Origin of the sequence: Nonomuraea sp. NPDC049695 (assembly GCF_040674955.1) — a bacterium.
Lineage (GTDB): Bacteria > Actinomycetota > Actinomycetes > Streptosporangiales > Streptosporangiaceae > Nonomuraea > Nonomuraea helvata.
Genome location: NZ_JBFANV010000059.1, coordinates 1 through 54,487, shown reverse-complemented (window position 1 = coordinate 54,487; position 54,487 = coordinate 1). Strand labels below are relative to the sequence as shown.

Genomic DNA, 54,487 nt, shown 5'->3' with positions numbered 1-54,487 from the left:
CATGTTCATCGCGATGACGTGCATCTTGAAGGGCAGGCCGAAGCTGGCGCGGCAGATGTCGTGCGCCGTCACCTGCAGGAGCTTTTCCCGCGCGCTGGTGCCCCGCAGGCCGAACGTGAGCCCGCCCGTCTCCAGCGCCATCTTCTCGAACTCGGCGTCTACGGCGGCGAGCGGGCCGCTGGGGAGATCGACCATGGGGCCGGCCTTTCTCTTGCTCGGATATGGGGTGGTGAGGCGAGAGTCTCGCCGGCTCACGGTATATCCGCATCCGAGGACTTTCAAGTCCCCGTGTGAGGATATAGTCCCGGAAAGCTCATCTCCGAGGAGGCGAAGTGACGATGAGGTTCGGGGTCGCCCTGCACCTGCCCGCCACTCGTCGCGCATGGGTGGACAAGTGCAGGAAGGCCGAGGCGCTCGGCTTCGACACGATCTCCGTGGCCGACCACCTGGGGATGCCCGCGCCCTTCCCCGCCCTCGTCCTGGCCGCCGAGGCGACCGAGCGCGTGTGGGTCGGCACGTACATGCTGAACGCCGGCTTCTACCGGCCCGCCCTGGCCGCGCGGGACATCGCCACCACCGACCTGTTCACCGGCGGGCGGCTGGAGGTGGGGCTGGGCGCCGGGCACGCCCGGCAGGAGTCCGAGGCGGCCGGCGTGCTTCGCCGGGTTGAAGGCGCTGACCGAGCGGGTCGAGTTCGTCAGGGCTGCGCTGGGCGGGCGGGAGGTGGAGTTCAACAGCACCGTCCCGGTCGTCGTCATCACGAACGAGCGCAGGGCGGCGCTGGAGAAGCTGGCCCGCTTCGCGCCCGGCCTGAGCGGGGAGGAGCGGGCGGAGATGCCGAGCCTGATGGCCGGCACCGCCCGGCAGATCGCCGACCAGATCCTGCTCAACCGCGAACGGCTCGGCTTCGGCTACGTCACCGTCCACGAGGGCGGGCTGGAGGCGATGGGCGAGGTCATCGCGCTGCTGCGCTGAACCTTTTCGCCTGGGAATCCGGGCACATGACGGATTCGTAGCCGCTCGCCCGGCCTCTAGCTTGGCGTGCATGTCACCACTGCTCACGGCTCCGACGGCATGACGAGGACGAGGGTGCGTCACGTACCGGATCGCGACCGTAAGGACTCCTCCGGCGAGGAGAAGGAGCCCAGGTGGCGCGTCGTGCTCCTCGCCATCCTGTCCATCCTGCTGGTCCTCCAGCTGCTGTGGATCGCGGGCATGATGTTCCTGCTGTACTTCGACGGCCCGCGATGACGCAGGGCCGGGGCTTCCCTCCCTTTCCGATCGTCATCGCCGTCGTCCTGCCCATCGCCGTCTACCTCGCGATCCGCGGCACCGGGTTCGATCCGGCGTGATGGACACCGACCCCGTTCAGCGAGTGTTCCGGGCGTCGAAGCGGGGGAAGAACGCCTCCTTGGCGCCGACCTTGACCAGGGTCTCCACGACCTTCCCCTTGAGGTCGGTCACGCCGTAGCCGTCGCGGACGGGCACCAGCAGGTGCTCCTCGTCGTACCAGCCGAAGACGGGGAAACGGAAGGCGACCTTGATCCGGGTGACGGCCTTGCCGGTGGCGGTGTCCCAGACGCAGGCCGACGACTCCAGGGCCTGGCACGCGGTGAGGAAACGCCGGCCGGAGGGGGAGAAGGTCCCCAGGCCGTGACCGGCGGGCCGGCCGCGTACCTTCCAGGTGCGCTGTACGACGCCGTTGAGGTCGTACTGCCGGATGGAGGACCTGCCGTTCTTGCCCCAGCGCACCACGACGCCCTTGCCGTCGCGGGTCCACTGGAACCCGCCGACGGTGATCAGCGCCTTCTCGATGCGGACGAAGCGGGCCTTGAGCGAGGGCACGTCGATCAGCACGATGCCCTCCGACCGGGGTTCCGAGCCGGGCGCGAAGACGTTGACCAGGAGGGTACGGCCGTCCGGCGACCAGGTGGGCCACTGCGTGTTCAGGTACTGGCCCTGCCGGGCGGGGTCGGTCCCGACCGGCAGTTCGACCTCGATCGTCCTGCCGGTCTCGCGGTCGGCCATGCGGACCGCGGGCGGGCGCCGGGGGCGGTACTGGAGGTGGATGGCCTGCCAGCGTTCGTCGGGTGAGACGGTGACGTCGGCGATGTGCCCGCCGTCGCCGACTGAGACGCTGGTCAGGCCGTTGATCGTGACGAACGCCCGCTTGTCGGGGTCCCAGGCTCGCTGTCCCGGGCGGGAGTCCCGTTTGGCGAGGTACCTGTAGTAGCTGAGCTGGACGGGACGGCCGCTCATGTCGGCCATAATCTTGGACGTCGTGCCGGGCAGGTCACCTGGTGCTGGTTGCGCGGGCGGCGCGGCGAGCACGGCCGCCAAGGCCAGTGCCGCTCCCGCGTGCGGGATCACGATCCGTCCGCGTTCACGGGCAGGTGGGTGCCCAGGAAGCCGGCCGCCCGGCTCCAGACGGCGGCGGCCGCCTCGGGGTGGTGGAACATCGGCGCCTCGTGGTTGTGGAAGGCGTGCCCCGCCTCCTCGGCGACGTACACCTCCACGTTCGCCAGGTCGCGGGCCGCCTCCTCGACCACGGCGACGCGGTCGCGCGGGATGTACTCGTCCTTGCCGCCGAACACCAGCAGCAGCGGCGAGCCGATCCTGCTCATGTCGCCCGCGGCGGCCGGGACGGTGGAGCCGTAGAAGGAGACGACCGCGTCCATCGGCTCGCCGGTCGCCAGCGCGTAGTTCAGCCCGCCGCCCAGGCAGAAGCCCACGGAGCCCACCCCGCCCCGCACCTCCGGCAGGGCGCGCAGGTGGGCGAGGGCGAGCGCCGAGTCGGCCACGCCCTGGGCGAAGTCGAAGTCGCGCGACACGTCGAGCGCCTCGGCCACACCCTCCTCGCTGTGATCGCCCCGCCAGTTCCGGCGGATCCGCCAGAACAGTTCAGGGGCGAGGACGACGTAGCCCAGCTCGCTCAGGTCGCGCGCGACCTTCTCGATGTACGGGCCCACGCCGAAGATCTCCTGCAGCAGCAGGATGCCGGGGCCGGTCCCGGCCGCGGGCAGCCAGATGTAGGCGTCGAACGAGCCGTCGGCGGTGGTCAGGGTGTCGATCCGGGTTCGCATCCTCAGATGCTCCAGGCAGCGGCGGCGTCCCCGAATCCGTCAGGCGACTGGGTTTCGCACCCATGGTCACCACGGCCGCCCCGAACGTGCCGCGTCCGAGCGGCGTGCAACGGTTACCGCTCGTACACCGGGTTCTCGGTCTCCTTCAACGCCAGCGCGGGGGTGAACACCGCGCGCCAGGTGCCGCCCATCTTCTTCGCTCCCCGGTGGATGCCGTAGGCGGTGCCGCCCCAGTACCACGGCCCGCCGCTGTCGCCTCCCTTCGTGCCCGACTTGGTCATCGCGGTCAGGCCGCACGCGTCCCCCGAGCAGATGTTGACCTTGTAGACCTTGGAGTGCTTGGTGCCGGTCGTCCGGCCGAAGTGGGCGATCTTGATGCCTTTGACCGGCCGCTTCACCTGGTCGACGTAGCGGGTCTTGTTGTAGTCCCAGAAGTACGTCCTGGCCGCGGTGTAGGAGCCGCGGGTGTACCAGGCGAAGTCGCCGAAGATGTTCTCGTTGCCGCCCTTCCACTTGATCGTGGTGTAGGCGGAACTGCCGTGGTTCAGGTAACGCAGCGTCCGTCCCCGGCCGCAGTGCTCGGCGGTGGAGACGCCGTAGCCGCCGTCGCGCAGCTTGACGGTGAACGCGGTGGTGCAGATCCTGTCCTCGGGAAGATCCAGGTAGCCGCCGCCTCTGATGTACGCCTCGGTGCCCTGCTCGACCTGGTCGACGACGGTGACGTCGACCTGGATGGGGGAGCCGGGCACGGAGGCCGGCTGCAGGTCGCCCTTCAGCTGTTGCCGGGCCGCCGCGGTCAGGCCGGCCTGCGGCTGCACCTCGATGGTCACCACGCCGGTCTCGACGTCGTAGTCGCCTCCGGTGTCGGCGACGAGGTCCTTCCGTGCACGGATGCCGTAGTAGGTGTCCGTCAGCGTCTTGTTCAGCTCGGCCTCGGAGAAGCCCTTGTCGGCGATGACGCGTACGGGGACGGGAACGCCTGCCGCGCGCGCGAACGCCTCGGTGGGAGGGGTGCCCTTGAACGCGACCCACGCGGCCCCGTCGTCGGTCACGGCGGCGCCGGCGTACTCGTCCGGATACGTGTCCTGCAGATGGTTGGCGAAGGTGACGAAGTCCTCCTGCCAGCCGTAGCGGGCGGTGGCCTCCTCCGAGGTGAGGCCCTCGTCGGCGGCGACGGTGCCCAGATCCTGCGCCAGCGCCGCCTGCTCGTCGGCGATGGTCGCGACGTCCTCGGGTTCGGCCTGCGCCGGCACCGTGGACAGGGACATTCCCGTGACGAGTGCCAGCGTGATCGTCAACCTACGACTAGGCATGGGTTCCGGCCTTCCTTCGGTCGTGTTCCTGCCGATGGTCGGCGAACGCGGGGGTGGCGCGAATCCGTCACGCGACGGTACTTGCGCGGGCTCACCGGCGGTCATGCGACGCGTGCCCCCGCAGCAGTCCTGGTGCGACGCCGGCGAGCACGGAGGCGGCCAGGACCGCGAAGCCGGTCAGTGCGATGCGCGCGCCGGTGTGCTGGGTGGCCACGCCCAGCCCGATCACGGGGATCGACATGCCGGCGTACGCGGCCAGAAACAGCGTGGCCAGCACGCCCGCCCGGTCGTGCCCGTCCTCCGCCTGCGCCGTTCCCGCCGCCACGCTGACCTTGAACAACAATCCGGCGCCGCCCCCGCACAACACGCCGCCGATCAGGAACGTCACCAGCTCCGACGCCCAGACGGCGACGGTGCCCAGGGCCAGACCGCACCACACCAGGACCAGGGACGGCATGACCAGGCGGGCGCGCGGCAGCCGGGCCGTGGAGAGCTGCGTCGCCGTGCCCGCGGCCAGCACCGCGGACACCGCCGCGCCCGCGAGCGCGGGCGATCCGCCGCGGCCGATGGCGTTCAGGAACGCCGGCGTCATGCCCACGTAGAGGCCCAGCACCGCGAACGCCAGCAGGTTGCCCCACGCCGCCGCCCAGAACACGGCCCTGCCCGACCCCGGCACCGCCGGCCGCTGCGGGCGGAATCGCCACCCGGGCTCGGGCGGCCTGACGTCCGGCGCCAGCCGCAGCCCCGCCAGGCCCAGGGCCAGCAGCGCCGCGTAGACCAGATAGGGCAGGACGAGCGGCGCCGGCGCCCACTGCGCCAGCATCCCGGACAGGAGCGGCCCGGCCGCCAGACCACCGAAGTTCGCCGCGGTGCCGGTCCTGGCCGCCCGGTCCGGGCCCGCGTACCGGGCCGGGCTCGCGTCGTCAGGGCCCGCGTACAGGTCCACGAGAAAGGCGCTGGCCGTCGGGGTGAGGACGCCCACGGCCAGCCCGGACAGGACCCGCGCGACCAGCAGCCCCGTAAGGCCCGGCCACAGCACGAACGCCGCGATGCCGAGCACCTGCACCACCACCGAGACGACCAGCACCGGCCGCCGCCCGGCACGATCGGACACCCGGCCCGCCAGCAGCAGGCTGGCCAGCACGCCCGCCGCGTACACCCCGTACACCAGCGTCGCCGTCGAGACGCCGAACTGGTCGCGCTGCTGGTACAGCGGATACAGCGGAGTCGGCACGGTGTTGGCGGCCATCCCGGCCGCGTAACAGCCGCTCACCGCCGCCACGGACCACCACGTTCTGGACACGGCCACCACTGTGGAGACATCATCGATCTCCGTCCAACATGAAAAACCGATGAGCTGAGCAGAAACAGAGATGGACCTCCGCAGACTGGAGCACTTCGTCGCCGTCGCCGAAGAGCTGAGCTTCACCCGTGCCGCCGCCCGCCTGCACATCGTGCAGTCCGGCGTCTCCTCCTCCATCAAGGCGCTGGAGCGCGAGCTCGGCCTGGCGCTGTTCGTCCGCACCACCCAGCACGTCGAACTCACCCCGGCCGGTCACGCCCTGCTCGGCCAGGCGCGGCGCATCCTCGGCGGCGTCGCCGCCGCCCGCCAGGAGCTCGCCCGCATCCGCAGCGGCCTGACCGGCACGCTCAACCTCGGCATCCTGTACGGCTACGCGCCCACCGGCATCGCCACCCACCTGGCGCGCTTCCGCGCCGGGCACCCCCAGGTCGCCATCCACCTGCGGGGCACGGACGCGCACGACCTCGCCGACCACGCCAGGCGGCTCCACGACGGCGACCTCGACCTCGCCTTCCTCCTGGTGACCCGGGCCCTGCCGGGCCTCGTCCTGCACCCGATCGGCACCGAGACCATCCTGCTGGCCTGCCACCCCGGCCACCCCCTGGCCGTACGCGACACCGTCGGGCTGGCGGAGCTCACCGCCGAGAACACGATCGACTTCCCCCTCACCTGGGGGGTGCGCTCCGCCGTGGACGCCGCCCACGCCGCGGCCGGCCTCCAGCGGCGGGTCACCTTCGAGATGAACGACCTGTCCACCATCCTCGACCTGGTCCGGCACGGGCTGGGGGTCGCGTTCGTGCCCGGCTTCCTGGCCCGCGACGCGCCCGGCGTGCGGTTCCTGCGGGTACGCGACCTCCCGGCCGAGTTCGAGGTCGCGCTGGCCGCCTCCGCCGCCCGCCCGCTGAGCCCCGTGAGCCACGCCTTCCTCGAAACGGTCCTGAGACCGGTCACGTGACAGATTCGGCCGCCCGGGCATCTGGACGAGGGTTGCCCGCATGCATGCCGCGCCCGCCGAAATCCGCGTCGAGGACCCGGATTCATGGCGGATGTGATCGTCGACCCCCGGGTGCCGCCGAAGAACGCACAACTGCTGAGGGAAGGCCGGGGCGTCCTGCTCAAGATGCGCCGCGGCTGGACTCCCGGGCTGCGGCGTCCGCTCCTGCGCCCTCATTACCTCATGCTCGCGGCGTTCGGGCCGGTTGCCTTCGTCGGCCTGCTGCTGGGCATGGGCGTCACGGGCGTCGGCCTGGTCCTTCTGCCGCTCGTGCCGCTCTGCGCCGGCCTGATGGTCCTGTCTCTGATCGACTCCGTCCGCCGGCCCAAGGACGATGATGACGAGTTCGAGCGCGAGGGGGAGCTCTTCTCGCTGCTGCGCTGGTACGAGGGCCACTACGTGCTCGCCGAGGATCTCGACAAGTCCGCCGGGCATCTCCTGACCCGCCCGGCGCGCCATCTTCGTCATCACCGCCTCCCGGTCAACGTCGAGGGCCTGCTCGACGACGTACGCAACGCGGTGATGCTGCCCGCGCAGGAATGGGAGATCGCCCGCCTGCTGGCCAAGCTGACGGCCGTGCGCGCCATGCACCGGCAGACCGTCTCGCAGGGGCTCACGCCCGAGGCCGAGGCCGTGGTCAGGCCGCTGACCCGCGCGCTGGACATGAGCGAGGAGGCGGTGCTGGCCAGGGTGGAGGCACTCGAACGGTACGCCGCCCACGTGTCCGAGGCCGACCGCGCGTTCCAGGCCCGCCTCCAGGTCGAGGAGCTGCGCGGGCGGGTGCACCAGTACGAGGAGCTGGTGGCGGAGACGGGAGCAAACGGGTTCGCCGTACCGGAGCTGGAACGCCGGGCCATGGACGCGGGCCTGCTGGAGCAGGCACTGAGGCGGACCGTGCGGTCCGCCCAGGACGTCTTCGGCCACCTCGACCCCGAGCCCAGCACTCTCATACTGTCCCCGGCCGATCGGATCGCTGATCGATGATAGGAGCAAAGTGCCAAGAAGAATGTCTCTGTTCACCACCGCCCTCGTGGCGATGGCCACGCTGTTAAGCGCCCCGATGGCCGGGGTGGCCGGCGCGGCGGCAGACGGAGAGGACGTCACGGACGTCATCGGCAAGCGCGGCATCAAGTGGGGGCCGTGCGCGGAGGAGCCCACCGTCGAGTGCGGCACGCTGGCCGTGCCGATCGACTGGTCGAGGCCGTACGGGCAGACCGTCGGCCTGGTGCTGGCCCGGCGCAAGGCCACCGACCCGTCCGCGCGGATCGGCTCGCTGCTGACCAACCCCGGCGGGCCGGGCAACTCGGGCGTGAACGACATCCTGCGCCCGTCCGGCCTCAGCGAGGAGATCCAGCGGCGCTTCGACATCGTCAGTTACGACCCGCGCGGTGTCGCCCGCAGTGGCTCGGTGACCTGCTCGGCCTCGATCTACAACGAGATGCCGTACCCGGTCATGACCAGCCAGGCCGACTACGACAAGTGGGTCGCCTACGACAAGCGGCTGCGCGCCGACTGCCGCAAGCTGACCGGCCCGCTGTACGACCACATCGACTCCGCCAACGTCGCCCGCGACATGGACGCCATCCGCGCCGCACTCGGCGATTCCAAGCTGACCTCCTACGGCGTCTCTTATGGCACGCTGGCCCAGCAGATGTACGCCGAGCTGTTCCCGAACCGCATCCGGGCCATGGTGCTGGACAGCAACATGGACCACAGCCTGGACGTCAAGGGCTTCCAGGTCACCGAGGCGGCCACCGTCCAGGACAGCTTCGACGAGTTCGTCGCCTGGTGCCAGCGCGACGACGAGTGCGTCCTGCACGGCCGCGACGTCAAGGCGCTGTGGAAGGGCCTGCTGGAGAAGGCCGACCGCGGCGAGCTGTACTGGCCGGGCGTCACCGACCGGCCGGTGAGCGCGCACAACCTGCAGTGGCTTGGCGTGGTGCTCAACGAGGCGCCGGTCTGGCGGCTGGAGGCCAAGGTGCTGCTCGCCCTCGACGGCGGGCCGGTGCCGGACGACATGCCGGGCCCGCCCGGCAACGGGCCCGCGACCGGCGAGTTCGCCGAGCTGCCGACCGCGATCCTCTGCGAGGACTGGAACCTGGGGCTGCGGGACTACGCGCAGTACGCCGACGTGATGCGCGCCTCCAACGCGGTCGCCCCCGACATGCGCTACAACCCGATGCCGATGGGCGACATGCCGATCTGCCAGGGCCACCCGGTCAACAACCCGCAGCACCAGCTGCGCTACACCGGCAGCACCCCGCTGCTGGTGGGCACCTCGATGCACGACCCCGACACCCCCTACGAGTGGTCGGCGAACGTGGCCAGGCAGCTCGGCTCCAAGGCCACGCTGCTCACGTACGAGGGCTGGGGCCACGGCGTCTACGGCATGACCCAGTGCACCACGGAGGCGATGGACAACTACCTGATCTCGCTGACCGTACCCGCACAAGGCACCCGCTGCCCGGCGGAAGAACCCTGGGGCTGAACCTCGGTGTGAAGGAGGCGCCGGGCCGGCCCGAGCCGGCCCGGCAGCCGCGGATCGGCGGCGATCGTCGGACGAACTCGCTCGGAGATCTTGTGCAAGCGCTGAGCTTCTTCACCGGTACCTGGTACGGCGAGGGCCCTCGAACTGCGCGACGTCTTCGTCAGGACGGGCGAGGCGGCGTTCGGCCATCGCGGCGAGCTGGACACCGGTCAGAGCTGGCAGGTCTCCGACGAGCAGGCCTTCCGTAGGATCGCCGCACGGTAGCCGCGGCCCCCACGCATCGGCCAGGTCTCGATTCGCCGCCTCGAACAACGTCCCGGGCCGGAGAACGCTCTTCAGTAAGAGGTCAAAGGTCCGGGATCGAGGAGTCGCTCACATGTCACGAGGGGGAGGGGGCGCCGCCGCGCGTTCCCGATGGGCGCAGGTCGCACGCCTGTCGGTGGCCGCGGCGGCGGCCGGGGTGATCGTGGCCGCCATCGCCCTGCCGGTGGTCGGAGGATCGGGGGCGCTGGTCGTCTCCGCGTCGGAGAGCCTGGACATCAGGCCCGAGGAGCTTCCCGAGCCTCCGCTGGCGGAACGGACGACCGTCCTGGACGCCAAGGGCAACGAGATCGCGTGGTTCTACGAGCAGTACCGCGAGAGCGTCACGCTCGACCAGGTGGCGGACGTCATGAAGACGGCCATCATCTCCATCGAGGACGACCGCTTCTACGAGCACGGCGCGATCGACATCGAGGGCACCATGCGGGCCCTGGTGAGGAACGCGACCTCGGGCCGCGTCGCTCAGGGAGGGTCGTCGATCACCCAGCAGTACGTCAAGCAGGTGCTGCTCAACTCCGCCACCACCGGCAAGGACAAGGACGCGGCCCTGGAGGCGAGCTACGGGCGCAAGCTCAAGGAGCTGCGTCACGCGCTGGCGGTGGAGGAGAAGTACACCAAGGACCAGATCCTGGAGAAGTACCTCAACATCGCCTACTTCGGCGCCGGCGCGAACGGCGTGGAGGCGGCGGCCAGGCGCTTCTTCGGCGTCAGCGCCTCGGAGCTGACGCTGGCCCAGGCGGCGACGCTGGCCGGCGCCGTGCAGCAGCCCTACGCGACGGACCCCAGCCAGGGAAAGGAACGGCGGAAGAACCTGCTGACGCGGCGCAACGTGGTGCTCGGCCGGATGGAGGAGCTGAAGAAGATCACGCCCGAACAGGCCGCGGCGGCCAGGGCCGAGAAGCTGGGCTACAAGGGCACCCCGATCCCGGGCGGATGCGAAGAGAGCAAATATCCATATTTTTGCCTGTACGTCCGGAGCGAGGTGCTCAGCAACCCCGCCTTCGGTGAGACGGCGCAGGCCAGGAGCCAGTACCTCAACCGCGGCGGCCTGACGATCCGGACCACGCTGCAGCCCAGGATGCAGAAGGCCGCCGACGCCGCCATCAAGAAGCGCGTGTTCGCCTCCGACCACCCGGTCGCCGCCGAGGCGCTGATCGAGCCGGGCACCGGCGCGATCAGAGCGATGGCCGCCAGCCGCAGATACGCCGACGATCCCGGCAAGGGAGAGAGCTCCTACAACCTGGTGGCCGACCGGCAGCACGGGCTTCCAGGCGGGCTCCACGTTCAAGACGTTCACCCTGGTCACCGCCCTGTCGAAGGGCATGAGGATCAACGAGGGGTTCTCCGTGGGCAGCGGTTACACCGCGCCCTCCTACTCCGCGTTCAAGAACTGCAAGGGACAGAACATCGGCGACCCCTCCCACACCGTCACCAACGACGAGGGCGGCGGCGGCTTCCTCACCCTGGCGACCGGCACCTGGAAGTCGGTGAACACCTTCTTCGTGCAGCTGGAGGGCAGGGTGGGCCTGTGCGACACGATCAGAACCGCCAAGTCGCTGGGCATCAAGCGCTCCGACGGCCTGGGCCTCACCGAGTACGAGACGTTCACCCTCGGCACCAACGAGATGGACCCGGTGACCGTCGCCAACGCCTACGCCACCCTGGGCGCGCGCGGCACGTACTGCACGCCCATGGCCATCACGAAGATCACCGACCGGAACGGAGCCGTGAAGAAGCACAAGCCCAAGTGCGAGCGGGCCCTGGACCCCGAGGTCGCCGACGCCGCGGCGAGCATCCTGTCCGGCGTGTTCACCAAGGGCACGATGAGCAGGGCGGGCGGCATCGGCCGGCCCGCCGCGGGCAAGACGGGCACCACGGACGCGCAGGCCACGGCCTGGTTCGCCGGGTTCACCCCGGACCTGGCGGGCGCGGTCGGCATCGGCGACCCGCGCGGCGCACAGGACCACAAGCTGAACAACGTCACGATCGGCGGCCAGTACTACGACGCGGTCTTCGGCGCCACGATCCCCGGCCCGATCTGGAACGACACCATGATCGCCGCATTGAAGGGCACCCCGGAAACCCCGTTCACCCCGGTGAACAGCGCCCGCTTCGGCGGCTGCGGATCGAGCTGCCGACCGGTCCGGCACACCGACCCCGGCGACGGGGACGGCGACGGGGACGGCGACGGGGACGGCGGGGTGCCGCGAACGCGATAGCGAGCGGCACGGCCGGGCGTTTGTCCAGTCACCCGACGGATTCGCCGCAGGGGAGCGGGCTCCTATCGTTGACGGTGGGAGCGGGCGATGCGGGGGTCGCGGTGGTGGTCGCACGGCAGCCCTGCTCAGGCCGGCATCCGAAGGCGCGGGCAAGCTCACGGCGACGAGACGTTCGCCGAAGCCCTCCCGCGGCAGCCGCGACGGGCCGGTTCGTGCCCGGCGCCGCGTCCATGGCTCTCCCCGCGCCCGCACCGTACGGGCGAGGACAGCAACTACCGCAGACAAGGAAACGTGCATATGTCCACCTGGCTCATCACGGGAACCTCCGCGGGACTCGGCCGCGCACTGGCGTCCGCCGTACTGGAGGCCGGCCACAACGTCGTCGTCACCGCTCGCGACGTCACGAGGGTCAAGGACCTCGCGGACGCGTACCCCGGCAAAGCCCTCGCGCTGACTCTCGAGATCACCGACATCGACCAGATCGCCTCCGTCGTCGCCGAGGCCGAGGCGCGGTTCGGGGCCATCGACGTGCTGGTCAACAACGCCGGATACGGCTACCTCGCGGCTCTCGAAGAGGGCGACGACGCCAGCGTGCGCACGCTGTTCGCCACCAACTTCTTCGGCCCGATCGCCCTGATCAAGGCCGTCCTGCCGGCCATGCGCGCCCGGCGGTCCGGGGTGATCGTCAACGTGTCGTCGTTCACCGCGCGCATGCCGATTCCCGGCACCGGCTACTACGCGGCCAGCAAGGCCGCGCTGGAGGGTGCTTCGTACGCGCTGACGAAGGAGGTCGCCCCCCTCGGCATCAAGGTCATGGCGGTGGAGCCGGGACGGTTCCGCACCGACTTCGCCGGACGCTCCATCGTGCGCTCGGCCGTCACGATGGACGACTACGCCCAGACGGCGGGCAAGTACACCCAGCACGCCGTCAGCACCGATGGTGCGCAGCCCGGGGACCCGGCGCGTGCGGCACGCGTCATCATCAAGGCCGTCGAGGCGGACAAGACGCCATCCCTGCTGCTGCTCGGCCGGGACGCGGTGGGCGGGTACGACCAGGTCAGCGCCGCCCAGCTCGCGGAGATCGACGCCTGGCGCGCCGACAGCGCGTCCACCGACTTCGAAAGCTGACCGACGCCGGCGGAGGCCGTTTCCCGCTCGCCCGGCAGGCGGGCCTTGGCGTCGGCGCCTCCGGCGCCCGAGGGCGGGTACGGCCACGCCGGTCGCCGTGACCGGGTGGACTTGGGTGATCATGACCGGTCATGTGACGGATGCGGCCGGTCAGCGCCGGCTCCTGGTGTCGGAGCCCGCCCGGGAACCCCGGCATCTCGTTCAGGAGGACTCATGCCCCTGAGGGCGCGCCCCGTCCTCATCGTCACCCTGACGGCGCTGCCGCTGATCGCCGCGGCCGCTGTCGTCTCTTACGTCTCCGTCTCCGTCTCCGACGCCTCGCCCGCCGAGCCGGTCCCCGCCGCGATGAGCCTGCCCTTCGACGCGTACGAGCTCTCGCAGTTCGACGTCCACACCATCGAGGCCGCGCAGGACGTCCTGATCGGTGCCTGCATGCGCGAGCAGGGCCTGACCTGGCAGAGCCTGCCCGCGCCCACGGCGGCGGGGACGAGGTCGCCCCACGCGCGCCGCTACGGGATCATGGACGCCGGCGACGCCGGCCGCTACGGCTACCACCTGCCGTCGCCCAGCCCCACGCAGGCGCGCCGCGACGCCGTGTGGGCCGCCCGGGAGAAACTCCCGGCCACGGAGAAGCTGGCCCTCGACGGTGCGAAAGGTCACGGCGGCGGCTGCCGGGGCCGTGCCCGCGCCCAGGTGACGGGCAAGGCGCCCCAGGACTGGCTGGAGCCGCTCAACAGGTACGCCTCGCAGACGTTCGAGGCTGCCCAGCGCGCGCCCGAGGTCGTCGCCGTGATCCGGGAGTGGAGCGCCTGCATGAAGGAGGCCGGGTACCCGTATCCGGGCCCGTTCGAGGCGGTCGGTGACGGCACGTGGTGGAAGACCCAGCAGCCGTCGGACCGGGAGCGGGCCGTGGCGCGGGCGGACATGCGCTGCAAACAGGAGACGGATCTCATCCCGATCTGGGCCGAGGCCGACCGCCGCGTCCAGCTCGGGGTCCTCCGGCAACATGCCGGGGAGTTCCGGAGGATGGCGGAGGCGAAGAAGGCGCTGCTCGACCTCGCCCGCGACACCCTGCGACAGGCGTGATGGCTACTGGCCGGGCGGGTCGGAGATCTCGATGACGTGCAGCGGCTCGTCGAACGCGCGGGCCGCCTGCGTCCAGTGAGAACCGTCCAGCGTGAGGATGGGGCACACGGAGGCGTCGGCCAGCGCCGCCACGTGCGCGTCTCCCCAGTCCAGGCCGGTCCTGCCGAGCACCGACGCCAGCGTGATGCCGTGCTCCGGCTCGCGCAGTCCTGCGACGGTGATCCGCTCCATGGTGGCGATGCCGAGCAGCAGGTCCGTGGCGTCCTTGGAGCCGGAGTCCCGGGCGGCCGAGGCGATGGCGACGACGGAGACGACCATCGGCTGGCCCTGCTCGTCCCAGCGGGCGACCATCTCCATGAGGTTGAGGTCGCCGCGCGCGAGCTCGGCCAGGACGCCGGTGTCGAGGATGAGCGGCGGCAGGGTCACTGAGTGGCCTCGCCGGTCAGCGCGGCGAGCTGCTGTGCGACGTGCGCCATGCGCCGGTCGACGAGGGCGTGGTCAGCGCCGGTGTGGGCGCGGTCGCGGTGGGCCTGAAGGATCGCCCGGCGGCGCCGGTCCTCGCGCACCTTGGCGGCCAGCGCCTCGTTGACGTAGGCGGACAGGGAGCCGGCCTGGCTCTTGGCGTACTCGACCAGCTCGTGGTCGAGGGTGACGGAGATGGTGTCTTTGGCGGCCATTCCCGCATCCTAATACCACAGTAAGATCTTTTGCGGACGCACGTACCTAGATCCAAAGACCTAGCGCCGCCTCGGCCGTGAGACCGAGGCGCGGGCCGGCGTCGGCATCTAGCGTCCGGAGTCATGAACGACAGCGGCATTCTGGACGAAGCCTACGAGCGCCTGCACAGGACAGGCCCCGAGTTCGACGGCTGGCTGTCCAACCACGGTCCGATGGCGGTCGAGTCGATGGTCCGGCACGGGTACGACCGCCAGGTGCACCGCTGGCTCGACACCTACGTCGGCCGGCTGGACGAGCTGCCGCGCGGCACCTCGCCGATCGACGCGGGGGAGTGGCGGCAGGCGCTGGGCGACCCGCGCCGGCTCGGCGACTGGCTGGCCTTCTTCGACAGGGAGCTGAAGGAACGGCCCTGGCGGGCGGTCCTGGAGACCTGGTGGCCGCGCCTGCTGCCCGGCATCGCGGCCGGCGCCACGCACGGGGTGATCAGGACCGGGCACGCCGTACACGCGCTGCTGGAGCGGCGGGACGTGGCACGCCAGGACGAGGCACGGCAGGATGAGGCACGGCGGGACGAGGCACGGCGGGATGAGGCGCGGCTGGCCGAGCTGGGCCAGGCGCTCGGCTACTGGGCGGCCCGCTGGCAGGCGATCGCGGGCGTTCTCGCGCCTTCGGGCTCGGCCACGCCGGGCAGCGCCCTGGCCGGGGTTCCCCGCGTTCCGGACCAGAGCAAGGGCATCAACCACCGGCTCGACCAGCTCGCCGGCGTGGACGGCTGGAACCCGTCCCTGGCCGCGCTCCGGCCCGCCGCCGACGCCGAACAGGCCCGCGCCCTGCTCGCCGACCTCGCCGACGCGGCGACCCTGCGGTACGCCACGCACGCGCACGGCTCTCCCATCATGCTCGTGCACACCGCCACAGCCCCGACGGCCGTGCTACGGACCCTGCCCGCCCTGCCCGCGAAGCTCTGGGTCGCCAGCCTGGAGGCCGCGTGGGCGGCCGGCGCGGCGGTGACCGCCGCCTACGCCCCGGCCGAGGGCGCCTCCCGCGAGGAGCTGCCCGGCGTTCCCGGGTCGGCGGAGGAGGCGTTCGACCAGGCCGTACGGCACGGCGACGAACACGTGATCAAGCTCGCCGACACGGCCCTGGACGTCCACCGGCGCACCGGCGACCCCGACGCGCTCGTGGCCGTGGCCCGCGCGTCCGGCCTGATCAAACCCTTCCTCTCCTGAGCCGGAGGAGCGGCCGACGTGGTCTGCCCGTGAGATAGGGTTCGCCGGACATGTGGACAGTGGTCGAGGAATGCGATCGGGCGCAGTGGGACTACGCGCCACTTGAGCGGGTCGGCCCGCTGCGTTTCGGCATGAGCCCGCAGGAGGCGGCCGTCGCCATGCGGGCACGGGGGTACGTCGGCGACGCCGTCTCACCGATCGGCGCGTTCGGTCCCTTCGAGCAGTTGCGTACGCGATTCCGCGCCGTGAACGCTCCCGCGTACCGAGTGGACGTCGTGGCCTACTACGCCGGCCCTCCAGGACTGACGTGCGTCGCCATCGATGCGTTGTCCGGGCCGCAGGTCTCCCTGGACGGAATCCGGCTCATAGGCCGGGCCCCGTCGGAACTCGCGGCCGACCTCAGCACCTACCTGGCGAAGACCGGCAGGAGCGTCGAGATTACCCCCGAAGGGGATGTCGGCTCGCAGGAGCTGGGCATCAACCCGCGCGCGCAGCGGGCGGGCGACGTCCTGCTCACCCGGCTGGTCTTCGGCAGGCCCAACGACTGGGCCCGAACCATGTTCGACTGCGTTCCGGCCGAGGAGTGGAGCAGCCGCTGAGGGTGGAAAAGGGAGTTGCGGCGCCGGGTGCGGTACCCCAGGATGTGCCCATGAACAAGATCACCGCTCTCCTGCCGCTGTCCGCCTCCGCCCGTCCGGCGCGACAGCAGCAGCCCGGCCGACGGAGAAGGCCGACCCTTCCCCGATCGTGACCGCCGCCCTGCTGGCGGGGCTGCTCGCCGGCTACGGGATCGCCATGCCGGTCGGAGCGGTCGCGACCTACCTGGTGGCCTCACCGCCCGTACCTCCCTGAAGATCGGCCTTTTCGCCGCGCTGGGCGTCGCGACGGCTGACGGCCTGTACGCCCTGATCGCCACCATCGGCGGCACCGCGCTCTCGGACAGCATCCAGCCGATCATGCTCCCCCTTCAAGCGGCTTCGGCCGTCGTGCTCATCGGGCTGGCCGCCCGCACCGGAGCCACGGCGATCAGCCGGTACCGCACCGGGCAGGTCACGACCCGGGCGGACCAGGCGCCCCTCAGCCCTGTACGGGCCTACCTGGGGCTGCTGGGGATCACGATGATGAACCCCATCACCGTCGTCTACTTCGCCGCCCTGGTGCTCGCCGGCCAGAGCACCGTGACCTCGGGCCGTCTCCAGCAGGCCGTGTTCGTCGTGGCCGCCTTCGTGGCGTCCGCGAGCTGGCAGATCCTGCTCGCCGGTGGCGGAGCGCTGCTCGGCCGGGCCCTGACCGGGCCTCGCGGACGGCTCGCCACCGCGATGGCCTCCAGCGCCCTGATCACCGCGCTCGCCGTCCACCTGCTCGTCTCGACCTTCTGACCCACGTCCGCCGCCGGGCCGGTTGGTGCCGATCTGCACCAACCGGCCCGCTGTTCGCCGAGTACGGCCTCGACGCCTGGCGTGACCCATTGATAAACCCAGATTGATAAAGATAGATTGTCAAACGTGGTTGAAGATCTGGATGTGCAGATGGTCGCGTCCCGCCTGCAGGCGAGCATCGGCCTGTTCGTACGACGCCTGCGCCAGCCGGCCCCCGGCGAGCTCACCCTCCCCGAGGTGTCGGCGCTCACCCGCCTGGAGCAGCCCGGCCCAGCCACGGCGAGTGCCCTGGCCAGGGCCGAGCAGATCACCCCGCAGGCCATGGGCGTGACGCTCGCCGGTCTCGAGGAGCGCGGCCTGGTGGAGCGCCGCCGGGATCCCGGCGACGGCCGCAGGGTGGTCATGTCGGCGACGCAGGCCGGGCTGCGGGCGCTGCACGACCGGCGTACCGCCCGGGCCGAGCACCTGGAGAAGGCGCTGACCGCCGGCGGGTTCACCGCCGCCGAGTTGGAGACGCTGATGGCGGCCGCGCCGCTGATCGAGCGGCTGAGCCAGAGCCTGTGACCGCCACCCCGCGCGCGGCCGGCGGCCCGTTCTCGTGGCGGCTGGTGACGCCGCTGTTCATCGGCTCGGCGATCAACGCGGTCAACACCTCGCTGATCGCGACCGCCCTCGTGCCGATCGCGGACGCCGTGCACGTGAGCGTGGGGCGGACCGCGGTCCTGGTGTCGGCGCTGTACCTGGCCAGCGCGATCGCCCAACCGGTGGGCGGGAAGCTTGCCGAGGAGTTCGGCGCCCGCCGCGTCTTCCTGTCCGGGCTGGCCGTCGTCATGGTCGGCGGTGTCCTGGGCGGAACGTGCCAGGACCTGACGGCGCTGGTCGTGGCCCGGGTGCTGATCGGGACGGGCAGTTCGGCCGTCTATCCGTCGGCCATGCTGCTCATCCGCCGTCGAGCCCGTACGGCGGGGCTGAGCGCGCCGCCGGGCGGCGTGCTGGGCGGGCTGATGATCGCCGGTGCCGCCACCTCCGCCCTGGGCCTGCCGCTCGGCGGCGTCCTGATCGGGGTCTGGGGCTGGCGGGCCGCGTTCCTGGTCAACCTGCCGGTCGCGCTGCTGGCCTGGGTGATGGGCCGCCTCTGGATTCCCGCCGACCCGCCGGCCGCCCGTGGGCGCGGATCTCTGAGGGAGCTGGACGTCGTGGGCATCGCGGGGTTCGGCCTGGCGATGACGGCGCTGCTGGTGTTCCTGATGGGGCTGCCGCGCCCTGACTGGAACGCACTCGGCCTGGCGGTCGCGCTGAGCACGTGGCTGGTGGTGTGGGAGCTGCGGGTGCCGAGCCCGTTCATCGACGTACGGCTGCTGCGGACGAACCGGTCGCTCACCCGCACCTACGTACGCTTCGCCACGGCGTCGCTGTGCGTCTACACCGTCCTGTACGGCCTGACCCAGTGGCTGCAGGCCGGCCGTGGCCTGTCCGCCGAGAAAGCGGGCCTGCTCCTGCTGCCCATGACCGTGACCTCCGCCCTGCTGGCCCAGCCGATCGCCCGGCGCAACCTCGTCCGCGGCCCCCTGCTCGCCGCGGCGGTGTCCTGCCTGGCGGCCTCCGCCGGCGTGCTCGCGCTCACCGGCGGCACCCCCATCGGGTGGATCGTGGCCATCACGCTGGTCTTCGGGGTCACCCTGGGCGCGACCGTCAGCGCCAACCAGACGGTGCTCTACGTTCAGGCGCCGGCCGACCAGGCGGGAACCGCCGCGGGCCTGCTGCGCACCTCGGGCTACCTCGGCTCGATCGCCTCCTCCGCGCTGATCTCCATCGTCTTCCACACCCGCGTCGACGACGAGCGCCTGCACAGCCTGGCCTGGCCCATGATCGCCGTCAGCGTGCTCGCGGTCATCGTCGTGATCACCGACCGCGCCGTCATGTCGACGAGCCGGATCCAAGGCTGAAGGAGAAGCATGACCGACCTGAACGCCGTGGTCACCCTCGACCAGGGCACCCTCCAAGGACGCTCGGACGGAGGAGTGACCGCCTTCCTCGGCGTGCCCTTCGCCGCCGCTCCCATCGGCGGCCTGCGCTTCGCCCCGCCACAACCCCCCACTCCCTGGCAGGGCGTCCGGCAGGCCACCACCTGCGGACCGGCCGCCCCGCAACCCCCCGCCGACCCGGATCGGCCGGCGGACGCGATGCAACTGCTGACCGGCTCGCCGTCACTGCTCCAGGCCGAGGACAACTGCCTCACCCTGAACGTCTGGACTCCGGGCCTCACCGGCGCGCCCCGTGCCGTACTGGTGTGGATCCACGGCTCCGGCTGGCTCAGCGGCGCCACCGCGTGGCCCGGCTACCACGGCCGGAACCTCGCCGCGGCCGAGGACATCGTCGTCGTCACGCCGAACTACCGGCTCGGCCCGCTGGGGTTCCTGCGCGTTCCCGGCGTCGCCGAGGGCAACATGGGCTTCCTGGACGCCGTGGCCGCCCTGCGCTGGGTGCACGAGAACATCGCCCGCTTCGGCGGCGACCCCGGCCGGGTCACCGTGGCGGGCCAGTCCGGCGGCGCGGTGACCTCGGTGGCGCTGCTGACCTCGCCGCTCGCGACCGGCCTGTTCCGCCGGGTCTTCGCGCAGAGCGGCCCTCTCGGCATCCCGATGCCCACGCCGGACGAGGCCGAGCAGACGGGGAAGGAGTACCTGAACGTCCTCGGCCTGACCCCGGCGACGGCCCACCGGCTGCGCGACCTGCCGGCCGGGCGGCTGATCGACGGCTACCGGAGCCTCGTCGCAGGCGGTGGCCGCCGCCGCATCGGCGCCCCCGCCCCGCCGATGCACCCGATCGCCGGCGGCCCCGGCCTGCCCACGCCGGTGCTGGAGGCCCTGGACGGCGGCGCGGGCGCCGGCATCGACGTCCTCATCGGTGCCACCGCCGAGGAGATGAACCCCTTCCTCGCCATCGACCCCTCCGCCGCGGCCATCACCCGCGACGCCGTCCTGCAGCTCCTGGCGAAGCTCGCGCCCGGTACGGACGCGGACACCGTGTACGGGCACTACGAGACGCGCCGCCCCGGAGCCCGCCCCTCCCAGATCCTGGCCGACATCACCACCGACCGCCTGGTCAGGCTGCCCGCCCTGCGCGTCGCCGAGGCCCGCGCCCGGCACGGCCATCCCGGCTACGTCTACCAGGTGGACTGGCGGTCACCGGCCCTGGGCGCCTGCCACACCGTGGACATCCCCCTGCTGTTCGACAACCTGCCCGCGTGGTCGGCGTCCCCGATGTTCGCCGGCGTGGACCCGGCGGCCGTCGAACCGATCGGCCGCCCCTTCCGCCGGGCCGTGGGCTCGTTCGTCCGCACCGGAGATCCCAACGCGCCCGGCGTCCCCGAGTGGGCGGCCTACACCCCGGCCGATCGCCGCACCCTGCGCTTCGACACCCTGACCACGGCCTTGAGCGACCCGGCGGGAGGCGAACGACGGCTGTTGAGCGCCCACCGAACATAACGTTACGAGAGCCCCGCCACGCCGGACACGATGAGACGCAAGGCCGTGCCGAAATCGCGGTCGATCTCGTCCTGCCCGCCTGGCAGGTGTCCCTGAGCCGCGGTGATGACGAAGCCGGTGACCAGCGCGTACAGCACGTCGCTCGTCCGCCGCAGCTCCGGCCCCGTCACCCCGGCCAGCCGTAGCACCCGGTCCAGGGTGTTCCGGATCGGTAAGCGCCGGTCCTCGATGAGCTCCGGATGCGAGTGGATATAAGCCCATACGGCGGGGTGCGCCTGGGCGTGCCGGAGGTAGGCCAGCGCCAGCTCCGCGAGCTGGTCCTGCCACGGCGCCCCGTCGTCGGACGGCAGGGGCACGCGCTCGGCCACCCTGGAGCAGACCAGCCCGATCAGCGCCTCCTTGCTGGGCACATGGTGGTAGAGCGACATCGGGTTGACGCCCAGCTCGGCCGCCAGCCCGCGCATGGACAGGCCCTCGGGGCCCGCCTCGTCCATCAGGCGCAGGGCGTTCGAGCAGATCTCGTCGACCGTCAAGGGCAGGCCTCTGCGCCCGCCCCGCCCCGCCCTGCGGGGGGATGGACGGCTGGAAGGAACCGCGACTCCGTCCAGCCGTCCACACTCCCTTTTGAACCCTTGCCGAGCGTTGAGCGGTGACCACGGTACGGGCCGGGACGGCGGGCCGAATCTGTCAGATGACTGGGCGCCGCCGTGCGACGGCGGAGGTTACGGTTCCCGGAAATGATGGGTGATCCGCGCACATAGGCACAGATGTCCGACCATATGAGCCGATGAGGAGACGCACCATGGGAACCGCCCGTGGATGACGAGCGGCCGGCCAGGTTCGAGGCCGCCTACCACCGGGCCTACGGCCTGATCACGGCCTACGCCGCGCGCCGCTGCGACCTGCCGCAGGACGCCGCCGACGTGGTGGCGGAGACCTTCGCCGTCGCCTGGCGGCGGGTGGAGGAGCTGCCGGACGGCGACGAGGCCACGCTGTGGCTGTACGGCGTGGCGCGCAAGGTCCTGGCCAACCACTTCCGGGGTGACAACCGCCGCCGGGCGCGCACGGCCGAGCTCGACGCCGAACTGGCCGACCTGTACGGGCACTCCCCGGACACCGAGGTCGAGCTGGACGCGATCGGCAGGGCGTTCAGAAGCCTGCCCGGCGACGACCGGGAGCTGCTGTCCCTGGTCGCCTGGGAGGGGCTGGAGCGGGAGGAGATCGCCAGAGTGCTGGGGCTGTCGCGCAACGCCGTACGGATCAGGCTGCACCGCGCCCGCCGCCGCCTGTCCCGCGCGCTCGCCGACGCGGGCGTGCACGTGAGCACGCAGAGCGGGCTGGTCCCGTCGAAGAGGCCGCTGTGAGGAGCGCTGTGAAGAACATCGACGACATCGAAGCGATCAGAGCACTGGCCAGGGTCGAGCCCGGCGGCCTGGGCGGTGACCCGTCCGGTCCGGCGGCCCGCGCACTGCTGGCCGAGGTCACCGCGCACGAGCCCGGGCCCCTGCCGACAGGGGTTCGGCGCCGGTACAGGCCCGTGTGGCTGGCGGCCGCGGTCGCGCTCGCGGCCGGGATCGTGGCGGTCCCGATCACGCTGCGGGACGGCGCGCCCAGCTCGTACGCCGTCAGCCTGGAGGACGGCATGGTGACGATCCAGATCCGCGACTTCGACGACGCCCCCGAACTGGAGCGGCGCCTGCGGGAGCTGGGGGTGCCGGCGCTGGTGGACCACGTGCCCACGGGCATGATGTGCCGGGAACCGCGGGGTGAGCACGTGCAGACCATCCCCCGGGGCCTGTACAGCGTGCCGGAGAACATCCCCGGCGAGCCGGGGGGAGGGTGGCAGATGCGGATCAACACCAAGCTGTTCAACCCCGGCGAGACGTTCGTGTGGACCATCAGCGGCGAGTACGGCACGACCACCACGTCCCTGATGCGAGGCCCGGTGGCGCCGTGCGAGCCCGTGCCCGCGCCCACGCCGAAGGCCATCGTGTACCACTCCGCCACCGGGAAGAACGGCTCACTCGCCGGCTTCCAGGTGGAGGAGAAGACGGTCGGCGAGGTCATGTCCGAGATCAGGAAACGCGACCTGAAGGCGGTGCTGGTCGTCATCGAGCCCGATCCACGCGGAGGCTACGGGGAAGACCTGGACCAGGACGTCCCCGTCGGTGACGACTGGATCGTCTGGGATGCCGAAGAGCGCTCCAAGGGAGTGATCCGGCTGCTCGTCACCGAGGAGCGGCTGGACAGGAACCCGGTCACCGGTGAGTAGGATGCTCTAAAGAGCTCGCAAGGCTTCGGCGAGATCGTCCCCGTAGTACCCCCAGCCGCCGGGGAGTTCCTCCTTCACCACTCCGCGGTACCGCTACCGGCTGGAGCCGGCCCGCCAGCCGAGGAGGTCGTAGGAGCGTGCGAGGTCGTCGGCCCACGGGGTGTCGTGGTCGCGCTCGAACGCGGCCAGCAGGCGGTCACGTACCAGGTCGCGGTGAAGCCACATGAGGACCTCGGCGGGCAGTCGCGTCCCAGCGGCCCACTCGATCACCAGGTCGGCGAGGTGGCGGTCGGCGGCCGGCCCAGGGGCGCTGTCCCACTCGACGAGAAACGCGCCCGCGTCGCCGGTGAGCCCGCCAGCCGCGCCGAGGAAGCCGGCCGCGTCGCCGAACGAGCCGGCCCGCGGCGGGTACGCGGACAGCAGCGACCGCCAGACCGCCATGAGATAGCCCTCGATGGCGTCCTGCTCAGCCCGCGGCCAGGTCCGCCACCCCTGTGCGGCCGGTTTGCCCAGGACGATGCCCGCGTCGAGTTCGTCGCCGGTGACGAGCCGTTCCAGCAGCAAGGGCAGCAGGCTCTTGACGTCCTCGACGGTCCCGCGTGTTGCCGAGGCTGATCGTCAGCGCGAACAGGTCGTGCTCGTCCGGCCGTACGGAACCGCGGCAGTGCGGACATCCGTCCAGCACCGCCCGCCGCGGATAGCGGGCGAACACCTCGCGTAGCCGCGTCAGCGCCGCGGTCAGGCCGTCGTCCACTCTCCCAAGTCTCGCACCGTGCGTTCGTCCCATCGGCCCCCGTGAACACTTCTGGCACTCGCGACAAGACACACATGACATCACGAAGGAGGCCAAGTGCTGACAAAAGACCATCTATGGTGACGGACACATCGCCGGCGGTGGCGGACTCCGAGGTCATCGCGAGCTCGCTCGACGACCCGGAGCGGTTCGCCGCCGTGTTCGACCGCTACGCCGGCACCCTCTACCGGTACGTCTCCTTCCGCCTCGGCCCGGAGCGCGCCGAGGACCTCGTCGGGGAGACGTTCCTGATCGCGTTCCGCAGGCGCCACACGTACGACACCTCCTACCGCGACGCCCGGCCCTGGCTGCTGGGCATCGCGACCAAGCTCATCACCGGCCACCGCCGGGCCGAGATCAGCCGCTACCGCGCGATGGAGCGGCAGGGCCCGGCCCCGCACGTCGAGGGGCCGGAGGAGGCGATCACGCGCGATCTGACGGCGCGGGGGTCGCGGGCGGCCCTGCTGAAGGCGCTCGCGCAACTGCCGCGAGGAGACCGGGACGTCCTGCTGCTGGTCGCCTGGAGCGACATGACGTACGAGGAGGCGGCCCGCGCGCTCGGCATCCCCACCGGCACGGTCAAGTCCCGGCTCAACCGGGCCAGGAACAAGGTCCGCCACGCCCTGGGAGGCGTCAACCCGTTGAAGGAGCACGATCATGGATGAACTGAGGACCCTCATCAAGGAGCTGGAGCACGAGCCGCCCCACTCCTCCCTGGCCCGGCAGCGGCTCCGGCTCACCGAGGAGGCGACCTCGGGCGCGCGCGGGAAGCGGTCGTGGCTGACCGGCCGCCGGCTCCTGGTGGGCGCGACCGTGGCGGCGGCCGTGGCGGCGGGCTCGGCCGTGCCCTTCCTGCTCGGCTCCGCCTCCCCGGCGTACGCCCTGACCGACAACCAGGACGGATCGATCAATGTCAAGATCTACGACTTCCGGGAGCCCGAGCAACTCGAACAGGAACTGGCCAAGCGGGGGGTGACGGCCGACATCACCTATCTGCCGCTCGGCAAGCGCTGCGGCAACACCCGGGCCCCCGTCCTCGAGGGCGACGACCTCGGCGCGGCCGGACGGGAACCGACCGCCGGTGACGCCGCCGCGCGGGCCAGGCTCCTGGACAAGCTCGAGAGAACGCCCTCCTACCAGGCGATCCGCCCGAAGGGCGGCATCACTATCTACCCTCGCCACATCAAGCGGGGCCAGATCGCGATGCTCGAGATCTGGGAGAGCCCCGTCATTCCCACCAAGGAACGTCCCGGGGTCGCCTGGGGGTTCAAGGGGCAACTGACGAACGGGCCCGTCAAGCCGTGCGAGATCGTGGACGACCCGACGGCCAACGACATCGGCGACGCCACACCACCGCCCGGTAGCTGAGCCCCCGGCTCCGGTCAGCTCGCCGCGTCCGGGCCGACGAACAGGATGACCTGCCCCGCGTCGCCGCGCAACCCGTCGTGGACGTACCAGTCCGGCCGCACCTGCGAGGCGGGCACGCCCCTCGGGCCCGAGCCCCGGTCGCTGTATCGGTACTCGATCTCCAGGTTCCGCTTCCGCAGGGCGGCCACCGCCTCCGGGACGCGGTAGGCGGTGATGCCCGGCAGCCCGATGCCCTCGCCGGGCGAGTCGCCGGGACCGGTGTCGTACATCTCTCCCGGCTTCGCGGCGCGGCCGAAGACGATGCCGGCGTACGAGCGGTAGTTCACCGGCACCTTGACGGCGACCCCGCACATCTCGGTGCCGCACCTGCCGTGCACGATCTCGGGCCTGCCGGCGGGGTCGTGCCTGTCCTCCAGGAACACCACCTTGCCGGTCCGGGCGGCGGAGGCGGCCACCACCTGGAGGTCGATGTTCATCCCGCGCCGCCGGAACTCGGCCCGGTAGCGCGCCAGGTCGGCCACCGGGTCCTGCACCCGTACGACGAGGTGGTCCGGGGAGGACGTCGTGGAGGCCTCCGCGAACAGGGAGACGGCAGAGCGACCGCCGCCACGATCGCCGCCACCGTGAGCAGCGAGCCGGCGAGCAGCCGGGGCCGGCGGGGGAGGGGTTCGCACGCAGTCATGAAGGTTTCCTGCCTCCACCGGCGCACTGGTCGAATGACTGATGCGCGAACAGGTGCGGTACCCCAAGGCTGGTGGCGTCTCATTCGTCTGCCTGAGGGTCCTTGTCGTGATCTTGCCAGAATGGAAGCGATCGTGCTCGCCTGTCATGTCCAGCGGGGGTGCGCGATGACCGACGAGCTGCGGCACATCGTCGAGCCGCTCTCGAAGGCGGAGCGACTCGCCCGTGACGCCGGCCGTACCCCCGCCGGGATCTTCGGCGACCTGCCCGAGGCGGCGGAGCTGGCCGAGCTGGTCAACGCGGTCGCGGAGTCCGCCGCGGCCGACCTCCGGGCGCTGATCGACCGGTTGCAGGCCCTGGACCGCGAGGCCGGCACGGACGGCGCCTGACCCGCGGCCGGGCTCACCGGAAGATCGACGGCAGGCCGCCGCCTTCGAGGTCGTTGGGGCCGGGCTCCAGCAGCACGCCGTCCTCCAGGTAGGTGAATCCGGGAACGAACTCGCCCATCTCGACCAGCACCCCGTCCACGTCCATCAAGTTCCCCCCGGAGAGCGGGCGTGGCGGCGGCCACCGCATCCCAGTCGATCGCCCGCCCGGCCGGATCCAGGTGCGGCTTGAGGTCGACACCTCCGGTGAGCAGACCCTCCTGGACGACCCACAGGGTCAGCATGCCGCCCCTGGCCAGCAGGTCCCGCTGCGACTCCGCCTCGGCGGAGTCGTCCAGCACCAGCTCCTCGACGATGTCACGGACGCTCTCCAGGTAGGGGAGTGCGAACACCAGGCCCTGGCGCAGGCCGCCAGGCCCGATGGACGCCTCCAGGACGTAGCAGCTCCGGCTCTCCCACGGCTCCGGAGCCGGCTCGCCGGCCGGCGCGTGCACCGTGGGAAACCCGCCTCGGACGTCCGGTACGGGCAACTGCCACATTCCGCCGTTGCGGCGCAGCAGGACCCTGTCGCCCGCCGGGTCGTACCAGACGTCCCGGACGCGCGCGTCGGCACCCGCCTCCTCGGGCAGAGGCGTCACGGACCGGAAGGCGCCGCCGCGCCACACCGCGAGCCCCTCGGACGTGACCGCCCACAGAGCGGGGGAGCCCGGGCGGCAGAACAGCAGCTCGATGTCGTCTCCCAGGGACGGCAGCAGCTCCCAGCGGTCGGAGTCGTCCAGCAGGAACGGGCGATCCTCCTCGTCCACGTAGAACAGCCCGGCAGGCGTCGAGCAGAACAGCCCCGTGCCCCTCGGCGGGCCGCCTCCCGCGACCTTCTTCCAGGATCCCTCGCGGGCGACCCAGGTCCGGCGCTTGCGGCCGTGCCAGAGGACGACGCGGTCACGGTCGCAGATCAGCGTGAGCTCGTCGTCGATCTCGTCGAGGTCGGTGAGCGCCTCGCACGGGGCGGCGATCTCGTCCGTACGCCCGCCGGCAGTCCGGCTGAGGGTGCCGCGCTCGTCGAGGGTGACGATGCCGGGCCGGGCCGCGGCGTGCAGGTAGTAGCCGCTGGTCGGCGCGTCCACCGGCCGGCGAGCAGGGCGCGGGGGTCGGCGTTGCCGGTGCCGGCGGCGATGAGGCGCCGGCCCAGTGCCTGGCCGATGCCGCCTGATGCCCCGATGAGCAGGGCCACCCTGCCGGACAGTTCCGCCGTGCGCGCCGGGGTCGTCAGGCCCGCGCCAGGGTGAGGCCGATGCCCGCGCCCATGCCCTGCCCGTACGCGAGCTGGATGAGCAGTTCCACGGCCGGCTCCAGGTAGCGGGCGTTGGCCAGCGGGCCGGCGTCCACGGCGTCGAAGCCGAGCTGCGTGCCGAGCTCCAGCACGGTCTTCCTGGCGGCCTCGTCGTCGGAGGCGACCGGCAGGAACAGGCCGGGGCGGTCGAGGGTGGCGGCGAACACGGTGTTGAAGGCCTTGACCACCCGCGCGCCGGGCAGGGCTGCGGCGACCTGCTCGCCCGCCGAGGTGGTGTGCCCGATGGTCAGCGACATGAAGTCGGCCGCCAGCGGGTTGGTGACGTCGATCACGATCTTGTCCCGCAGGGCGGCCTTGATCGCGGGGTCGAGCCGGGCGACGGCGGGGAACGGCACGGCCAGGACGGTGACCTCGGCCTCGGCGATCTGTGCCGCGACCCGGTCGTGGGCGGTGGAGGAGTTCGCCGTGGTGATCGTGTGCCCGGCCGCGGCGAGCCGGCGCTCGAGCGCGGAGCCGACGTTGCCCGTACCGATGATGCTGATCTTCATGAGTGACCCTTTCCCGGAGAAGGCGCATCCACAGAAGCGTCGAATTCGACGCATTGGAGTAGATCGTACGGATGCGTCGAATTCGACGCAACTCCGGTAGGCTCCGGGACATGAGCGAACCGCGGTGGTTGAACGAGACGCAGATGCGCGCCTGGACCGGCTTCCTGGAAACCTCCGGCCTGATCCAGCGCCACGTGGAACGGCAGCTCCGCCAGGACGCCGGGCTCACCATGGTCCAGTACGAGATCCTGCACTGGGCCTACGAGTGCGCCCCCGAACGCCGGTGCATCACCGAGCTCGCCGACCTGATGATCACCTCGCGCAGCGGCCTGAGCTACCAGGTGGCTCAGCTGGAGAAGGCCGGGCTGCTGCGCCGCGAACCCGACCCCGACGACGAACGCAGAGCCATGGTCGTCATCACCGAAGACGGCCGGCGACTCCTCGACAGGACCGCGCCCGGACATGTCGAGGCGGTCCGCGACGGCCTGATCGACCTCCTGACCGACGAGCAGGTCGCCCAACTCGCCGACATCATGGACGAGGTGCGCACCCGGCTGCGCCCCCGCGTACTCCACGCCGCCTCCCGCAGGAAGGCGCGCTGACCCGGCGGCGCGGCCTCAGGCGAGGCGGCGGAGCAGCGCCGACGCCGCCTCCGCGTCCGGGACGACGTCGAGAGCGCCCCAGCGGACCGGCCAGGCGAACCGCCGGTCAACGGTCCAGGCCAGGACGCCGTCCAGGTCGCCGTCCGGGTCGCCGTCCACGCACCCCCAGGCGGCTCTCGCCCGCGATCACCAGAGCCGAAGCCGCTCCGGCGGCGGGATCGGCGATGGCGCACCAGGAGCCGTCCGCCAGGGGGAAGACGTCCGTTTGGAACATGCCGTGCAGGGTCGTCCAGTCGCCGTCGAGCGGGCTCCGCCCAGCGTCGAAGTGCCGTCCGAACAGGAAGTCGCCGAGGACGGCGCCGGTGAACGCGTGCGTGAACCGCAGCGTCCGCGCGCCGACCAGCGCGAGCACGCCCTCCGCGCCCCACAGCACCGCCTCCGTGCCCTCCGGCGTCTCGAGCGAGGCGATCCTTTCCGGTACGTCCCCCAGGGACCACACCTCGGCCCGCCCGTCGCCGGTCAGGCACGCGCCGGACCCGCCCTCGGGCTCCCACGCCCAGGGACGCTGCTGCCCGTCGTGGAAGTACCTGCCGTTGCGTTCCGTGGTGGCGATCGGCAGGTGACAGTGGTGACGGCCGTTCTCGTCGTAGACGTCGACGCCGCCGCCGTCGTTGGTGACGACCGCCAGCCGGGCCTCGGTCCCGCGCATGCCCCAGTGCAGCGTGCCCTCGGCCTGGTCCACCGGGTCGCCGACCGGCTGCCCCGTGGCGGCGTCCAGAACGGTCAGCCGGGGTGAGCGGCAGGGTCTCAGCGCCGCGGCACGCCGGTCGTCCGGGCTCCACGCGACCTCGCCGACGGTCAGCGCCAGCCACCGCATGCGGCCGCCGGGGACCTCGACGGCGGCGGCCCAGGGCCCGTTGTGCCCGAGCAGCCGGCCGCCGTATCGATCCACTCATGCATGGACGACGTGACTGCGGCGGACCGGCGGCGGACTACGCGCTGGCCGCCGTACGCCACCGGCGCACGATGTCCTCGTCCTCGGCGTGACCGTACAGGCCGCTGTCGTCAATGGCGACGACGTGCGGCAGCCACTCCTCATAGTCGGGCGCGTCCGGCGCGATGTCGCGGCTGCCGTCGACGCAGGTGCCGTCCGGCAGCTCGATCGGGGCGTGCACGCGCAGAACGCCATCGGCCAGCATGACCGCGGTCATGTGCCTCACCCCTTTCCGAAGCCGTCACCAGCCCCTCGCCTCTCAGCATAACGCGCCCGGCGGCGGTTCGGCAGGCGGTGCCGGGCTCAGCCGATCCCGTACCGTCCCGACAACCACAGGTACGTCTCGCGTGCGGCCTGCTCATCGCCGCCGAACAACTGGATGAGCCGCCGCGCCCGCCGGACGAGCACGCACGCGAACGCCTCCGCGTACAGCTCCTTGCGCATCTGCCGGAACGGCGGCGCCAGCCGCTGGGCGTTCGCGGCGTGCAGCGCCGTCCAGAACGGTCCATCGGAGGGCAGGTCGTCCAGATGGTCGGTTGCATGCCCGAGCTCGTGACCCGCCACGCTCACCGACGGCGACGGCACGCTCCCGATCCCGATCGTCCGCCGGGACGGGTCGTAGACGCCGGCGCTGCGCTCCCAGCCTCCCTGCTGAACCGGCAACGGAACGCCGCGCAACCCCTCGAACCCGGGTAAGTCGGGTACGGAGCCGGGCCCCACGATGATGCCGCCGTCCAGATGAGCGGCCAGCCGCCGGCCCAGCGCCTGGGGGACGGCCGCCAACGTCATGATCGCCAGCAGCGACTCCGCCGGCGGGAACGTCCGCGCGTCCCACACCCGGTGCACCCGCTCCTCCAGAGCGCCGACATGCAGCCAGCCCGGCCGTCCCCTGCTGTGGCTGGCCACACCCGTCCCCTGAGCATTCGTTCTCCGCCGGACGACTTGCCCGGCGCAGAAGGCGCGGTCACGGCCTTCTGCGCGGGGATGAGTCATTGATCGCGAACTTTAGCCGCCGCCACCTCCGCCCGCATCTCGGACCGGGAACCCCGGGCCGGCGTTGACCGAGTTGCCCACCGTTGCGAGGACCCGGCAGCGCGTATGACGGGGGCGATCAACCGCTCAGCCCGCGAAACGGTCGAGCGCGGTGAGGATCTCCGCGTTCATCGTGGTGCTGCCGGTGTGCCCAGCGTCGCCGGCCACCACCAGGCGGGCGTCCGGCCACACTTGGGCCAGTTCCCAGGCGTACTGGAGCGGCGCGCCGAGGCCGAAGCGGCCGTGGATCAGTGCGCCGGGGATGCCGGCCAGCCGGTGCGCGCTGCGCAGCAGCGCTCCTTCCTCCAGCCAGGCGGCGTGGGCGTAATAGTGGCTGCAGATGCGGGCCAGGGCCAGCAGCGCGTCAGGCGGGCGGTTGCCATAGGCGCCCGGCTTGCCGTCGCTCTCCAGGGAGATCACCGTGTCCTCCCAGGCGGCCCAGTCACGGGCGGCCTTGGCTCGGACGGCGGGGTCCGGGTCGGACGTGAGCCGGGCATAGGCGGCGAGCAGGTCGCCGTCGCGGTCGGCCTCGGAACGCCTTCCCGGAAACGCTGCCACTGCTCGGGGAAGAAACGGCCGACGCCGCGAGCCAGTCGATCTCGTACCGGCGGCTCGTGGTGACACCGGCGACGACCATCTCCGACACCCGCCCGGGGAACGCCTCGGCGTAGGCGAGCATCAGCGTGGCCCCCCACGAGCCCCCGAACAGCAACCATCGGCCGACATTCAGGTGCTGGCGCAGCCGTTCCATGTCGGCCACCAGGTGGTGCGTGGTGTTGGCGGACAGGTCGGCGGCGGGGTCACTGGCATGCGGCCGACTCCGGCCACAGTGGATCGTAACAGCGCTGTTGCACCTTGCTCCCTCAGGCGTTCTCCGGCCGGGAGGTGGGGGCGCCGGTCCTGGCCAGCCACGCCGTGACCGCCAGCACCGCCACCGAACTCGCGGCCACCACCGGAAGGTTCGCCGGATCCTCCACCCACCGCGACCAGCCGAGGGTGACGCCCATGAGCGGCGACAAGATGAGCACCGCCCGCCGCCCCACAGCCGAACGCATGGCCACGACCGCCGCCACCGCGCCCCCGAGAAGGGGCAGCAAGCCCACCCCCGGCAAGGGAATCCACGCCACCAAGCTCATGAGGATCACGGCGGTCCATCCGGCCAGCCGCCGGGCTCCCAGCGGAGCCGGACCGGAGGACGGGGCGAGCGTCAGCATCACGGCCATCACGCAGGCCGGCAGGACGAACCGCACCACGCTCCCGAATCCCACCCCCGGGAAGAGCGCGCTGTCCCACGCCACATGGACAGGAGAAAGGCCAAGATCAGGCGGGCTGGCGACGAGCCAGGCATAGGCGATCGTCCAGCCCCACGCCACGATGGCCGCGACCCTCGGCGAGTCCCGCCACGCCAGAAAGGCGATGACCGCGTACGGCACGGCGATGGCGAACGTCTTCAATGCCATTTCCGGACCCGTGCCCGGGTACAGCACCGCAGCCACGGCGTAGCCGGCGGCCCGGGTGACCTCGAGAACCAGCAACCAGATGGGCGCGAGAAGGGCCGCGACGTGGAAGGCGGCATGCCAGCGCCGACGGGAGACAGACCCCACCGCACGGCGCAGCCGGATGGCGAAGGCTCCTCGCAGCAGGTCGTACGTCTCGCGGACACTCGACCGCTCACGACCGGGCGCCGCCCCCACGAGGAGGACCGCGAGCATCTCCTCCTCGTACGACGCGCGGTGCTCCTTCGGATACCACGCCAGTAACCGCCGGTAACGATCCTCCAAGGTCACGTGGCGCTCCCGAAGACCGTGGCGAGACCCGCCTCCCCGCCGGGCACCGCCGTTCCGAAGACCATGGCGAGACCCGCCTCCCCGCCGGGCACGGCCGTTCCGGCGCTGAACGCCGGACGGAGCCGGGCGCGCAGGCGAGAGGCGGCAGTGTCGGCGTTGTGCCGCAGCCGCTCCACCTCGGCGGCCAGCCGCGCCTCACCCTCGGAGGTGAGACGGTAGTAACGCCGCGCCCGGCCGTCGACGACCTCCTCGCGATCGGCCTCGACCAGCCCCTCACCCTGGAGGCGGTCGAGCGCGGCGTACAGGGTGCCGGCCTGCAGCCGTACCCGTTCACCCGAGATCTGCACGACGTCCGTGATGATGCCGTAGCCGTGCTGGGGGCCGGCGGCGAGCGCTGTGAGAATCAGGAACGTCGGCTCCTGCATGGACCTTCGACTCATGTCATCTATATATAAAGATCAGTTGACTCGCACGCAAGCCGCAGAACGGCCCATCTTTGGAAGCGGACGCCAGGTGCGGCGGGTATCCCGGCGACCAGTCTCATGACGGATTCACCGCAGGCAGCACCGATATAGCGTTGCCTCCCGCTCTCCGGCTGCCGCCGGCGACCACATATTCCGGCGGCACCTCATCATGAGCGGTGCGGCAAAGAGCGAAGGAGCCAGAATGACGACACCGACGACCGAAACGGTGATCGACCGTTACATCACGCTCATGGACCGCGCCGTTCACGAGCCCGGAGCGCTCGAGGAACTCCCATCGATCTTCGCGCCGGACGCCACCGTGCGGCTCGAAGAGTTCGAGCCGGTGACCGGCCTGGCCGCGATCACGGAGTTCTACCGCGTCTTCTTCACGCATGTGGCCGACAACAAACACGTGTGGACCACCGCGGTGCTGGACGACGGCACGCTCGAAGTCCACTTCATGACAGCGACCCGCGGAGCCGACGGCCACCTGGAGTCCAGAAGCGGCGTCGAGCACGCGACCGTCAACGCCGACGGGCTGATCACCGAGCTGCGTGCCCGATCACGCGTGTTGGACACCGTACGCTGACCGGCCGGACGAGAGCCCTCACGGACACATCCACCCGGTAGGCCTGGATGGATGCCATACAAGACAGAATTAGGTTTCTGTCTGGTATCAAAACCGCGATGACCGGCGCGCTGTCGGTCGAGGTGATGGAGTCCGGGCCGTTCACCACACTGGAGCAGGTCATGCTGGCCGGCACGGGACGGCCGCTGCGCGAGGTGGTGAACGGTTTCGGCCTGTACAACGCGGTCGCCGCTGTGGCCGGGACGGCAGGGGCGCTGCTCGGCGCGCTGCCGCCGGATCGGCGGCTGCTCGGCGGCGTCCTGGCCGTCGTGGGCGCGGCCGGGTTGACGCTGGCGTTTCGGTTGCCCGCCGGCGTCGAGGCGCCCACCACCTCCCCCGGAGTGCCGCGGCCCCGTATCCTGGCCCGCTCCCGCGGGCCGGTGGCACGGCTGGCCGCGCTGTTCGCCGTGGACAGCCTGGCCGGCGGGTTCGTGGTGCAGGCCTACCTCGGCTACTGGCTGAGCCTGCGTTATGGCGCCACCACGCAGACCATCGGCATCACCTTCGCCATGCTCGGGGTGCTGCAGACGGCCTCCCTGCTGGCCGCCCCGGTGGTGGCAGCGCGGATCGGGCTGCTGCGCACGATGGTGTTCACCCACATTCCGTCCAACCTGCTACTGGCCGCCGTGCCGTTCGCGCCCGGCTTGGGCGGGGCGATCGCGTTGCTGATGGCGCGGGCGTGCCTGTCGCAGATGGACGTGCCGGCCCGGCAGTCGTACGTGATGGCCCTGGTTCCCGAACAGGAGCGGACCGCGGCCGCCGCCGTCACCAACACCGCCCGCTACCTCACCCGCCCGGCCGGGCCCGCGCTGGCCGGCTTCCTCCTGCCGTTCGGCCTGGCGCTGCCGTTCGTGATCGCCGGGGCGGCCAAGACCGCCTACGACCTGACCCTGTGGCGGATCTTCCGGTCCGTCCGCCTGCCCGCTGAAAGGCCGTCATGACGATCGACGCCGCGCGTGATGTGATCCCGTTCCGCCAAGCCGTACGAGCCTGGTTCCTGATCTCGCTGCAGACCTTCGGCGGCCCGGCCGGGCAGATCGCCGTCATGCAGCGCACCCTGGTGGAGGAGAAACGCTGGATCGGCCAGCAGCGCTTCAACCACGCCCTCAACTACTGCATGCTGCTGCCCGGCCCGGAGGCCCAGCAACTGGCCATCTATGTCGGCTGGCTGCTCAACGGCACCCGCGGCGGCCTGGTAGCCGGGACGCTGTTCGTGTTGCCCGGTATGCTGGCGCTGCTGGTGTTGTCGGCGGTCTACCTCCTGTGGCAGGACACCACGGTGGTGACCGCATTGTTCGCGGGCATCGCCCCGGCGGTGCTCGCGATCGTCGCCCAGGCCGTCATCCGGGTCGCCAAGCGCTCCCTCACCCATCCCTTCTTCGTCGCCCTGGCCGTGGCCGCGTTCGTCGCGCTCGCGCTGTTCGCCGTGCCGTTCCCGCTCGTGGTCGCCGCCGCGGCACTCGTCGGCTGGCTGGTGCACCGGCTGGCCCCGTACGTCTTCACGGCGGGCAACGGGCACGGCGGCGACGGCGGGCCGGCGCCGCTGATCCCGGACGATGCCCTGCACCACGCCCAGCCGAGCTGGCGGTCGGCGGGCAAGATCCTGGCCTTCGGGCTGGTCGTGTGGTGGGTGCCGGTGGCCGCGGTGGCGCTGCTGCTCGGCACCGACAGCGTGTTCACCACGCAAGGGTTGTTCTTCTCCGGTACCGCGCTGGTCACCTTCGGCGGCGCGTACGCGGTGCTGGCGTTCGTCGCCCAGCGCGCGGTGGAGGTCTACGGCTGGCTGAGCCCGGGCGAGATGGTCCGCGGCCTGGCCCTGGCCGAGACCACCCCAGGGCCGCTGATCATGGTGGTGCAGTTCGTGGCGTTCCTCGGCGCCTACCGCGACCCGGGCGCGCTGACGCCGTGGGCCGGCGCCCTGCTCGGCGCGCTGCTGACCACCTGGGTCACGTTCGTACCGTGCTTCCTGTTCATCTTCCTCGGCGCCCCGTACGTGGAGCGGCTGCGCCACAATGCCGCCATCAGCGCCGCGCTGACCGGCATCACCGCCTCCGTCGTCGGCGTCATCGCCAACCTGGCGTTCTACTTCGCCGAGCACACCCTGTTCGGGCAGACCTTCACCTGGGCGTGGGGGCCGTTCACCGTTCAGGTCCCCGAGCTCGGCACGGTCAACCCCGTCGCCCTGGTCATCACGGCAGCGGCGCTGGTCATGACGTTCGTGCTGAAGTGGCCGATGCTGCGCATCCTCGGGATCTGCGCGCTGCTCGGCATCGGCACGGTGCTCCTGCCCTGGTAGTGATCAAGAGTGCGCCGCGCAATCGCACCAGCCGCGATCAGCATCGCGGCGAGGTCGGGGGCTTCGGCCTGAGCGGCGAGCAGGGCGACCACGGCCGTCGGGGAACTCGGCGACCGCGCGCGTACCAGGGTCGTGGTCGTACGCGGCGAGGGCGCCGGCTTCTGCGCCGGCGGCGACGTCAAGGACATGCTGTCGGGGGTACGGGCCGGCCGGGGCGCACCGGTGCTGCGTGAGATGGCGGGCGCGGTGCACCGGGCCGTCGCCGGGATCGCCCGCCTGCCCAAACCGGTGATCGCGAGCGTCCACGGCCAGGCGTACGGCGCGGGGTTCTCCCTCGCGCTCGCCTGCGACCTGGTCATCGCCTCCGACGACGCCACGTTCTGCCAGGCGTTCGTCAAGCTCGCCGCCACCCCCGACTCCGGCAGCACCTTCTTCCTGCCGCGCGTCGTGGGACGGCACGTCGCGGCGGAGCTGATCATGCTGGGCGAGGCCGTGGACGCCGCGCGGGCGTACCGGCTCGGCCTGGTCAACCGGGTGGTGCCGCGGCAGGACCTCGACGAGTACGTGCGCGCGCTGGCCGAGCGCCTGGCCGCCGGCCCGGCCGGGGCGTACGCGCGGATCAAGCGGCTGCTCGCGCTCAGCGGGGGCGGCGACCTGGAGCGGCAGCTCGACCTCGAACGGGACGCTCTGGGCGAGAGCGCGGCCACCGGCGACTTCCTGGAGGGCGTCGAAGCCTTCACCGCCCGCCGCCCCGCCCGCTTCGGCTGCGGGACGAGCTCAAGCTGATAGAGACCATCCCGGGGCGGGGCTCATTCGTTCGAGAGGCGCCAACCTCGTGAACGCATGGGACGGTCACCGTCTTCTCACCGCGTCGTGGAGATGGACCCGACGTCCTCCGCGAGGACCACACTCGTGGCACGTTGAGGTAGTTGGCTATGTCGCCGTGGCCGCTGCGCTCCGTGACGCGGTTGTGCCGTCAATGACCCGACCCCGGGCTGAGCCGCCCCGGGACCCGGTTGATGGCACTGGAGATTCACCAAGTGATGGGAAGGGTGTCCACGCCGTACACGGGCATCTCATCGCGGAAGCGTAGCTGTGCGATGTCGGTCGCGAGCTTCATCCGGGGGAAGCGCCGCAGCAGCGCGGGGTAGGCGACCTGCAGTTCCAGCCGGGCCAGTTGTTGCCCGAGGCACTGGTGGACGCCGAAGCCGAAGGCGACATGGTGGTTGGCGGGCCGCTCGGGAGACAAGCAGTCGGGGTCGGCGAAGACCTCGGGGTCGCGGTTGGCGGCGTCGGCGGCGGCGATGACGCCTTCGCCGGCGCGGATGACGGTGCCGCGCAGGTCGACGTCCTCGACGGCGGTGCGACGGCGGCCGGTGTGGGTGATGGTCAGCAGGCGGAGCAGCTCTTCAACGGTGCCCCTGACATAGGCCGGTTCGCCGTCACGCAGCCGTCGAGCCTGCTCGGGGTGCTGCAGCAGAGTGAGGGTGCCGAGGGCGATCATGTTTGCGGTGGTCTCGTGGCCCGCCACCAGCAGCAGGATCGCCATGGCCACCATCTGCCGGGTGGTCAGCTCGCCCGTGCGTCCGTGGTGTTCGATCAGCCGTCCGATCAGGTCGTCACTAGGATCGGCCTGTTTGGCGACCACCAGTTCGTGGAGGTAGCGGGCCAGGGCGCGGCGCGCGCCGGCCGCGTCATCGGGGTCGGCTCGCGTGTCCAGCATCGTCCTGCTGTGTTGCTGGAAGAAGGCGTGGTCGGCGTACGGGACGCCGAGCAGCCGGCAGATGACCATCGACGGAGCGGGCAGCGCGAACGCCTCCACGAGGTCCACCGGTCGTGGTCCGGCGGCCATCGCTGAGAGCAGCCCGTCAATGGTCTCCACCACCAGGGGGCGCAGGCGTTCCATCCGCCGCATGGTGAACTCGCCGATCAGCATGCGGCGGTATCGGGCATGCTCGGGGTCGTCCATCTGCAGGAAGGACACGCCGCCGGTGCGCCGCTTACCGGCAGGGCTGCGGGCGGGATAGCCCGGGCGTGTAGGGTCGGCGCTGAAGCGTGGGTCGGCCAGAACGGCGCGCACGTCGTCGTACCGGGTGACGAGCCATGGCGTGGTGCCGTCCCAGAGCCGCACGCGCGTGATCGGCTGTTCCGCTCGCAACCGGCCGAGCTGTTCAGGTGGGTTCAGTGGGCAGGTACGCGGCATCGGGAATGCCTGGATGTCGGTCATGGAGTCGCTCCCATGGTCGGTGCGTCCGGGTGGGGACAGGGGCTTGCCGTTTCGGCCAGCTCCGTCAGCAGAGCCGCCGCCAGGCCGATCACCTGGATCTCGGTCTCGTTCAGGCCCTCCATCGCGGTGGCGAGCCACGTATCGCGGGCGCCCATGTCGCGGATCAGCACCTCGCGGCCCTCGGGCGTGAGGTCCAGCATCGACGCTCGCCGGTCGATCGGGCTCGGCCTGCGGGCGATCAGGCCCTGGTCCTCCAACTCGGCGAACACCCGGGTGAGCGACTGCGGCTGCTGGTGTTCGGCGATGGCGATCTGCGTCGGCGTGCTGGGACCGTGGCGGTACAGGTGGCCGAGGACGCTCACCTTGTTGCTGCTGAGCGCGTCGGATGGGCGCTCGGCGCGCAACCGGCGGGCCAAGCCCGTGACCGCGCGCCGGGTCTCTGCTGCGACATGGCGTCGCGTCTCTGCATCCCTCATATTGATAAGCTATCACTTAGTGATTTCGACGCCAAACCGCCAATAAATCCCAAATATTACTAAGTGTTGCTTAGTATATAGCTGTGGCATCATCGCTGAAGGACGTCGCGGTCACCACCGGAGCCATGATGGCCAGCCTCGCTGTCGCGGTGGCCGTCGTCCAGGCCGCGCACTTGCAGCCAGGTCTCCCCGTCGTAGCCGCCGCGCTTGGCCTGTCCCTGGGCAAGACGCGGCGGGACGAGGACTGGCTGGATCGGGTCATCGCCCTCACCGTGCTGCCGCTCGTCGCGGCGGCGGCCGTCGCCATGCACGCATTGTTGGCCGGTCCGTACGCCGCGCTCGGCGCAGCGCTGTTCGTGGTCACCATGAGCGCGACCGTCTGGGTACGGCGCTGGGGAGCGCGCGCGACCACCGCGGGGGCACAGGCGTCCATGCCGCTGCTCATCGTGGTGCTCGTGGCGCCGGTGGGCATGGCGGACATCGGCTGGATCGCGCTCATAGCCATGATGACGTGCGGCGTGGTGCTGGTGACGCATCTGCTCACCGGAACGCCATCGCAATGGCGCGCGGACACTCCGCCCCGGGGGCGGCTGCCGGCGAGCACCAAGATGGCGATCCAGTTGGGCGTGGCATTGGCGCTCGCCTTCCTTTGCGGCCGATACGTCCTGGGCGAGCACTGGCAGTGGGCGGTGCTGACGACCTTTCTCGTGTGCAGCGGCAACAGAGGGCGGGCGGCCGTCGTGCACAAGGGGGTCCTGCGGGTCGCCGGTGCGGCGGCGGGCACGGGCGGCGCGACGCTGCTGCTGCCGCTGCTCGAGGGCAGCCCGGCGGCGCACCTCGCGGGCGTCTTCGCCGTCCTGGTCGCTGGCATATGGTCGCGATCATTCAGCTACGCGTACTGGGCTGGGAGCATCACCGCAGCGCTAGCGTTCACCTACGCCTATTTCGAGCAGAGTGCGACGTCGCTGCTGGTCGTGCGCCTCGCGGGCATCCTGCTCGGCGGCGTGATCGCGATCGTGGTCTCGTGGTACCTCCTGCCGGTGCGCAGCACTGCCGTGGCCCGGCTGCGGGTGGCCGAATCCGTGCGCGCGCTGGCCGTCTTCCTCGAAAGCCTGCAGTTCGTGACGGCCGGGCAAGGCCCGGAGAAGCTGGCGGCATCGCGAAGGTGATGGGTCAGGCCTGCGACTCGCTCCGGACTGTGCTGCGGGCGGCGACCTGCGAGACCTTGCCCGGGCTGCCGGCCGCCGGCGGGCTTCGGATCGGCGAGGCCATCAAGCCCGACCGCGCCCACATCGAATGGCGTGGGCATCCTTGTCAATGGCCTTGGAGCGGAGCCTGCGGATACGAACAGGCTGCCCTCAGAGGGTCGCCGCGTAATGGCCCGCTGACACGACCGTCTCCGTCCATGGAGAAACAGATAGAAGTCCAGCATGGAAACGCTATCCAATCAATCGGCGAACAAAATCGAAAGTTTGTCTTTCCGGGAAATGTGTTGCCCCTATGACCAGTCATTCGACTTATTCAATATGTGCTGCGATCGCCTAGCGTCTCGTGTGGCCGTTCCAGTGCTGAAAGGATCTCCATGCGAAAGATTGGGAAAGTCGTCGTCGTTGCGGGGCTGGTCGCCTGTGGTCTGATAGGCGCCCAGCCGGCCAATGCCGCAGCCAATCCTTACAGCCCGGAAGGGGTCTGCGGAGACGGCTACACACGAGTTGACAGCCACCCGCTGAAGAGCCTCGGCCAGACCCACGCGAACATCTATCTGCTCTACAACTCCGCCAGCGGGTACAACTGCGTCGTCACCTTGCGCACCGAAACCACCGGGACCCGCTGGCTGGCCGCCTCCCTCGCGATCAAGGACGGCGGAAGCGATTCCGACCGCGGTGAGTACAAGCACTACGCCGGCCCGGTACGGCTGTACGCCAAGGGCAAGTGCGTGAAGTGGGGCGGCGCCTTCGACACCGATCCCGGCATCTCTTACAGCAGCCCCTGGGAGCACTGCGGCTGACCGGCCATGCGAACCGCACGGGCCAGATTACTCCAGGCGATTTCAAGAACTACAAAGGATGGACCTCTCAGGCCCTGAGCGTCTCCGTTTCAGACTGGAGCCGCGACCCGAACGACACTCATCTCTATAAAGCCTGCGGCCAGCGGATGTGCTCACCGTATGGGTCCCAGCCGCGCTGGGATTGCAGCTGGTTTTCGACGGGATACCAAGAGTGAGACGAATGCCCACAGCGAAGGAGACGGCGCTGTCGGCGACCGTGAACGGCGCCGCTCAGTACCGATGACGGGACAACGGCCACAGTCGTCGTCCGGTCATCGGGCTGACGCTGACCACCTCGGCGTTACGCCATCAGGGGACGTTCCGCGAGCCTGCGTCAGGTCTGACTTCGGGCAGTGGCTGCAATGCGTCGTGACCCGGTCTGGGCAGTGCGAACAGGCCGGGCTCGGGTTCGGTGGGACGCCTCGGGCGACCATGCGTTCGAGCCGGGCGCGCAGGCTCCCGGTGTGAGTGATCGGCTCCGGTGTTCAGCAGGCGGCAATGTCCTTGACCCGCAGCCCGTCCGGCGCCTGTTCCACGACCGTCAGGATCTGCTGGCAGCCGGGCGAGTGGGCAACCGTTAATGTTGGACGCTTATCGGACACTTTGGGAGTTGGGTATGCGTGCTCTGCGGATCGACCACTTCGGAGATCTTGATGTGCTGGCGCTGGTCAACGTACCGGAACCGCAACCGGCCGATGGCGAGGTGCTGGTGCGGGTCATCGCCTCGGCCATCAACCCCGTTGACGACAAGACGCGGGAAGGGGCCATAGGTGAGGGCACGCCACCGTTGCCGATGACGCTCGGCTGGGAACTGGCGGGCATCGTCGTCGACCCGGGCACGAGCGGGCTGTCCGTCGGCGAGCGGGTGTTCGGTATGTCGCGTCAGCTGGCAACCGGGCGCGGCTCATGGGCCGACCTCGTCGCCGTCCCGGCTGCCTCCATCGCCCAGGCGCCCACGTCGGTCAGCCTGGTCGAGGCGGCGACCCTGCCCCTGCCGGGACTGACCGCGTTGCAGACCCTGGACTGGCTGCAGGTCGGCCAGGGAGACAAGCTGCTGGTGGCAGGCGCGGCAGGAGCCGTCGGCGGACTCGCGGTGCAGCTCGCGCGTGCTCGCGGAGCGCAGGTGGACGCGCTGGTGTCCAGACAAGCGCAGATCAAGGTGGTCCAGGAACTGGGAGCCGACCACGCCACCACCGACCGGACCACCCTGCCGGCGGGCGGCTACGACGCCATCTTCGACACCTTCGGCGCCTTCGTCACCGACGCCGTGGCCGATGGCGGCAGGTACGCCTCGGTCGCCACTCAGGCCGGGCCCGTACCCGACCTGTCGCAACGCCGGGTACGCACCACGGTCAACCAGGTGCGCGAAGACGGTCGCGGACTCGCCGAACTCGCCGCAGCCGTGGACGGCGGGCGACTGAAGATCCGGGTCGACGCGCAATACGCCGTGCAGAACATCAAAGCCGCGCACGAGCATTTCCAGCGGGGGAGCCTGAACGGGAAGATCGCGCTGATCTTCTGAACGGACCGTCCGAGGAACGATCTCGTGAATGGTCACGTGGGGCGGCCCAAAGGCGGTCAGGAAGGCGTTGTGGTCTTCGTCTGGAGGGTTGTCAGGCCGAAGGTTTCCATGTCTGCTCCGGCCGGGGCCGAAGCGAGCCCCCCGTCCGGGAGGCCGGCGCCCAGAACATAGAGCGGCGTCTGAGAAACGTTGTCCAGATTCAGCCGTTCCGCCAGCGCTTTGTCGTGGAACGCGCCTGTCTGAAAAGGGCCGAGCCCGAGCACCACAGCAGAGAGGGCAAAGGTCTGGCCCAGGTGCCCGGCGTTGAGGAGGGAAACGCGATAGGCGCGCGGATTCCGGTATTTGGCGAGCATGCGCTCGATCTCCGCCGTCACGACGACGATGAACGCGGCATCTCCCACCCACTGCTGATCCCCGCACATGGCCGAAAGGTCGGCACCGGTGCAGCCTTCGGTCATCAACTCCAGCGAGTGTTCCAATGAGTTGTAGTGATACCAGCCGGGCGTGACGCCGCTGACCTGGCGGATGCCCAGATAGGCCTCCAGTTCCTGCCGGGCGCCGCCCGATGGGCTCGTGCGGCGGATGAGGGCTCCGAACGCGCCGGCATCGATGTAGTCGGCGGGCCCGAAGGTGCTGCTCAGCAAGGCGGCGAAAGACGCGATTGGCACGGGAGCCGACGCGAAGGAGCGATGGGTGCGCCGCCGGTACAGTACCTGTCCCAGCGGCTCGTCGAACCGGCCGGGGAGGCGCGGGAGCAGGATTCGATCGGCTTCTGGATAGGTGGTGAAGATGGGCGGCCGGCCTTGAGCCGCCAGCGCATCGCGGTCGTCGCCGCTCGCCTCGGAGTAGATGTGGTTCTGCGTGGCGAAGTGGAAGAACGACGCCTCGGGAGACCATGGCCCCCATCGAGTGTCGAGCGCCTCGTCTCGCAGATCCTCCCGGCTGCCTTCGGCGAGCAGAAGCCCGCGCGAGACCAGCTCGGGAATGGCCGCGGCGACCGACTCGCGAGCTTCGTGCGGCAGATACTCGACGGCCTCGTCCACGGTGCGCCAATCGTTGAAGGCGTCCAATAGTTCCGCGACGGCGACCGGCAGGACGAGGGCTTTTCCTCGAAGAAAAGGGTGGGCGACGAACGCTCCGTTGCGCCTGCCGAGCGGGCTACGGCCCTCTGGGCAGGCGGAATCTCGCGGTCGCGGCTAATGGCTCCAATGCCAATTGTTGCGGTCGGAGCGCTCGAGCTCCTCGACAGTTAGCGAAATGTAACGCATTTCTGTTCACCTCCGCTTCATGTTTTCGATCCGACGCAAAGGGTATTCTGGGCGGACTGTACGCGTATCAGTCACATGACTGGTGTGCGGGCAGAAGTCGCTGCACAGCGACTTCAGGTGGCCGGTCGGCGCAGCCATTCGGTGAGCGCCTTCCTGACCTGGCCGGGAGCAGGGAAGGTCGCCGTCCAGGCGGCGTACCCGTCGGGCCGTACCAGGATGGTGGTGGCCTTGCCCAGCAGTAGCGGGCGGGAGGAGCGCAGGACGCGCAGCCGGTCGGGCCAGGGATCGTCGCCGGCCGGGAGGCTCTGCGTGGTGTCGATGAGGACGAAGCGGCCGTCGCCGAGGTGCTCGTAGAGCCGGCTCGCCCTCTCGTCCAGTGTGAGCGCCAGGTCGGGGACGCGGGTGCCGGCGAGGGGTGTCTCGGTGACCTGGTCGGGGACGGGGTAGGTGACGGCCATGCCGGCGAACATCAGCCGGAGCCGTTCGGAGACCCGTGGGTGGTTGACGATCTTGGGGAAGAGGTAGGGGCGGACCGCCCGGACGGCCGGCGGTGCTTCGGCGACGCGTCGCAGGGTGTCGGTCAGGCGCAGGACCTGGCGGCCGACCGGGTGGCGCTCGGGCTGGTAGGTGTCCAGCAGCCAGGACGGCGCCCATCCCCGGTCGGCGGCGGCCAGTTTCCAGGACAGGTTGGCGGCGTCCTGGATGCCGGTGCTCATGCCCATGGCGCCGAGCGGTGAGTGCACGTGGGCCGCGTCCCCGGCCAGGAAGACCCGGCCGACGCGGTAGTCGTGCGCCTGGCGGCGCTCGCTCAGGAACCGGGTGGACCAGCGCATCCCGGCCACGCCGAGGTCGCGGCCGGTGATCCGCAGCATCGCGTCGCGGACCTCCTCGATGCCCACCGGCCGCTCGATGGGGATGCCCTGGCCGGTACGATCCCAGATCGTCGCGCGGTACCACCCGTCGCCGTAGGGAGGCAGGAGCACGACGCCGTCGTCGCCCATGAACGGGTTGACCGCCAGCGGCAGGTCGGCTTCGAGCCGGACGTCGGCGAGCAGGATGCGGGTGTCGTAGGCGTGCCCGCTGAACCCCACCCCCAGCAGGCGGCGCACCGCGCTGTGCGCCCCGTCGCAGCCCACCACGTAGCCGGCCCGCTCGGTGCGCCCGCCGGCGAGGGTGAGCGTCACCCCGGTGCCGTCCTGCGCCAGGCCGGTGACCTCCGCCCCGCGGACGATCTCCACGCCGAGGCCTCGGGCCCGCTCTTCCAGCGCGGCCTCCGTGCGGGCCTGGCCCAGGATGATCAGGTACGGGAAACGGCTGTCCGGGTGACGTACGTTGAAGACGACCCCTTCCCCTTTCACGCCTTTGACGTGGGGCCGTACCTCGTCGATCTTGAGACCTTCCGCGACCAGCTTGTCGGCCAGGCCGCGCATGTCGAGCAGTTCGAGGGTGCGGGCGTGGATGGCGAAGGCTCTGGTGAGGTTGGACTCCTCGGCCCTGCGCTCGAGGATCTTGACGGGGATGCCGGCGGCGGCCAGATCTCCAGCCAGCATGAGCCCTGTGGGACCGGCCCCGACGACGATGACGCTCATGACGTCTCCATGAGATACTCCAAGTTCCGGTACTACAAGTACCATTTCAGGAAGTGATACTCGTAGTACCGGATGGTTGTCAAACCAAAGGAAGCTCGCCGTGCCGTGCGGCGCAGGCCGCCACGAGCCGGGCCCTGCCCTCCGCCTCGACGTCCGCGCCGGCCGGCGGAGCCCAGAGCAGCTCGCGGATCGCAGCCAGGTCATCCATCCGTGTCCTCCTCCATCGGATTGACGCCGCCGAAAGCGGCGCGCAACTTCTTGCGGGCCCGGTTGAGCCGGGACCCCACGGCGCCCGTCGGGATGTCGAGCGCCTGCGCGATCTCCTCGTAGCTGAGCTCCGCCAGCGCGGCCAGCACCAGCACGTCGCGGAACCGGGCTGACCACCATCACCAGGACCGACGTGCCGGCCGCCGACGTGAACCCCGTCGTGCTCGAGAATCCGGACAGCAAGGTCACCGTACGGCTGCCCAAAGGCACGTACCTGATCGACAACAGGACCAGCGCGGGCGACGACGTCACCATGCTCGTTCACCCCGGCCTCACGCTGAACTCCTCTCAGATCGTGGTGCTGGACGCCCGGCTCGGGAAACCCGTGTCCATCGGCCTACCGCGAACGTCCGTCACGCCCCTGCCCCTGCTCAGCGAGGTGACGTACGACGTCAAGACGCTCGACGGCCGGGAGATGTACGACGAATGGGCCGGCGGGCAGGAGTCGTTCGACCGGCTGTCCGTCGCGCAGATCGGCACCGGCCGGCGCGACGACCTGGTCACGAAGATCGGCGGGCAGTGGGCCGTGCCGGGGCCCGGAGGCGACCTCACGGACAGCCCCGCCGCGTACCGGCTCGCCTGGTTCGTACGTGGGCAGGTGCCCACCGGCTTCGTCAGGAACGTCGAGCAGAAGGACCTGGCGACCGTACACAGGGACTACGCCGTCCAGTGGGCCGGTTCGCGAGCCGAGGTGGGAAGCAGGGCCCTGCCCGCCGACCGCGATTTCCCCTCGTCGACTTTCGTCATCGGCTTTTCCCTCCCCTTCCTGCACACCGAGTACCACAACACCGACGACGGCATCCGCTGGCAGCACGGCACCCGGGAACAGCTTGCCGACGACATTCACCTGGTGGATTCGCCGCCGGTCCGGTATGCCGCCGGACGCGTCTACACGGAGAAATGGAATCGCGGGGTCTTCGGACCGGTCCTCATCGACAGCAGGGAACTGCCTCTCGTCACTCACACCGGCAACGTGATCCAGGCCAGGCCGGCGCTCTTCGGCGACGGAGCGGGACGCACGGGCGCGTCGTCCCTCGCCACGGCGCACATCGCCCTCTACCGAGACGGTCGGCTCGTGACCGAGGCGCCGCGGCCGTTCCTCCAGGCGGTGCAGGTGCCGCCCGGCGACGCGGCCTACCGCCTCCAGGTCGAGGCCGGGCGCCCGCCGGCGGCCACACTGTCCACCCGCGTGTCGGTCACCTGGACGTTCCGCTCCGCCACCGTCCAGGACGGCACCGCGGCGCTGCCGCTGTCGGTGGTCGGCTTCTCCCCCGAGCTGGACCGGCGCAACACCGCACCGGCCGCCCAGCCGTTCACCGTGCCGCTGACCGTACGGAAACAGACCGGATCGGCCGCGGGTGAGGTCCGCGACCTGTCCGTGGACGTCTCCTACGATGACGGCGCGTCCTGGCAGGCCGCGAAGGTGGCCCGGTCCGGGGCGAACGGCACGGTCCTGCTCCGCCACCCGGCCGTGGACGGGTTCGTCTCGCTCCGCGCCCGATCGAAAGACAGCGCGGGCAACACCGTCGAGCAGACCATCATCCGCGCCTACCGGATCGCCCGGTGACCACTCCTCCGGCTGACACGATGACGTCTACCTGACTCGCCGCAGGATCTGGACCTCCGTCCGTACCCAGCCCTGACCGAAGTCCATCCGCGCGGTGTGCTCTCAGGAGTTCTCATCGCGCCGCGTGAACGTCTCCTGCGCGCGGATCTTCCGCTCCGCGTGCAGGATCACCGCGTCGGCCGCCAGCTCATCGCCCTTCCAGCCCGGCGAGGTCACGGTGGCGCGGCGGCCCCGGTTGTCGAACCACTCGGAGACCAGCAGGCCCTGGGCCTGGTCGTACCCCCACAGGCGGGCCGCCTCCACGACATCGGGGGCGCCGCCGGAGCCCGGCTGCTCGATCCAGGTGAACCGCTGCTCCAGCCAGTGGCCCCCGAGCCGGAAGGCGGCCTCGACCCGCAACACCGGCTGCGAGAACGACGGGGAGAACTCGGTGGACCAGAACTCCCCCTCGCCCTCCCACGTACCGGCGAAGAACCTCAGTTCAAGCAACTCATGAGCAGGAGACGAACGCATCGCCCCGCCTTCCCTGGGAAACGATCATCGCCGTCATGCTACGGAGACGCGCACGGCGCGCGAAGCCGTCGGGCAACTGGGGCATGCGTGGTCCGGCCGGTCATCTGACTGATTCTCCCGGCAGACGCCGCTTGTACGGTCGTTCCATGGCGAAGCGAACGGCCGCTCAGATCTTCGGCGCCCTGAGCACGGCGAGGCCGATCCTCCCCGGCCGCGATCATCTCACGCGCCGGGCCGCTCGGCTGAACGCGCGCTTGCGCGACCGGCTCTACTGGCAGTAGTTGCCGGTCACGGCGCCGCCGTGGAGAGCTGCGACCTGGCACACGTACGTGCGGGGCGGCAGTCCCGTACCGGCGTTCGTCACGTTGATCCTGGCCGGACCCTCGACCGAGTCCGGGCCTGTGCATCCGAGCGCGAGGATCGACCAGCCGCCGATCCATGGGGACGGGCCCAGCGAGCCCCCGCTCGCGGGCGTACATCCGCGGCCGTGGCGGGCAGCAGCGCTCCCATGGGCAGAGCGCCGACCGGCTGCTGCGGCGTGCCAACGGCGCCTCGAGGCGTTTCGAGCGTGCGGGCGTCAGGTCCCCGGCGTGACCCGGGCGCCCACGAGAATCCGGTTCCAATTGTTGATCATGCCGATGGCGACCAGGAGCAGGGCGAGTTGCTCCTCGCTGTAGTGCTCGGCGGCCTCCTGCCACACCGCGTCGGAGACGACGGCGCGGTCGGCCAGCCGGGTCGCCTCCTCCGTCAGCGCCAGCGCGGCCCGCTCCGCCGCGGTGAACACCGTGGCCTCGCGCCACGCGGCCACCATCCAGAGCCGCTCGTCGCTCTCCCCGGCCTGCTTCATGTCGCGGGTGTGCATGTCCACGCAGTACGCGCACCCGTTGCTCTGGCTGGCCCGTAGCTTGACCAGCCCCAGCGTCGGAGTGGGCAGCTCGCTGTCGTGCAGCAGCTTCTCCACGGCGAAGAAGTGCCGGTAGATGTCGGGGACGAGCTTGGCGACGTCGATCCTCTGACTCATCACAACCTCCGGGGTCGTCACGGTTTCCAGGGAGACAACACAGCCCGCCCCTTTGTGACCGGCGCGGCGTAAAAGTTGGGAATCGTGGAGTTCGCATGCCGGATGACCAGCCAGGTGGCCAGGCCAGTCATCTGACTGATATTTCCGGCGGACGGGGCTTGTACGGTCGTTCCATGGCGAAGCGAACGGCCGCTCAGATCTTCGGCGCCCTGAGCACGGCGAGGCCGATCGAGCGAACCCGGATCGTCCTGGGCAAGGCGGTGGTCATGGGCGGGAGCGTCGCCGGGCTGCTGGCCGCCCGCGTGCTCGCCGCCCACGCCGAGACCGTCGTGATCATCGAGCGGGACGATCTGGGCGAGACTCCGGCCGCACGTCCGGGTGTGCCGCAGGGCAGCCAGTGGCACGCGCTGCTCGCGGGCGGGCTCCGGCAGCTCGAACGCTGGTTCCCCGGCATCACCGCGCAGGCCCGCCAGGAGGGCGCGGTGATGCTGCCCGGCAGGCGGGTGCGCACCTATGTCGACAACGTTCCGCCGGCCACGACGGCCCCCTACGACGTGCTCAGCGGCACCCGCCCGTTCCTGGAGAACGTGATCCGCCGCCGCACGCTCGATCTGCCGAACGTGAAGGTGATCCCTGGCAGGGTCTCCGGGCTGAGCTTCGGCGCCGGGCGGGTGCAGGGGGTGCGCTGGATCAGCGGAGGCGAGGAGGCGGTGGAGGACGCCGACTTCGTGGTGGACGCGATGGGCCGCGCCAGCAAGCTCGGAGACTGGCTCGAAGAGGCCGGCTGGCAGAAGCCGTCGTTGCACCGGGTGCCCATCAACCTCAACTACGCCACGGGACTCTTCGCCCGGCCGCCGGAGGCTCCGATCTCCGCGACGCTGGCCCGCCGCAGCCCTGCCTTCGCAGCGGCCCGCACCGCCGGCGGCGGGGTCAGCTCCGTGGAAGGGGGCGCGTGGGTCGTCACGCTGGGTGGTTACGACGACGATCGCCCGGGCCGTACGCTGGAGGACTTCCTCCGGCGCTGCCGCGAGGACATGCCCCCCGAGTTCGCGCGGGCCGTCGCCGGCGAGCCCCTCGTTCCTATCGCCACCTACCGCCAGGCCGATGCCCGCCGCCGCGACTACGCCGGGCTGACGCGGCTCCCCGGTGGGCTGGTGAGCGTGGGCGACGCGGTGGCCTCCTTCAACCCCTTCTACGGCCAGGGCATCACATCGGCAGCCCTGCACGCCTCCAGCCTGTCGGCCTACCTGTGGAACGTGCGGGACGCCCGGATACCGGCGCACGAGTTCTTCGGCCTGCAGGAAGTGATCGTCGACGCCGCCTGGGAGTTGTCCACGGCGGCCGATCTCGCCCGGCTGCAGAGCGGCGCGGCGCTCCCGCTGCGGGCGCGGCTCGCACGCTGGCTCAGCGGGCAGATCGTCGACGCCTCGCTGGTCGACGAGACGATCTCGCGGCGCTTCGCCGACGTGACGTACATGACCGCTCACCCCACCACCCTCATGACACCCGCCACCGTGGCCCGCTCCATCTGGGCGAACCGCCGCCGCCCCATCGCGCGCTAGCGATCCGGTGCCCGGCACCCACGGGCCGGGCAGGGACTGGCAGTGCTGTACGACCTGCGGGCGCTGCGGCCTGTACGGCGCCCGCCGCCGGTGAAACCGAAGAGGATCCAGCGTTCACCAGGTCCTACCGTCGGCTTATCGGGACGAGATGGGTGTGGGAGTGTGGAAGCATGGCGATCGAGTGGTCCCGGCAGGAGATTTTCGCAGCGGTCAGGACGTGCCTGTCACGGGCGGGTGCCGTGACGGAGGGCTACTCCTACGTCGATGTCCGGACGGAGCCCGACGGCATGGTCGTGCTCTTTCGCTGGCGGCGGGATCGGAACCTCTACGCTTTCGCAGTCGAGTACCCGGCGGCGCCGCGCAGCCCGTGGACCGGCCTGCCGGTGCACTCGGCGGACGAATGGGCCGCGGACGTCGAGGGCCGGCTCGCGGAGGAGCTCGCGACCGGGCTGGTCCGCAGGGGACGCCGGACGGTTCGAGACGGGTACGTCCTGCTGGACCCGCGCGACGCCCCTGATCTCCATCCCCCCGGCTTCTTCATCAGCTCGGTCCCCCCGCATGCGACCGCGCCCGGCGCCTGGCTGGCCACGGCGGGGATGGAGGTGGACCTCCCGAGAAGGCTGATCGCCCAGGGCAGGCTCGTCTGCTGGGTGCAGGCCTACGTCGACAGCGCTCGCGGCGGACCTTTCGTCGGCCATGCGGCCGCGTCATGGGAGGACGAGCAGCGCACCACGGCCCGTCTCGAACTGGTGCAGGTCCTCCCCGGCGTCCCGGTGGAGGTTCGCGGCGCACTGGCGCGGGTCGCGATCAGCGAGGCGGCCGAAGCCGGCGCCCTGCGCGTGGTCACCGCGATCGGCGATCCCGCGCCGGACAGGCTTCACGTCCCAAGGTGATCCGGAAATCGTGAACCTCCTTGGCTTCTCGCCCGACTGTGCAAGATGACGGGAGGGCAAGATGACCGATGAGCTGCTGGTGGTGCGCGCTCAGCTCGGCGAGCGCGCGGCGCTGGCCGAGCTGCTGGCTCGGTGGCGGGTGCCGGTGTGGACGTACGTGCGCCGCATGCTGGACGCGGACCGGGCCGACGAGGCCTCGCTGTAGTCCTGGGGAAATTTCCAACGGATTTGCCTGATCTGCGACGATGTACGGCTCTGTGGACGTAAGCGGCTGGATGACCGGCTGGCGTTACAGGGCATCTTGTTCGTGCTGCACACCGGCATCGCCTGGGAGCACCTGCCACAAGAGCTGGGCTACGGCTCGGGCATGACGTGCTGGCGACGTCTGGCCGAGTGGAACGCCTCCGGCGTCTGGCAGCGCCTGCACGAGGTGCTGCTCGACCGCCTGCGCGCGGCCGACGCGCTCGACCTCTCCCGGGCTGCGGTGGACTCTTCCCAGATCAGGGCGTTAAAAGGGGGGCGCAGACCGGCCCGTCCCCCGTCGATCGCGGACGGGCCGGCAGCAAGCACCACCTGATCACCGACGCCACCGGCATCCCCCTCGCGGTCATCCTGACCGGCGCCAACCGCAACGACGTCACCCAACTCATCCCGCTGCTGCAGGCCATCCCGAAGGTACGCGGCCGGCCCCGCCAGCGCCCCGACGTCGTGCTCGCCGACCGCGGCTACGACCACGACAAGTACCGACGGCTCGTGCGCGAGCTGCAGATCCGCCCCCTGATCGCCCGCCGCGGGCAGCCACCGGATGGCGTGGGAGGCGCAGCTCTCCCCGATCACCGACGACGACATCCAGATGCGCACCGACCGTTATGCCGACGACCAGGTCACTGTGTGCTGGGTCAGTTCCCGTGACCGCGTGCCGTGGCTGTGCACGGTCCCCGCGATCGCTGTGGCCCCGGTGAGCCAGCCGGCAGACGCCGAACGATGGAAGGTGATGTGACCCTGGCAAAGGACCGGGTGAAGCTCCCGAAGCGGAAATCTACGTTGTAAAGCCCCAGAGACTGGGACAAACTGCGTTGATCGCCGCCCCGCCCACCCCCGGCGGCCGGAATACGGCCGACTAATTAATAACCCTTGAGTTCAACTGGGCTTCTTTGGTCTCTCTAGCCCCAGGACCTGGGCCTATCTGCTGGTGCTCCGGCTTCTGCGAACGTTGATGAGACTTCGAGGATTCTGAAGGTCTATCGTCCTGGTCGTTCGTCTTGCTGTGGCGGTGAAGGCGAGGTGCCTGGGGTTGGCGCTGGCGGTGGTGCGGGATCTTCGGGTGGCTCGGGCTCCGGTCACGCCGGAGGATCTGGAGGCGTTAGAAACCGACGTGTTGGCCGGCTTCGTGCTGGCCCGGGCGGCGGCGGGGTTGTCGGACGGAACGATCTCTTCCGACGTGGTGCATCTGGAGCAGGTGCGGGCGTGGTTTGGGCGGCCGCTGTGGGAGATGGAGCCCGCCGACGCCGATGCGTACTTCGGCAAGGTCCTGCGCGTCACTGCGAAGGGCACCCGGCTGGCCCGGGCCCAGGCGATCAAGACGTTTTTCCTGTTCCTGGAGTTTCTCTGCACTTTGCAAGCCGGCTGCCGTGGAGATCAATCGCTCCGTGAAGAAGGCGCGAGCGAAGTGCAACCGATGCCTGATCGGCTGGGCGGCAGCGGTCCTGGCCGCTCCATCCGTACGGCGCTGTGATCCCTCACAGTCCTCGACTGATCATGTCCGGTGCTGGTCAAGAAGGCCGTTCCATACGATGATCTCTGCATGTGGTTCCGCACGTCTGCCACCCTGGCGGGTTTAGCTCTGGCCGTCCTGGCCGCCGGATGCGCCGATCCGGCCGCCGACCGGGTGTCGCTCGTCAGCGCGACCCAGCCCCCGGCGTCCCCGCCACTGCCGTCGCTCACGATGGTCCCGCCGCAGCCCTCGTCCATGGTGTCCTCAGGTCTCGTACGGCACCCGTTCCCGCAGGCGACCTCCTTGGCCGAGCCCATGGCGACTGGAACACCCCTGGCTGCGACGGGTTCGCCGCGGTTCTTCCTCTCCGCGCGCACTCCGCTCGCCCACTTCCCCGGCAAGTCCAAGACCGCTGTCTTCACCCCGGTGCCCCCCGCCGTGCACAACGCCGAGACCGGGTCGTTCATCGCGAACGTCCCGCTGCCGCCCGGCGTCGAAAGCTCTTGGCACCTGGTGGCCGCCGCCCGGGACAACCGCACATTCGCCATCGCCGGCTGGACCGAGCCGAAGAATCCAGAGATCCGCTTCTTCCTGGTACGCCTCGGCGAGGACGGGCGGCCCGGGAAGTCGGTGGCCGTCATGCAGACCGACCCCGACGACCTGACGCTCGTCTACGACCTCGCCCTCAGCGCCGACGGCACCCGACTGGCCTACGCCACGCCGCTCATCGGAGGCGGCGCCAAAATCTCCGTGCTCGACGTCGCCACTGGCCAGCGCCGGGACTGGAAGACGTTGACGCACTCGATGGTGAGCGGCCTGTCCTGGGCCCCGGACGGCCGCTCGCTCGCCTATGTGCTGGGTGGACGGGCCATCGCCGTGCTCGACCTCACCCGCCTGAGCACCGGCCCGGACGGCGCCGCGTCCCGGATCATCAAGAACGCCACGGGCGCCATGCCATTCGAGTCGTTGGCCCACACCCCTGACGGCAGCGCGCTGATCTACGCATCTGGGCACACCGTCGAACGCGTCCCCTTGGCGGGTGGGCCAGAGCAGGTCCTGGCCCGGCCGGATCTGCCCCCTGACGCCTCGCTGAGCTTGCGCTTCAGCGTCGACGGGACCGGCGAACACCTCCTGTACGTGCACAAGTGGCGCGCCTACCGGGTCGCCCTCGCCGACGGCGCGGTCACCTCGGCGCCGATCACAGTCGACGAGCGTCCGGGTGAGGGCGACTCGCCGCGCGCAGCCTGGTGATCAGGGGCGCCCGCCCGAACCGCCTGGCGTTCCGCCGTGCTCAGGAGCGCCGGCCGGGCTGGTCCACGATCTTGGCTCGGGCACGTCGCGGGTCATGGTGATGCCCTTGATCGCGGGCAGCCCCCGGGAGGGCGCGGCCCGCGCCTCGGGTCGTGCCACTGGGCGGTAATGAGCTGGTTGATCTCCATGAACAGGATCTGCGGCGGGACGTGACCGTGCAGCTCCTGCGGCCCCCGGCGGTCCTCGTCGAGGATGGCCGCCTTGCTGGGGCTGGCCGACGACGTGGTGGACGCGTTCGTACGAGATCTGCGCCCGGCCCGCCCCGAAGCCGTCGAACGGGCGCGCGGCCAGATCCTGAAATACGCTCCCGACCTGCTGTTCCCGCCCACCGACGGCGAGAACCGTCCGATGCGTGTCGTCACGCACGGCAGGAACGCCGGACGGGCTTGGGCCATGAGCGCCGGGCTGCAGGGCGAAACCTTCACGTACGCGCTGCGCGTGCTCTCCCTCCGGGACCGGATCGTGGACGGGGGCGGCGGAAGCCTCGAACCGTGGAAGCCGGAGTACGGCCGGGCGCCGCTGACGGAGAACGGTGAGGTCACTGGCTCCCTGCGACGCCTCCCCTGAGCTGCCGGACGAGCCCCACAGCATGGACACAGGTCGGATGACGGATGCGGCCGCGCGTCCGGCCGCCTCACACTGACAGGCAGCCACCAGCC

The 54,487-nt window shown here is 70.8% G+C and carries 62 protein-coding genes and 5 pseudogenes (1 of these 67 cut by a window edge); 38 read left to right on the top strand and 29 right to left on the bottom strand.

From position 1 onward, the window contains the following. Positions 1-195 carry the 5' portion of a hypothetical protein gene (locus AB0J64_RS37700; RefSeq protein ID WP_364038303.1) on the bottom strand. It extends 147 nt beyond the left edge of the window, so only the first 195 of its 342 coding nucleotides appear in the window; its start codon is at positions 193-195; its stop codon lies off the left edge, out of view. 143 nt (positions 196-338) lie between these two features. Here AB0J64_RS37700 and AB0J64_RS37695 point away from each other — a divergent pair. The 3 genes and pseudogenes from AB0J64_RS37695 to AB0J64_RS37685 form a co-directional block, all read left to right on the top strand. After that, positions 339-626: pseudogene (locus AB0J64_RS37695) on the top strand (LLM class flavin-dependent oxidoreductase); the annotation flags it as partial. Positions 627-666: 40 nt separating this feature from the next. Further along, the gene (locus tag AB0J64_RS37690; RefSeq protein ID WP_364038358.1) at positions 667-975 is read left to right on the top strand and encodes a hypothetical protein; all 309 of its coding nucleotides are present in this window, start codon (positions 667-669) and stop codon (positions 973-975) included. 114 nt (positions 976-1,089) lie between these two features. Next, positions 1,090-1,251 (top strand): hypothetical protein, encoded by a 162-nt coding sequence (locus tag AB0J64_RS37685; protein WP_364038300.1) that lies wholly within the window; start codon positions 1,090-1,092, stop codon positions 1,249-1,251. 117 nt (positions 1,252-1,368) lie between these two features. Here the strand turns inward: AB0J64_RS37685 and AB0J64_RS37680 are convergent, their stop codons facing one another. The 4 genes from AB0J64_RS37680 to AB0J64_RS37665 all read right to left on the bottom strand — a co-directional run bounded on the left by AB0J64_RS37680 (position 1,369) and on the right by AB0J64_RS37665 (position 5,699). Further along, positions 1,369-2,370: a hypothetical protein gene (locus tag AB0J64_RS37680; protein ID WP_364038297.1), complete on the bottom strand. Its 1,002-nt coding sequence runs from the start codon at positions 2,368-2,370 to the stop codon at positions 1,369-1,371. Beyond that, positions 2,367-3,083 carry a dienelactone hydrolase family protein gene (locus tag AB0J64_RS37675; RefSeq protein WP_364038294.1) on the bottom strand — a complete coding sequence of 239 codons (717 nt, stop codon included), beginning with the start codon at positions 3,081-3,083 and terminating at the stop codon, positions 2,367-2,369. The genes AB0J64_RS37680 and AB0J64_RS37675 overlap by 4 nt, the downstream gene beginning before the upstream one ends. 113 nt (positions 3,084-3,196) lie before the next feature. After that, positions 3,197-4,396 (bottom strand): hypothetical protein, encoded by a 1,200-nt coding sequence (locus AB0J64_RS37670; protein ID WP_364038291.1) that lies wholly within the window; start codon positions 4,394-4,396, stop codon positions 3,197-3,199. 91 nt (positions 4,397-4,487) lie between these two features. Then, positions 4,488-5,699 (bottom strand): MFS transporter, encoded by a 1,212-nt coding sequence (locus AB0J64_RS37665; protein WP_364038288.1) that lies wholly within the window; start codon positions 5,697-5,699, stop codon positions 4,488-4,490. A gap of 70 nt (positions 5,700-5,769) precedes the next feature. Here AB0J64_RS37665 and AB0J64_RS37660 point away from each other — a divergent pair, with 70 nt between their 5' ends. The 7 genes and pseudogenes from AB0J64_RS37660 to AB0J64_RS37630 all read left to right on the top strand — a co-directional run bounded on the left by AB0J64_RS37660 (position 5,770) and on the right by AB0J64_RS37630 (position 13,935). After that, positions 5,770-6,654 carry a LysR family transcriptional regulator gene (locus AB0J64_RS37660; RefSeq protein WP_364038285.1) on the top strand — a complete coding sequence of 295 codons (885 nt, stop codon included), beginning with the start codon at positions 5,770-5,772 and terminating at the stop codon, positions 6,652-6,654. Between the two features lie 84 nt (positions 6,655-6,738). Next, positions 6,739-7,677, top strand: a complete 939-nt coding sequence (locus AB0J64_RS37655) for a hypothetical protein (RefSeq protein ID WP_364038282.1) — start codon at positions 6,739-6,741, stop codon at positions 7,675-7,677. Between the two features lie 22 nt (positions 7,678-7,699). Then, entirely contained in the window at positions 7,700-9,181 is a 1,482-nt protein-coding gene (locus tag AB0J64_RS37650) for an alpha/beta fold hydrolase (RefSeq protein WP_364038279.1), read from the top strand. Between the two features lie 376 nt (positions 9,182-9,557). After that, positions 9,558-10,289: pseudogene (locus AB0J64_RS37645) on the top strand (biosynthetic peptidoglycan transglycosylase); the annotation flags it as partial. 424 nt (positions 10,290-10,713) lie between these two features. Beyond that, positions 10,714-11,721 carry a penicillin-binding transpeptidase domain-containing protein gene (locus tag AB0J64_RS37640; RefSeq protein ID WP_364038350.1) on the top strand — a complete coding sequence of 336 codons (1,008 nt, stop codon included), beginning with the start codon at positions 10,714-10,716 and terminating at the stop codon, positions 11,719-11,721. Between the two features lie 297 nt (positions 11,722-12,018). Next, positions 12,019-12,849 (top strand): oxidoreductase, encoded by an 831-nt coding sequence (locus AB0J64_RS37635; RefSeq protein ID WP_364038276.1) that lies wholly within the window; start codon positions 12,019-12,021, stop codon positions 12,847-12,849. Positions 12,850-13,062: 213 nt separating this feature from the next. Beyond that, entirely contained in the window at positions 13,063-13,935 is an 873-nt protein-coding gene (locus AB0J64_RS37630; RefSeq protein ID WP_364038273.1) for a hypothetical protein, read from the top strand. A 3-nt stretch (positions 13,936-13,938) separates the two neighbouring features. On the opposite strand, the gene AB0J64_RS37625 is transcribed toward AB0J64_RS37630, so the two are convergent. Both AB0J64_RS37625 and AB0J64_RS37620 read right to left on the bottom strand, forming a co-directional pair. Beyond that, positions 13,939-14,361, bottom strand: a complete 423-nt coding sequence (locus AB0J64_RS37625) for a hypothetical protein (protein ID WP_364038271.1) — start codon at positions 14,359-14,361, stop codon at positions 13,939-13,941. Further along, complete coding sequence (locus AB0J64_RS37620) at positions 14,358-14,612, bottom strand: type II toxin-antitoxin system CcdA family antitoxin (protein ID WP_364038268.1); 255 nt, start codon at positions 14,610-14,612, stop codon at positions 14,358-14,360. The genes AB0J64_RS37625 and AB0J64_RS37620 overlap by 4 nt, the downstream gene beginning before the upstream one ends. Positions 14,613-14,735: 123 nt before the next feature. On the opposite strand from AB0J64_RS37620, the gene AB0J64_RS37615 reads away from it, so the two are divergent. From AB0J64_RS37615 to AB0J64_RS37590, 6 genes are all read left to right on the top strand, one after another. Further along, positions 14,736-15,842, top strand: coding sequence for a questin oxidase family protein (locus tag AB0J64_RS37615; RefSeq protein WP_364038265.1), 1,107 nt, complete (start codon positions 14,736-14,738; stop codon positions 15,840-15,842). A 50-nt stretch (positions 15,843-15,892) separates the two neighbouring features. Further along, positions 15,893-16,441 (top strand): hypothetical protein, encoded by a 549-nt coding sequence (locus AB0J64_RS37610; RefSeq protein WP_364038261.1) that lies wholly within the window; start codon positions 15,893-15,895, stop codon positions 16,439-16,441. Between the two features lie 249 nt (positions 16,442-16,690). Beyond that, positions 16,691-17,221 (top strand): LysE family transporter, encoded by a 531-nt coding sequence (locus AB0J64_RS37605; RefSeq protein WP_364038347.1) that lies wholly within the window; start codon positions 16,691-16,693, stop codon positions 17,219-17,221. Positions 17,222-17,347: 126 nt separating this feature from the next. Next, positions 17,348-17,785, top strand: a complete 438-nt coding sequence (locus AB0J64_RS37600; protein ID WP_364038258.1) for a MarR family transcriptional regulator — start codon at positions 17,348-17,350, stop codon at positions 17,783-17,785. Then, the gene (locus AB0J64_RS37595) at positions 17,782-19,167 is read left to right on the top strand and encodes an MFS transporter (RefSeq protein WP_364038255.1); all 1,386 of its coding nucleotides are present in this window, start codon (positions 17,782-17,784) and stop codon (positions 19,165-19,167) included. Before AB0J64_RS37600 ends, AB0J64_RS37595 begins: the two co-directional genes overlap by 4 nt. Before the next feature lie 9 nt (positions 19,168-19,176). Continuing rightward, a complete protein-coding gene (locus tag AB0J64_RS37590; protein ID WP_364038252.1) occupies positions 19,177-20,709 on the top strand; it encodes a carboxylesterase family protein in 1,533 nt (510 codons plus the stop codon). Positions 20,710-20,711: 2 nt separating this feature from the next. Here the strand turns inward: AB0J64_RS37590 and AB0J64_RS37585 are convergent, their stop codons facing one another. Then, on the bottom strand, positions 20,712-21,242 hold the full coding sequence (locus tag AB0J64_RS37585) for a TetR/AcrR family transcriptional regulator (RefSeq protein ID WP_364038249.1): 531 nt from the start codon (positions 21,240-21,242) through the stop codon (positions 20,712-20,714). Between the two features lie 282 nt (positions 21,243-21,524). On the opposite strand from AB0J64_RS37585, the gene AB0J64_RS37580 reads away from it, so the two are divergent. Further along, positions 21,525-22,073: an RNA polymerase sigma factor gene (locus tag AB0J64_RS37580; protein WP_364038246.1), complete on the top strand. Its 549-nt coding sequence runs from the start codon at positions 21,525-21,527 to the stop codon at positions 22,071-22,073. 8 nt (positions 22,074-22,081) lie between these two features. After that, positions 22,082-22,981, top strand: coding sequence for a hypothetical protein (locus AB0J64_RS37575; protein WP_364038243.1), 900 nt, complete (start codon positions 22,082-22,084; stop codon positions 22,979-22,981). A gap of 93 nt (positions 22,982-23,074) precedes the next feature. Here AB0J64_RS37575 and AB0J64_RS37570 read toward each other — a convergent pair whose 3' ends face one another. Beyond that, positions 23,075-23,545, bottom strand: coding sequence for a hypothetical protein (locus AB0J64_RS37570; protein WP_364038240.1), 471 nt, complete (start codon positions 23,543-23,545; stop codon positions 23,075-23,077). Between the two features lie 306 nt (positions 23,546-23,851). On the opposite strand from AB0J64_RS37570, the gene AB0J64_RS37565 reads away from it, so the two are divergent. Then, on the top strand, positions 23,852-24,439 hold the full coding sequence (locus AB0J64_RS37565) for an RNA polymerase sigma factor (protein ID WP_364038237.1): 588 nt from the start codon (positions 23,852-23,854) through the stop codon (positions 24,437-24,439). Continuing rightward, the gene (locus AB0J64_RS37560) at positions 24,432-25,142 is read left to right on the top strand and encodes a hypothetical protein (RefSeq protein WP_364038234.1); all 711 of its coding nucleotides are present in this window, start codon (positions 24,432-24,434) and stop codon (positions 25,140-25,142) included. The genes AB0J64_RS37565 and AB0J64_RS37560 overlap by 8 nt, the downstream gene beginning before the upstream one ends. A 14-nt stretch (positions 25,143-25,156) precedes the next feature. Here AB0J64_RS37560 and AB0J64_RS37555 read toward each other — a convergent pair whose 3' ends face one another. The 3 genes from AB0J64_RS37555 to AB0J64_RS37545 form a co-directional block, all read right to left on the bottom strand. Further along, on the bottom strand, positions 25,157-25,816 hold the full coding sequence (locus tag AB0J64_RS37555; protein WP_364038231.1) for a hypothetical protein: 660 nt from the start codon (positions 25,814-25,816) through the stop codon (positions 25,157-25,159). Between the two features lie 152 nt (positions 25,817-25,968). After that, positions 25,969-27,333 (bottom strand): hypothetical protein, encoded by a 1,365-nt coding sequence (locus AB0J64_RS37550; RefSeq protein WP_364038228.1) that lies wholly within the window; start codon positions 27,331-27,333, stop codon positions 25,969-25,971. Between the two features lie 142 nt (positions 27,334-27,475). Continuing rightward, complete coding sequence (locus AB0J64_RS37545) at positions 27,476-28,048, bottom strand: NADPH-dependent F420 reductase (protein WP_364038225.1); 573 nt, start codon at positions 28,046-28,048, stop codon at positions 27,476-27,478. A gap of 110 nt (positions 28,049-28,158) precedes the next feature. Between AB0J64_RS37545 and AB0J64_RS37540 the strand changes: the two genes are divergently transcribed. Then, on the top strand, positions 28,159-28,650 hold the full coding sequence (locus AB0J64_RS37540) for a MarR family winged helix-turn-helix transcriptional regulator (RefSeq protein ID WP_364038222.1): 492 nt from the start codon (positions 28,159-28,161) through the stop codon (positions 28,648-28,650). Between the two features lie 15 nt (positions 28,651-28,665). Here AB0J64_RS37540 and AB0J64_RS37535 read toward each other — a convergent pair whose 3' ends face one another. The 8 genes from AB0J64_RS37535 to AB0J64_RS37500 form a co-directional block, all read right to left on the bottom strand. After that, on the bottom strand, positions 28,666-28,809 hold the full coding sequence (locus AB0J64_RS37535; protein ID WP_364038219.1) for a hypothetical protein: 144 nt from the start codon (positions 28,807-28,809) through the stop codon (positions 28,666-28,668). Further along, a complete protein-coding gene (locus AB0J64_RS37530) occupies positions 28,757-29,602 on the bottom strand; it encodes a hypothetical protein (protein WP_364038216.1) in 846 nt (281 codons plus the stop codon). The genes AB0J64_RS37535 and AB0J64_RS37530 overlap by 53 nt, the downstream gene beginning before the upstream one ends. Positions 29,603-29,642: 40 nt before the next feature. Further along, on the bottom strand, positions 29,643-29,861 hold the full coding sequence (locus AB0J64_RS37525) for a hypothetical protein (protein ID WP_364038213.1): 219 nt from the start codon (positions 29,859-29,861) through the stop codon (positions 29,643-29,645). A gap of 86 nt (positions 29,862-29,947) precedes the next feature. Further along, positions 29,948-30,550 carry a hypothetical protein gene (locus tag AB0J64_RS37520; protein WP_364038210.1) on the bottom strand — a complete coding sequence of 201 codons (603 nt, stop codon included), beginning with the start codon at positions 30,548-30,550 and terminating at the stop codon, positions 29,948-29,950. A 213-nt stretch (positions 30,551-30,763) separates the two neighbouring features. Next, the gene (locus AB0J64_RS37515) at positions 30,764-31,234 is read right to left on the bottom strand and encodes a hypothetical protein (protein ID WP_364038207.1); all 471 of its coding nucleotides are present in this window, start codon (positions 31,232-31,234) and stop codon (positions 30,764-30,766) included. After that, on the bottom strand, positions 31,119-31,463 hold the full coding sequence (locus tag AB0J64_RS37510; RefSeq protein WP_364038344.1) for an alpha/beta fold hydrolase: 345 nt from the start codon (positions 31,461-31,463) through the stop codon (positions 31,119-31,121). Before AB0J64_RS37510 ends, AB0J64_RS37515 begins: the two co-directional genes overlap by 116 nt. 76 nt (positions 31,464-31,539) lie before the next feature. Further along, positions 31,540-32,463 carry a hypothetical protein gene (locus tag AB0J64_RS37505; protein ID WP_364038204.1) on the bottom strand — a complete coding sequence of 308 codons (924 nt, stop codon included), beginning with the start codon at positions 32,461-32,463 and terminating at the stop codon, positions 31,540-31,542. Further along, a complete protein-coding gene (locus AB0J64_RS37500) occupies positions 32,460-32,903 on the bottom strand; it encodes a helix-turn-helix transcriptional regulator (RefSeq protein WP_364038199.1) in 444 nt (147 codons plus the stop codon). Before AB0J64_RS37500 ends, AB0J64_RS37505 begins: the two co-directional genes overlap by 4 nt. A 226-nt stretch (positions 32,904-33,129) precedes the next feature. Here AB0J64_RS37500 and AB0J64_RS37495 point away from each other — a divergent pair, with 226 nt between their 5' ends. The 4 genes and pseudogenes from AB0J64_RS37495 to AB0J64_RS37480 form a co-directional block, all read left to right on the top strand. Beyond that, on the top strand, positions 33,130-33,516 hold the full coding sequence (locus tag AB0J64_RS37495; protein ID WP_364038196.1) for a nuclear transport factor 2 family protein: 387 nt from the start codon (positions 33,130-33,132) through the stop codon (positions 33,514-33,516). A 98-nt stretch (positions 33,517-33,614) separates the two neighbouring features. Next, complete coding sequence (locus AB0J64_RS37490) at positions 33,615-34,496, top strand: hypothetical protein (protein ID WP_364038193.1); 882 nt, start codon at positions 33,615-33,617, stop codon at positions 34,494-34,496. Beyond that, positions 34,493-35,851, top strand: coding sequence for a chromate efflux transporter (gene chrA, locus AB0J64_RS37485; protein ID WP_364038190.1), 1,359 nt, complete (start codon positions 34,493-34,495; stop codon positions 35,849-35,851). Before AB0J64_RS37490 ends, chrA begins: the two co-directional genes overlap by 4 nt. Before the next feature lie 117 nt (positions 35,852-35,968). Continuing rightward, positions 35,969-36,637: pseudogene (locus tag AB0J64_RS37480) on the top strand (enoyl-CoA hydratase-related protein); the annotation flags it as partial. Between the two features lie 247 nt (positions 36,638-36,884). On the opposite strand, the gene AB0J64_RS37475 reads toward AB0J64_RS37480, so the two are convergent. Together AB0J64_RS37475 and AB0J64_RS37470 are read right to left on the bottom strand one after the other, a co-directional pair. Next, positions 36,885-38,078: a cytochrome P450 gene (locus tag AB0J64_RS37475; protein ID WP_364038187.1), complete on the bottom strand. Its 1,194-nt coding sequence runs from the start codon at positions 38,076-38,078 to the stop codon at positions 36,885-36,887. Continuing rightward, positions 38,075-38,554, bottom strand: a complete 480-nt coding sequence (locus AB0J64_RS37470) for a MarR family transcriptional regulator (protein ID WP_364038184.1) — start codon at positions 38,552-38,554, stop codon at positions 38,075-38,077. The genes AB0J64_RS37475 and AB0J64_RS37470 overlap by 4 nt, the downstream gene beginning before the upstream one ends. 83 nt (positions 38,555-38,637) lie before the next feature. Between AB0J64_RS37470 and AB0J64_RS37465 the strand changes: the two genes are divergently transcribed. The 3 genes from AB0J64_RS37465 (at position 38,638) to AB0J64_RS37455 (ending at position 42,123) form a co-directional block, all read left to right on the top strand. Continuing rightward, a complete protein-coding gene (locus tag AB0J64_RS37465) occupies positions 38,638-39,723 on the top strand; it encodes an FUSC family protein (protein WP_364038181.1) in 1,086 nt (361 codons plus the stop codon). Positions 39,724-40,136: 413 nt separating this feature from the next. Then, on the top strand, positions 40,137-40,562 hold the full coding sequence (locus AB0J64_RS37460; RefSeq protein WP_364038178.1) for a hypothetical protein: 426 nt from the start codon (positions 40,137-40,139) through the stop codon (positions 40,560-40,562). 694 nt (positions 40,563-41,256) lie between these two features. Then, positions 41,257-42,123, top strand: a complete 867-nt coding sequence (locus tag AB0J64_RS37455) for an NADP-dependent oxidoreductase (RefSeq protein WP_364038175.1) — start codon at positions 41,257-41,259, stop codon at positions 42,121-42,123. A gap of 56 nt (positions 42,124-42,179) precedes the next feature. On the opposite strand, the gene AB0J64_RS37450 is transcribed toward AB0J64_RS37455, so the two are convergent. The 4 genes and pseudogenes from AB0J64_RS37450 to AB0J64_RS37435 all read right to left on the bottom strand — a co-directional run. After that, entirely contained in the window at positions 42,180-43,166 is a 987-nt protein-coding gene (locus AB0J64_RS37450) for a SagB/ThcOx family dehydrogenase (RefSeq protein WP_364038172.1), read from the bottom strand. Positions 43,167-43,504: 338 nt separating this feature from the next. Then, positions 43,505-44,980 (bottom strand): FAD-dependent monooxygenase, encoded by a 1,476-nt coding sequence (locus AB0J64_RS37445; RefSeq protein ID WP_364038169.1) that lies wholly within the window; start codon positions 44,978-44,980, stop codon positions 43,505-43,507. A gap of 79 nt (positions 44,981-45,059) precedes the next feature. Then, positions 45,060-45,188, bottom strand: coding sequence for a hypothetical protein (locus AB0J64_RS37440; RefSeq protein ID WP_364038166.1), 129 nt, complete (start codon positions 45,186-45,188; stop codon positions 45,060-45,062). Next, positions 45,181-45,345: pseudogene (locus AB0J64_RS37435) on the bottom strand (sigma factor-like helix-turn-helix DNA-binding protein); the annotation flags it as partial. The pseudogene AB0J64_RS37435 and the gene AB0J64_RS37440, both read right to left, overlap by 8 nt. Positions 45,346-45,380: 35 nt before the next feature. On the opposite strand from AB0J64_RS37435, the gene AB0J64_RS37430 reads away from it, so the two are divergent. Then, entirely contained in the window at positions 45,381-46,814 is a 1,434-nt protein-coding gene (locus tag AB0J64_RS37430) for a hypothetical protein (protein ID WP_364038163.1), read from the top strand. Positions 46,815-46,916: 102 nt separating this feature from the next. Here the strand turns inward: AB0J64_RS37430 and AB0J64_RS37425 are convergent, their stop codons facing one another. After that, entirely contained in the window at positions 46,917-47,303 is a 387-nt protein-coding gene (locus AB0J64_RS37425) for a hypothetical protein (protein WP_364038160.1), read from the bottom strand. Positions 47,304-47,473: 170 nt separating this feature from the next. On the opposite strand from AB0J64_RS37425, the gene AB0J64_RS37420 reads away from it, so the two are divergent. Then, the gene (locus AB0J64_RS37420) at positions 47,474-47,608 is read left to right on the top strand and encodes a hypothetical protein (RefSeq protein ID WP_364038157.1); all 135 of its coding nucleotides are present in this window, start codon (positions 47,474-47,476) and stop codon (positions 47,606-47,608) included. A 296-nt stretch (positions 47,609-47,904) separates the two neighbouring features. Here AB0J64_RS37420 and AB0J64_RS37415 read toward each other — a convergent pair whose 3' ends face one another. Beyond that, positions 47,905-48,348 carry a carboxymuconolactone decarboxylase family protein gene (locus AB0J64_RS37415; protein ID WP_364038154.1) on the bottom strand — a complete coding sequence of 148 codons (444 nt, stop codon included), beginning with the start codon at positions 48,346-48,348 and terminating at the stop codon, positions 47,905-47,907. A gap of 173 nt (positions 48,349-48,521) precedes the next feature. Between AB0J64_RS37415 and AB0J64_RS37410 the strand changes: the two genes are divergently transcribed. The 7 genes and pseudogenes from AB0J64_RS37410 (at position 48,522) to AB0J64_RS37380 (ending at position 53,768) form a co-directional block, all read left to right on the top strand. Continuing rightward, positions 48,522-49,910, top strand: a complete 1,389-nt coding sequence (locus tag AB0J64_RS37410; RefSeq protein ID WP_364038151.1) for a hypothetical protein — start codon at positions 48,522-48,524, stop codon at positions 49,908-49,910. 170 nt (positions 49,911-50,080) lie between these two features. Then, complete coding sequence (locus AB0J64_RS37405; protein WP_364038148.1) at positions 50,081-50,803, top strand: hypothetical protein; 723 nt, start codon at positions 50,081-50,083, stop codon at positions 50,801-50,803. Between the two features lie 61 nt (positions 50,804-50,864). After that, positions 50,865-51,008, top strand: a complete 144-nt coding sequence (locus AB0J64_RS37400) for a hypothetical protein (RefSeq protein WP_364038145.1) — start codon at positions 50,865-50,867, stop codon at positions 51,006-51,008. Positions 51,009-51,062: 54 nt separating this feature from the next. Continuing rightward, positions 51,063-51,619 (top strand): annotated as a pseudogene (locus AB0J64_RS37395) (IS5 family transposase); the annotation flags it as partial. Beyond that, a complete protein-coding gene (locus AB0J64_RS37390) occupies positions 51,609-51,803 on the top strand; it encodes a hypothetical protein (protein ID WP_364038355.1) in 195 nt (64 codons plus the stop codon). The pseudogene AB0J64_RS37395 and the gene AB0J64_RS37390, both read left to right, overlap by 11 nt. Before the next feature lie 294 nt (positions 51,804-52,097). Beyond that, complete coding sequence (locus AB0J64_RS37385) at positions 52,098-52,538, top strand: hypothetical protein (protein ID WP_364038142.1); 441 nt, start codon at positions 52,098-52,100, stop codon at positions 52,536-52,538. A gap of 69 nt (positions 52,539-52,607) precedes the next feature. Beyond that, positions 52,608-53,768: a hypothetical protein gene (locus AB0J64_RS37380; protein WP_364038139.1), complete on the top strand. Its 1,161-nt coding sequence runs from the start codon at positions 52,608-52,610 to the stop codon at positions 53,766-53,768. Here AB0J64_RS37380 and AB0J64_RS37375 read toward each other — a convergent pair whose 3' ends face one another. Then, complete coding sequence (locus tag AB0J64_RS37375) at positions 53,769-53,927, bottom strand: hypothetical protein (protein ID WP_364038136.1); 159 nt, start codon at positions 53,925-53,927, stop codon at positions 53,769-53,771. It lies immediately after the preceding gene. A 93-nt stretch (positions 53,928-54,020) separates the two neighbouring features. Here AB0J64_RS37375 and AB0J64_RS37370 point away from each other — a divergent pair, with 93 nt between their 5' ends. After that, the gene (locus tag AB0J64_RS37370) at positions 54,021-54,395 is read left to right on the top strand and encodes a hypothetical protein (protein ID WP_364038133.1); all 375 of its coding nucleotides are present in this window, start codon (positions 54,021-54,023) and stop codon (positions 54,393-54,395) included. Positions 54,396-54,487: the final 92 nt, after the last annotated feature.

Excerpts from the sequence above, each read along its gene's own strand:
- AB0J64_RS37650 (WP_364038279.1), top strand. The coding sequence starts at position 7,700 with ATGTCTCTGTTCACCACCGCCCTCGTGGCGATGGCCACGCTGTTAAGC.
- AB0J64_RS37420 (WP_364038157.1), top strand. The coding sequence starts at position 47,474 with ATGGCGAAGCGAACGGCCGCTCAGATCTTCGGCGCCCTGAGCACGGCG.
- AB0J64_RS37590 (WP_364038252.1), top strand. The coding sequence starts at position 19,177 with ATGACCGACCTGAACGCCGTGGTCACCCTCGACCAGGGCACCCTCCAA.
- AB0J64_RS37620 (WP_364038268.1), bottom strand. The coding sequence starts at position 14,612 with ATGGCCGCCAAAGACACCATCTCCGTCACCCTCGACCACGAGCTGGTC.
- AB0J64_RS37540 (WP_364038222.1), top strand. The coding sequence starts at position 28,159 with ATGAGCGAACCGCGGTGGTTGAACGAGACGCAGATGCGCGCCTGGACC.
- AB0J64_RS37655 (WP_364038282.1), top strand. The coding sequence starts at position 6,739 with ATGGCGGATGTGATCGTCGACCCCCGGGTGCCGCCGAAGAACGCACAA.
- AB0J64_RS37635 (WP_364038276.1), top strand. The coding sequence starts at position 12,019 with ATGTCCACCTGGCTCATCACGGGAACCTCCGCGGGACTCGGCCGCGCA.
- AB0J64_RS37670 (WP_364038291.1), bottom strand. The coding sequence starts at position 4,396 with ATGCCTAGTCGTAGGTTGACGATCACGCTGGCACTCGTCACGGGAATG.
- AB0J64_RS37400 (WP_364038145.1), top strand. The coding sequence starts at position 50,865 with ATGACCGATGAGCTGCTGGTGGTGCGCGCTCAGCTCGGCGAGCGCGCG.
- AB0J64_RS37565 (WP_364038237.1), top strand. The coding sequence starts at position 23,852 with ATGGTGACGGACACATCGCCGGCGGTGGCGGACTCCGAGGTCATCGCG.
- AB0J64_RS37660 (WP_364038285.1), top strand. The coding sequence starts at position 5,770 with ATGGACCTCCGCAGACTGGAGCACTTCGTCGCCGTCGCCGAAGAGCTG.
- chrA (WP_364038190.1), top strand. The coding sequence starts at position 34,493 with ATGACGATCGACGCCGCGCGTGATGTGATCCCGTTCCGCCAAGCCGTA.
- AB0J64_RS37410 (WP_364038151.1), top strand. The coding sequence starts at position 48,522 with ATGGCGAAGCGAACGGCCGCTCAGATCTTCGGCGCCCTGAGCACGGCG.
- AB0J64_RS37490 (WP_364038193.1), top strand. The coding sequence starts at position 33,615 with ATGACCGGCGCGCTGTCGGTCGAGGTGATGGAGTCCGGGCCGTTCACC.
- AB0J64_RS37525 (WP_364038213.1), bottom strand. The coding sequence starts at position 29,861 with ATGACCGCGGTCATGCTGGCCGATGGCGTTCTGCGCGTGCACGCCCCG.
- AB0J64_RS37630 (WP_364038273.1), top strand. The coding sequence starts at position 13,063 with ATGCCCCTGAGGGCGCGCCCCGTCCTCATCGTCACCCTGACGGCGCTG.
- AB0J64_RS37560 (WP_364038234.1), top strand. The coding sequence starts at position 24,432 with ATGGATGAACTGAGGACCCTCATCAAGGAGCTGGAGCACGAGCCGCCC.
- AB0J64_RS37675 (WP_364038294.1), bottom strand. The coding sequence starts at position 3,083 with ATGCGAACCCGGATCGACACCCTGACCACCGCCGACGGCTCGTTCGAC.
- AB0J64_RS37470 (WP_364038184.1), bottom strand. The coding sequence starts at position 38,554 with ATGAGGGATGCAGAGACGCGACGCCATGTCGCAGCAGAGACCCGGCGC.
- AB0J64_RS37440 (WP_364038166.1), bottom strand. The coding sequence starts at position 45,188 with ATGGATGACCTGGCTGCGATCCGCGAGCTGCTCTGGGCTCCGCCGGCC.
- AB0J64_RS37445 (WP_364038169.1), bottom strand. The coding sequence starts at position 44,980 with ATGAGCGTCATCGTCGTCGGGGCCGGTCCCACAGGGCTCATGCTGGCT.
- AB0J64_RS37370 (WP_364038133.1), top strand. The coding sequence starts at position 54,021 with ATGGCCGCCTTGCTGGGGCTGGCCGACGACGTGGTGGACGCGTTCGTA.
- AB0J64_RS37475 (WP_364038187.1), bottom strand. The coding sequence starts at position 38,078 with ATGACCGACATCCAGGCATTCCCGATGCCGCGTACCTGCCCACTGAAC.
- AB0J64_RS37500 (WP_364038199.1), bottom strand. The coding sequence starts at position 32,903 with ATGAGTCGAAGGTCCATGCAGGAGCCGACGTTCCTGATTCTCACAGCG.
- AB0J64_RS37495 (WP_364038196.1), top strand. The coding sequence starts at position 33,130 with ATGACGACACCGACGACCGAAACGGTGATCGACCGTTACATCACGCTC.
- AB0J64_RS37390 (WP_364038355.1), top strand. The coding sequence starts at position 51,609 with ATGGCGTGGGAGGCGCAGCTCTCCCCGATCACCGACGACGACATCCAG.
- AB0J64_RS37405 (WP_364038148.1), top strand. The coding sequence starts at position 50,081 with ATGGCGATCGAGTGGTCCCGGCAGGAGATTTTCGCAGCGGTCAGGACG.
- AB0J64_RS37615 (WP_364038265.1), top strand. The coding sequence starts at position 14,736 with ATGAACGACAGCGGCATTCTGGACGAAGCCTACGAGCGCCTGCACAGG.
- AB0J64_RS37610 (WP_364038261.1), top strand. The coding sequence starts at position 15,893 with ATGTGGACAGTGGTCGAGGAATGCGATCGGGCGCAGTGGGACTACGCG.
- AB0J64_RS37460 (WP_364038178.1), top strand. The coding sequence starts at position 40,137 with ATGCGAAAGATTGGGAAAGTCGTCGTCGTTGCGGGGCTGGTCGCCTGT.
- AB0J64_RS37415 (WP_364038154.1), bottom strand. The coding sequence starts at position 48,348 with ATGAGTCAGAGGATCGACGTCGCCAAGCTCGTCCCCGACATCTACCGG.
- AB0J64_RS37380 (WP_364038139.1), top strand. The coding sequence starts at position 52,608 with ATGTGGTTCCGCACGTCTGCCACCCTGGCGGGTTTAGCTCTGGCCGTC.
- AB0J64_RS37545 (WP_364038225.1), bottom strand. The coding sequence starts at position 28,048 with ATGAAGATCAGCATCATCGGTACGGGCAACGTCGGCTCCGCGCTCGAG.